Source organism: Rhodococcus sp. MEB032 (assembly GCF_030208925.1).
GTDB classification, from domain to species: domain Bacteria; phylum Actinomycetota; class Actinomycetes; order Mycobacteriales; family Mycobacteriaceae; genus Rhodococcus_F; species Rhodococcus_F qingshengii.
Window position 1 is genome coordinate 113,940 of the sequence record NZ_JARVSY010000013.1, and the last position, 55,894, is coordinate 169,833.

At 61.0% G+C, this 55,894-nt stretch carries 60 protein-coding genes, 1 tRNA gene and 1 pseudogene (2 of these 62 only partly in view); 38 read left to right on the forward strand and 24 right to left on the reverse strand.

The window, feature by feature from the left end:
• On the forward strand, positions 1-581 hold the 3' portion of the coding sequence (locus QRN54_RS16070; protein WP_003943639.1) for a SigB/SigF/SigG family RNA polymerase sigma factor. The gene continues 202 nt to the left of window position 1, outside the view; only the last 581 of its 783 coding nucleotides appear in the window; the start codon falls outside the window, past its left edge; its stop codon occupies positions 579-581.
• 16 nt (positions 582-597) lie between these two features.
• Here QRN54_RS16070 and QRN54_RS16075 read toward each other — a convergent pair whose 3' ends face one another.
• Positions 598-846, reverse strand: a complete 249-nt coding sequence (locus tag QRN54_RS16075) for a modification methylase HgiDII (RefSeq protein WP_283543096.1) — start codon at positions 844-846, stop codon at positions 598-600.
• A 330-nt stretch (positions 847-1,176) separates the two neighbouring features.
• Between QRN54_RS16075 and QRN54_RS16080 the strand changes: the two genes are divergently transcribed.
• The 3 genes from QRN54_RS16080 (at position 1,177) to QRN54_RS16090 (ending at position 3,198) form a co-directional block, all read left to right on the forward strand.
• A complete protein-coding gene (locus QRN54_RS16080; RefSeq protein ID WP_285182420.1) occupies positions 1,177-1,614 on the forward strand; it encodes an STAS domain-containing protein in 438 nt (145 codons plus the stop codon).
• A gap of 86 nt (positions 1,615-1,700) precedes the next feature.
• Complete coding sequence (locus QRN54_RS16085) at positions 1,701-2,678, forward strand: YihY/virulence factor BrkB family protein (protein ID WP_003943713.1); 978 nt, start codon at positions 1,701-1,703, stop codon at positions 2,676-2,678.
• 316 nt (positions 2,679-2,994) lie between these two features.
• A complete protein-coding gene (locus QRN54_RS16090) occupies positions 2,995-3,198 on the forward strand; it encodes a cold-shock protein (RefSeq protein WP_003943666.1) in 204 nt (67 codons plus the stop codon).
• Between the two features lie 130 nt (positions 3,199-3,328).
• Here QRN54_RS16090 and QRN54_RS16095 read toward each other — a convergent pair whose 3' ends face one another.
• The gene (locus QRN54_RS16095) at positions 3,329-3,568 is read right to left on the reverse strand and encodes a CDGSH iron-sulfur domain-containing protein (RefSeq protein ID WP_003943717.1); all 240 of its coding nucleotides are present in this window, start codon (positions 3,566-3,568) and stop codon (positions 3,329-3,331) included.
• On the opposite strand from QRN54_RS16095, the gene QRN54_RS16100 reads away from it, so the two are divergent.
• A complete protein-coding gene (locus QRN54_RS16100) occupies positions 3,569-4,618 on the forward strand; it encodes an iron-containing redox enzyme family protein (RefSeq protein WP_007726547.1) in 1,050 nt (349 codons plus the stop codon). It begins immediately after the preceding gene.
• Here QRN54_RS16100 and QRN54_RS16105 read toward each other — a convergent pair.
• Positions 4,575-5,273 (reverse strand): HemK2/MTQ2 family protein methyltransferase, encoded by a 699-nt coding sequence (locus QRN54_RS16105; protein WP_037131016.1) that lies wholly within the window; start codon positions 5,271-5,273, stop codon positions 4,575-4,577. The genes QRN54_RS16100 and QRN54_RS16105 overlap by 44 nt on opposite strands.
• Before the next feature lie 109 nt (positions 5,274-5,382).
• On the opposite strand from QRN54_RS16105, the gene QRN54_RS16110 reads away from it, so the two are divergent.
• The 5 genes from QRN54_RS16110 to QRN54_RS16130 all read left to right on the forward strand — a co-directional run bounded on the left by QRN54_RS16110 (position 5,383) and on the right by QRN54_RS16130 (position 9,386).
• Positions 5,383-6,150 (forward strand): GAF and ANTAR domain-containing protein, encoded by a 768-nt coding sequence (locus QRN54_RS16110; protein WP_003943624.1) that lies wholly within the window; start codon positions 5,383-5,385, stop codon positions 6,148-6,150.
• A gap of 233 nt (positions 6,151-6,383) precedes the next feature.
• The gene (locus tag QRN54_RS16115) at positions 6,384-7,088 is read left to right on the forward strand and encodes a glycosyltransferase family 2 protein (RefSeq protein ID WP_076948781.1); all 705 of its coding nucleotides are present in this window, start codon (positions 6,384-6,386) and stop codon (positions 7,086-7,088) included.
• The gene (locus QRN54_RS16120) at positions 7,085-8,023 is read left to right on the forward strand and encodes an acyl-CoA dehydrogenase family protein (protein WP_007726542.1); all 939 of its coding nucleotides are present in this window, start codon (positions 7,085-7,087) and stop codon (positions 8,021-8,023) included. Before QRN54_RS16115 ends, QRN54_RS16120 begins: the two co-directional genes overlap by 4 nt.
• The gene (locus QRN54_RS16125) at positions 8,017-8,775 is read left to right on the forward strand and encodes a PIG-L deacetylase family protein (protein WP_003943643.1); all 759 of its coding nucleotides are present in this window, start codon (positions 8,017-8,019) and stop codon (positions 8,773-8,775) included. The genes QRN54_RS16120 and QRN54_RS16125 overlap by 7 nt, the downstream gene beginning before the upstream one ends.
• Entirely contained in the window at positions 8,772-9,386 is a 615-nt protein-coding gene (locus QRN54_RS16130) for a class I SAM-dependent DNA methyltransferase (RefSeq protein ID WP_136472448.1), read from the forward strand. The genes QRN54_RS16125 and QRN54_RS16130 overlap by 4 nt, the downstream gene beginning before the upstream one ends.
• Before the next feature lie 52 nt (positions 9,387-9,438).
• Here QRN54_RS16130 and tatA read toward each other — a convergent pair whose 3' ends face one another.
• Genes tatA through QRN54_RS16145 form a run of 3 tightly spaced genes read right to left on the reverse strand, consistent with a single transcriptional unit; the run spans position 9,439 to position 11,906 of the window.
• Positions 9,439-9,615, reverse strand: a complete 177-nt coding sequence (tatA, locus tag QRN54_RS16135; protein ID WP_003943732.1) for a Sec-independent protein translocase subunit TatA — start codon at positions 9,613-9,615, stop codon at positions 9,439-9,441.
• Positions 9,615-10,286 (reverse strand): Rid family hydrolase, encoded by a 672-nt coding sequence (locus QRN54_RS16140; protein WP_003943640.1) that lies wholly within the window; start codon positions 10,284-10,286, stop codon positions 9,615-9,617. The genes tatA and QRN54_RS16140 overlap by 1 nt, the downstream gene beginning before the upstream one ends.
• A gap of 39 nt (positions 10,287-10,325) precedes the next feature.
• Entirely contained in the window at positions 10,326-11,906 is a 1,581-nt protein-coding gene (locus QRN54_RS16145) for a flavin monoamine oxidase family protein (RefSeq protein ID WP_041814722.1), read from the reverse strand.
• Between the two features lie 238 nt (positions 11,907-12,144).
• Between QRN54_RS16145 and QRN54_RS16150 the strand changes: the two genes are divergently transcribed.
• Together QRN54_RS16150 and QRN54_RS16155 are read left to right on the forward strand one after the other, a co-directional pair.
• On the forward strand, positions 12,145-13,656 hold the full coding sequence (locus QRN54_RS16150; RefSeq protein ID WP_285182421.1) for an APC family permease: 1,512 nt from the start codon (positions 12,145-12,147) through the stop codon (positions 13,654-13,656).
• Positions 13,656-14,408 carry an IclR family transcriptional regulator gene (locus tag QRN54_RS16155; RefSeq protein WP_007726535.1) on the forward strand — a complete coding sequence of 251 codons (753 nt, stop codon included), beginning with the start codon at positions 13,656-13,658 and terminating at the stop codon, positions 14,406-14,408. Before QRN54_RS16150 ends, QRN54_RS16155 begins: the two co-directional genes overlap by 1 nt.
• 3 nt (positions 14,409-14,411) lie before the next feature.
• On the opposite strand, the gene QRN54_RS16160 is transcribed toward QRN54_RS16155, so the two are convergent.
• From QRN54_RS16160 to dcd, 3 genes are all read right to left on the reverse strand, one after another.
• Positions 14,412-15,935, reverse strand: coding sequence for a hypothetical protein (locus QRN54_RS16160; RefSeq protein WP_058038933.1), 1,524 nt, complete (start codon positions 15,933-15,935; stop codon positions 14,412-14,414).
• Between the two features lie 328 nt (positions 15,936-16,263).
• A complete protein-coding gene (locus QRN54_RS16165; RefSeq protein WP_058038931.1) occupies positions 16,264-16,548 on the reverse strand; it encodes a hypothetical protein in 285 nt (94 codons plus the stop codon).
• A 25-nt stretch (positions 16,549-16,573) separates the two neighbouring features.
• Positions 16,574-17,143, reverse strand: a complete 570-nt coding sequence (dcd, locus tag QRN54_RS16170; protein WP_003943702.1) for a dCTP deaminase — start codon at positions 17,141-17,143, stop codon at positions 16,574-16,576.
• Between the two features lie 305 nt (positions 17,144-17,448).
• Between dcd and QRN54_RS16175 the strand changes: the two genes are divergently transcribed.
• A tRNA-Gly gene (locus QRN54_RS16175) sits at positions 17,449-17,522 on the forward strand.
• A gap of 2,242 nt (positions 17,523-19,764) precedes the next feature.
• Here QRN54_RS16175 and QRN54_RS16180 read toward each other — a convergent pair.
• Positions 19,765-19,953: a hypothetical protein gene (locus QRN54_RS16180; RefSeq protein WP_218695599.1), complete on the reverse strand. Its 189-nt coding sequence runs from the start codon at positions 19,951-19,953 to the stop codon at positions 19,765-19,767.
• 58 nt (positions 19,954-20,011) lie between these two features.
• Between QRN54_RS16180 and QRN54_RS16185 the strand changes: the two genes are divergently transcribed.
• From QRN54_RS16185 to QRN54_RS16195, 3 genes are read left to right on the forward strand one after another with little or no spacing between them, the layout of a single operon-like run.
• Positions 20,012-20,374: a GntR family transcriptional regulator gene (locus QRN54_RS16185; RefSeq protein WP_218695600.1), complete on the forward strand. Its 363-nt coding sequence runs from the start codon at positions 20,012-20,014 to the stop codon at positions 20,372-20,374.
• The gene (locus tag QRN54_RS16190) at positions 20,371-21,306 is read left to right on the forward strand and encodes an ABC transporter ATP-binding protein (protein ID WP_285182422.1); all 936 of its coding nucleotides are present in this window, start codon (positions 20,371-20,373) and stop codon (positions 21,304-21,306) included. Before QRN54_RS16185 ends, QRN54_RS16190 begins: the two co-directional genes overlap by 4 nt.
• Positions 21,303-22,043 (forward strand): hypothetical protein, encoded by a 741-nt coding sequence (locus QRN54_RS16195; RefSeq protein WP_007726514.1) that lies wholly within the window; start codon positions 21,303-21,305, stop codon positions 22,041-22,043. The genes QRN54_RS16190 and QRN54_RS16195 overlap by 4 nt, the downstream gene beginning before the upstream one ends.
• A gap of 149 nt (positions 22,044-22,192) precedes the next feature.
• On the opposite strand, the gene QRN54_RS16200 is transcribed toward QRN54_RS16195, so the two are convergent.
• Both QRN54_RS16200 and QRN54_RS16205 read right to left on the reverse strand, forming a co-directional pair.
• Positions 22,193-22,684: an FBP domain-containing protein gene (locus QRN54_RS16200; RefSeq protein ID WP_007726512.1), complete on the reverse strand. Its 492-nt coding sequence runs from the start codon at positions 22,682-22,684 to the stop codon at positions 22,193-22,195.
• A gap of 200 nt (positions 22,685-22,884) precedes the next feature.
• Positions 22,885-23,502, reverse strand: a complete 618-nt coding sequence (locus QRN54_RS16205; protein ID WP_007726510.1) for a hypothetical protein — start codon at positions 23,500-23,502, stop codon at positions 22,885-22,887.
• 183 nt (positions 23,503-23,685) lie between these two features.
• Between QRN54_RS16205 and QRN54_RS16210 the strand changes: the two genes are divergently transcribed.
• The 5 genes from QRN54_RS16210 (at position 23,686) to QRN54_RS16230 (ending at position 28,522) form a co-directional block, all read left to right on the forward strand.
• Positions 23,686-25,350 (forward strand): hypothetical protein, encoded by a 1,665-nt coding sequence (locus tag QRN54_RS16210; protein WP_285182423.1) that lies wholly within the window; start codon positions 23,686-23,688, stop codon positions 25,348-25,350.
• 46 nt (positions 25,351-25,396) lie between these two features.
• Positions 25,397-26,650, forward strand: coding sequence for a wax ester/triacylglycerol synthase domain-containing protein (locus QRN54_RS16215; protein ID WP_054780856.1), 1,254 nt, complete (start codon positions 25,397-25,399; stop codon positions 26,648-26,650).
• A gap of 137 nt (positions 26,651-26,787) precedes the next feature.
• The gene (locus QRN54_RS16220) at positions 26,788-27,672 is read left to right on the forward strand and encodes an MBL fold metallo-hydrolase (protein ID WP_042452347.1); all 885 of its coding nucleotides are present in this window, start codon (positions 26,788-26,790) and stop codon (positions 27,670-27,672) included.
• A 186-nt stretch (positions 27,673-27,858) separates the two neighbouring features.
• Positions 27,859-28,320 (forward strand): Hsp20/alpha crystallin family protein, encoded by a 462-nt coding sequence (locus QRN54_RS16225; protein WP_007726499.1) that lies wholly within the window; start codon positions 27,859-27,861, stop codon positions 28,318-28,320.
• Positions 28,321-28,378: 58 nt separating this feature from the next.
• The gene (locus QRN54_RS16230; RefSeq protein WP_168422070.1) at positions 28,379-28,522 is read left to right on the forward strand and encodes a hypothetical protein; all 144 of its coding nucleotides are present in this window, start codon (positions 28,379-28,381) and stop codon (positions 28,520-28,522) included.
• Positions 28,523-28,878: 356 nt separating this feature from the next.
• Here QRN54_RS16230 and QRN54_RS16235 read toward each other — a convergent pair whose 3' ends face one another.
• Entirely contained in the window at positions 28,879-29,595 is a 717-nt protein-coding gene (locus tag QRN54_RS16235) for a TetR/AcrR family transcriptional regulator C-terminal domain-containing protein (RefSeq protein WP_058038923.1), read from the reverse strand.
• Between the two features lie 223 nt (positions 29,596-29,818).
• Between QRN54_RS16235 and QRN54_RS16240 the strand changes: the two genes are divergently transcribed.
• The 4 genes from QRN54_RS16240 to QRN54_RS16255 all read left to right on the forward strand — a co-directional run bounded on the left by QRN54_RS16240 (position 29,819) and on the right by QRN54_RS16255 (position 33,356).
• Entirely contained in the window at positions 29,819-31,117 is a 1,299-nt protein-coding gene (locus tag QRN54_RS16240) for an ice-binding family protein (protein ID WP_070160393.1), read from the forward strand.
• Complete coding sequence (locus QRN54_RS16245) at positions 31,118-31,771, forward strand: class F sortase (protein ID WP_058038921.1); 654 nt, start codon at positions 31,118-31,120, stop codon at positions 31,769-31,771.
• A gap of 95 nt (positions 31,772-31,866) precedes the next feature.
• On the forward strand, positions 31,867-33,018 hold the full coding sequence (locus tag QRN54_RS16250) for an alkane 1-monooxygenase (protein ID WP_063315140.1): 1,152 nt from the start codon (positions 31,867-31,869) through the stop codon (positions 33,016-33,018).
• On the forward strand, positions 33,015-33,356 hold the full coding sequence (locus QRN54_RS16255; protein ID WP_063314901.1) for a hypothetical protein: 342 nt from the start codon (positions 33,015-33,017) through the stop codon (positions 33,354-33,356). Before QRN54_RS16250 ends, QRN54_RS16255 begins: the two co-directional genes overlap by 4 nt.
• Positions 33,357-33,434: 78 nt before the next feature.
• Here QRN54_RS16255 and QRN54_RS16260 read toward each other — a convergent pair whose 3' ends face one another.
• From QRN54_RS16260 to QRN54_RS16275, 4 genes are all read right to left on the reverse strand, one after another.
• Complete coding sequence (locus QRN54_RS16260; protein ID WP_058038919.1) at positions 33,435-33,851, reverse strand: hypothetical protein; 417 nt, start codon at positions 33,849-33,851, stop codon at positions 33,435-33,437.
• Positions 33,852-33,866: 15 nt separating this feature from the next.
• On the reverse strand, positions 33,867-34,697 hold the full coding sequence (locus QRN54_RS16265) for a pentapeptide repeat-containing protein (protein ID WP_253741467.1): 831 nt from the start codon (positions 34,695-34,697) through the stop codon (positions 33,867-33,869).
• Between the two features lie 175 nt (positions 34,698-34,872).
• Positions 34,873-35,691 (reverse strand): peptidoglycan DD-metalloendopeptidase family protein, encoded by an 819-nt coding sequence (locus QRN54_RS16270; RefSeq protein ID WP_285182424.1) that lies wholly within the window; start codon positions 35,689-35,691, stop codon positions 34,873-34,875.
• A gap of 689 nt (positions 35,692-36,380) precedes the next feature.
• The gene (locus tag QRN54_RS16275; protein ID WP_058038916.1) at positions 36,381-38,096 is read right to left on the reverse strand and encodes a 3-ketosteroid-delta-1-dehydrogenase; all 1,716 of its coding nucleotides are present in this window, start codon (positions 38,094-38,096) and stop codon (positions 36,381-36,383) included.
• A 187-nt stretch (positions 38,097-38,283) separates the two neighbouring features.
• Between QRN54_RS16275 and QRN54_RS16280 the strand changes: the two genes are divergently transcribed.
• The 4 genes from QRN54_RS16280 to QRN54_RS16300 all read left to right on the forward strand — a co-directional run bounded on the left by QRN54_RS16280 (position 38,284) and on the right by QRN54_RS16300 (position 41,372).
• Positions 38,284-38,424: a hypothetical protein gene (locus QRN54_RS16280; RefSeq protein ID WP_156423194.1), complete on the forward strand. Its 141-nt coding sequence runs from the start codon at positions 38,284-38,286 to the stop codon at positions 38,422-38,424.
• Between the two features lie 159 nt (positions 38,425-38,583).
• Positions 38,584-39,132 (forward strand): hypothetical protein, encoded by a 549-nt coding sequence (locus QRN54_RS16285; RefSeq protein WP_003943619.1) that lies wholly within the window; start codon positions 38,584-38,586, stop codon positions 39,130-39,132.
• A gap of 469 nt (positions 39,133-39,601) precedes the next feature.
• Positions 39,602-40,024, forward strand: a complete 423-nt coding sequence (locus tag QRN54_RS16295) for a hypothetical protein (protein ID WP_007726468.1) — start codon at positions 39,602-39,604, stop codon at positions 40,022-40,024.
• Between the two features lie 97 nt (positions 40,025-40,121).
• Positions 40,122-41,372 carry an amidohydrolase gene (locus tag QRN54_RS16300; RefSeq protein WP_285182425.1) on the forward strand — a complete coding sequence of 417 codons (1,251 nt, stop codon included), beginning with the start codon at positions 40,122-40,124 and terminating at the stop codon, positions 41,370-41,372.
• An 84-nt stretch (positions 41,373-41,456) separates the two neighbouring features.
• Here the strand turns inward: QRN54_RS16300 and QRN54_RS16305 are convergent.
• Positions 41,457-42,614 (reverse strand): annotated as a pseudogene (locus QRN54_RS16305) (MFS transporter); the annotation flags it as partial.
• Between the two features lie 49 nt (positions 42,615-42,663).
• Between QRN54_RS16305 and QRN54_RS16310 the strand changes: the two are divergent.
• On the forward strand, positions 42,664-43,113 hold the full coding sequence (locus QRN54_RS16310; RefSeq protein WP_007726458.1) for a winged helix-turn-helix transcriptional regulator: 450 nt from the start codon (positions 42,664-42,666) through the stop codon (positions 43,111-43,113).
• 23 nt (positions 43,114-43,136) lie between these two features.
• Positions 43,137-43,739 carry a hypothetical protein gene (locus QRN54_RS16315; RefSeq protein WP_081557470.1) on the forward strand — a complete coding sequence of 201 codons (603 nt, stop codon included), beginning with the start codon at positions 43,137-43,139 and terminating at the stop codon, positions 43,737-43,739.
• Between the two features lie 107 nt (positions 43,740-43,846).
• Here QRN54_RS16315 and QRN54_RS16320 read toward each other — a convergent pair whose 3' ends face one another.
• A complete protein-coding gene (locus QRN54_RS16320; protein ID WP_003941442.1) occupies positions 43,847-44,068 on the reverse strand; it encodes an RGCVC family protein in 222 nt (73 codons plus the stop codon).
• Between the two features lie 238 nt (positions 44,069-44,306).
• Here QRN54_RS16320 and QRN54_RS16325 point away from each other — a divergent pair, with 238 nt between their 5' ends.
• From QRN54_RS16325 to QRN54_RS16335, 3 genes are all read left to right on the forward strand, one after another.
• Complete coding sequence (locus QRN54_RS16325; protein WP_037129595.1) at positions 44,307-44,651, forward strand: PNPOx family protein; 345 nt, start codon at positions 44,307-44,309, stop codon at positions 44,649-44,651.
• A 234-nt stretch (positions 44,652-44,885) separates the two neighbouring features.
• Positions 44,886-45,617: a response regulator transcription factor gene (locus tag QRN54_RS16330; protein ID WP_039972719.1), complete on the forward strand. Its 732-nt coding sequence runs from the start codon at positions 44,886-44,888 to the stop codon at positions 45,615-45,617.
• A complete protein-coding gene (locus QRN54_RS16335) occupies positions 45,607-47,307 on the forward strand; it encodes a sensor histidine kinase (protein ID WP_165639157.1) in 1,701 nt (566 codons plus the stop codon). Before QRN54_RS16330 ends, QRN54_RS16335 begins: the two co-directional genes overlap by 11 nt.
• Before the next feature lie 3 nt (positions 47,308-47,310).
• On the opposite strand, the gene QRN54_RS16340 is transcribed toward QRN54_RS16335, so the two are convergent.
• Positions 47,311-47,691: a VOC family protein gene (locus tag QRN54_RS16340; protein WP_007726436.1), complete on the reverse strand. Its 381-nt coding sequence runs from the start codon at positions 47,689-47,691 to the stop codon at positions 47,311-47,313.
• 199 nt (positions 47,692-47,890) lie between these two features.
• On the opposite strand from QRN54_RS16340, the gene ctaD reads away from it, so the two are divergent.
• The 3 genes from ctaD to QRN54_RS16355 are packed head-to-tail and all read left to right on the forward strand — an operon-like array spanning position 47,891 to position 50,673.
• On the forward strand, positions 47,891-49,633 hold the full coding sequence (gene ctaD, locus QRN54_RS16345) for an aa3-type cytochrome oxidase subunit I (protein WP_007726434.1): 1,743 nt from the start codon (positions 47,891-47,893) through the stop codon (positions 49,631-49,633).
• Positions 49,626-49,877, forward strand: coding sequence for a hypothetical protein (locus QRN54_RS16350; RefSeq protein WP_165639155.1), 252 nt, complete (start codon positions 49,626-49,628; stop codon positions 49,875-49,877). The genes ctaD and QRN54_RS16350 overlap by 8 nt, the downstream gene beginning before the upstream one ends.
• Complete coding sequence (locus tag QRN54_RS16355) at positions 49,855-50,673, forward strand: universal stress protein (protein ID WP_065456042.1); 819 nt, start codon at positions 49,855-49,857, stop codon at positions 50,671-50,673. The genes QRN54_RS16350 and QRN54_RS16355 overlap by 23 nt, the downstream gene beginning before the upstream one ends.
• 17 nt (positions 50,674-50,690) lie before the next feature.
• On the opposite strand, the gene QRN54_RS16360 is transcribed toward QRN54_RS16355, so the two are convergent.
• The 3 genes from QRN54_RS16360 to QRN54_RS16370 all read right to left on the reverse strand — a co-directional run bounded on the left by QRN54_RS16360 (position 50,691) and on the right by QRN54_RS16370 (position 53,946).
• The gene (locus tag QRN54_RS16360) at positions 50,691-51,089 is read right to left on the reverse strand and encodes an NUDIX domain-containing protein (RefSeq protein ID WP_285182426.1); all 399 of its coding nucleotides are present in this window, start codon (positions 51,087-51,089) and stop codon (positions 50,691-50,693) included.
• A 154-nt stretch (positions 51,090-51,243) separates the two neighbouring features.
• Positions 51,244-53,466 carry a catalase/peroxidase HPI gene (gene katG / locus QRN54_RS16365; protein WP_003941458.1) on the reverse strand — a complete coding sequence of 741 codons (2,223 nt, stop codon included), beginning with the start codon at positions 53,464-53,466 and terminating at the stop codon, positions 51,244-51,246.
• 36 nt (positions 53,467-53,502) lie between these two features.
• Positions 53,503-53,946 (reverse strand): Fur family transcriptional regulator, encoded by a 444-nt coding sequence (locus tag QRN54_RS16370; protein WP_037129600.1) that lies wholly within the window; start codon positions 53,944-53,946, stop codon positions 53,503-53,505.
• 248 nt (positions 53,947-54,194) lie between these two features.
• On the opposite strand from QRN54_RS16370, the gene QRN54_RS16375 reads away from it, so the two are divergent.
• On the forward strand, positions 54,195-54,503 hold the full coding sequence (locus tag QRN54_RS16375) for an amphi-Trp domain-containing protein (RefSeq protein ID WP_037129603.1): 309 nt from the start codon (positions 54,195-54,197) through the stop codon (positions 54,501-54,503).
• A 27-nt stretch (positions 54,504-54,530) separates the two neighbouring features.
• On the opposite strand, the gene QRN54_RS16380 is transcribed toward QRN54_RS16375, so the two are convergent.
• Positions 54,531-55,894, reverse strand: the 3' portion of a protein-coding gene (locus QRN54_RS16380) for a serine/threonine-protein kinase (RefSeq protein WP_285182427.1). 934 nt of this gene lie beyond the right edge of the window; the window shows 1,364 of its 2,298 coding nt (coding positions 935-2,298); its start codon lies off the right edge, out of view; its stop codon occupies positions 54,531-54,533.

Here is a 55,894-nt window from a genome sequence, read left to right on the forward strand (position 1 = left end):
CTCGCGTCGGGCTCATACAGGCCGTGCAGCGATTCGACGTCGACAAAGGATCGGATTTCCTCTCGTTCGCCGTCCCGACCGTCATGGGTGAGGTTCGCAAGCATTTTCGCGATCACGGCTGGTCCGTGCGAGTGCCTCGTAGCCTTCAGGAACGGCACCTTGCCCTCAACCGGGCGCTCACGACTTTGTCCCAGACGCTCGGCCGTGCACCGACAGTCGCGGAACTCGCCAAGGAACTCGACATCGAACCGGACGAGGTCGAACAAGGTTTGACCGCCGGTAATTCGTACCGAACCACACCGCTCGACACCGCGTCCGCCGGCGACGGGAGTGGTCTGACTCTGATAGACACTTTGGGACAGTACGACGAAGCGATCAGTCGGATCGACAATCACGAAACCCTGCGGCCCGCGCTCCTGGCACTACCGGAGCGCGAGCGCACGATCGTCGTTCTCAGATTCTTCGGCCATCTCACCCAATCCCAGATTGCCGAAAAGGTCGGCATCTCTCAGATGCATGTATCCAGAATCCTCACTCAGTCACTGAAGCAGCTACGCACCGAGATGGGTGAAATCTTCTGAAGGTACGTCTCGAGGATCAGATGTATTCCTGTGCAAGACGTTCCAGCTCGTCTCGATCGATGAGACCGGGCTGGCCGATGTCGAGGGCCTCGAGATACTTGTTGGCGAGGCGGTAATCGTGCCCCCACCGGCCGTGCTCGCCGTCCTGCTCGGTGCACTGCACACTGGAACCGGGCGGAACCTCGTCCCGCAAACCGTTGGTCTCCGCGCCGATCAGTGTGTCGAGCTTGGTCGAGATGGCCGTGAGTGCATCGCGGTCGTTCATCTGATTCCCTTCGTCCGGTGACGCTGATCTTCCACCATACCGAAGCGTCGAGCCAAAAACATTGCACCGCTTAATATTCGACCTCTCACCTGGACCGATTCACGCCCTCGAGCTACACTGAACGGTACCGAGGTTGAGAATACAGCCGGGGTTGAAGCCACTGGCGCTCGGTTCGCATCAAGGCTCTGGATCAGGTGAGCATTTCCTGCGCACATCTGTACTGTTCATTTCCATTGAGCTCTAAAGCTTTCCACGCCTGGACGCATTAACTTTCCGCGCCGCCAGATCGGTCGTCAGCCTTTCGATGAAAGCACACAGACCGGATCTGCCATGAATCTGAATGAACTCGACCACACACCGATCGATTCCATCGATCCCTCAACACAATTGGGGCCGATCGTGGAAACGCATGGTTTCGCGGCCTGGCGGATAGCGCCCTCGACAGTCCTGATCCAGGTCGAGGTCGACCTCGACAAACTCTCCGCCCCAGCACTACGAGAACTTCTCAACTCGTACGCTGCGGAGTGGTCTCGCGTCATTCTGGACTTGTCCAACTCACTGTTCGTCGGTGCGGTCTGCCTCGAACTGTTCGCCGAGCTGAACACCCGTTCGCGAGCCAACGACTTCCAGTGGGCCGCGATCGGGTCACACCCGCTTCGACGCTTGCTTCGCGCGGCGCGGGCGGAAGAGGAATTCCCGGTCACCAACTCTGTCGAGGGAGCAATGCGCGCGCTCGACGAAGCAGAGAAGTCACTCGAAGCCTCCTGACGCGACGGCTGCACCGGCGTCGAGCGCCGGGCGCTCGCAGCGACTAAGGTTCGTCGGGCTGTCCGACGAGCTGAGAGAGACCGAGAATGACAATCGCCAAGCGCCTCGATGCCTTGCAACAGAAGCATCCGGCCCTGGGGTTCCCGATAGCGGTCCTCTACAAGTTCCTCGACGATCAAGGTGTTTATCTAGCCGCGCTGATCGCTTACTACGGCTTCGTCTCGCTCTTTCCTCTTCTTCTGTTGCTCTCGACCATTCTCGGCTTCGTGCTGTCGGGCAACCCTGAGCTTCAGCAACAGATCTTGGACTCCGCGCTGCATCAGTTTCCGGTGATCGGTGACGACCTGGGCAATGCGCAACAGATCGGCGGCGGTGTCACGGGTCTGGTGATCGGAATCGTCGGTGGTCTCTACGGTGGCCTCGGTGTCGCTCTGGCTTGCCAGAACGCGATGAACACGGTGTGGTCGGTGCCCCGAAACATGCGACCGGATCCCATCCGCGGGCGTCTCCAAGGGCTACTACTCCTCGGCACGATCGGTCTCGCGATCTTGGGGACCACCGCTGTCTCCAACATCGGCGGTGCGCTTCATCTGGGCGGTTCGTTCAGCTTCCTACTGACCCTTGCGGTAGTCGTCTTGAATGCGGGCATCTTCATCGTCGCTTTCCGGCTCACCTGCGCCCGCCCGCTCTCGGTAGCCGATGTGGCACCTGGAGCGATCGCCGCTGCTGTTCTCTGGCAAGCACTTCAGTCCTTCGGTGCCCTCTATGTGACCTCTGTGGTGCGGGGTGCCTCCACCACCAATGGCGTCTTTGCCATCGTTCTGGGTTTGTTGGCCTTCTTGTTCCTCGCTGCAGCCTCGATCGTCATGTGCGCGGAAATCAACGTCGTGCGAGTCGACAAACTCCATCCGCGGGCGTTGTTGGCTCCGTTCACCGACAACACCGAACTCATCGAAGGCGATCGGCGCACCTTCGCCGATCAAGCAAAAGCACAACGCGCGGTTCCCCACGAGAACATCCATGTGACGTTCGACGGGCACACCAAACCCGACGATTCGGACTGATCTCGACCCCGATCGAGTTGGGTATTTGGTCCCCTCCTCGGTATCGGGGTGGCATTCTGCGCCGCGAATCCAGATTTAACACAGGTGTTGTCATTTCGCGCTGCATCGAAGGGACGAATACATCACAGCAGGTAAACGCGCATAGTTGAACAATCACCTGCTTCCGACGTGGTCCCGGAACGGGACAAAGCCGTCAAATACTGCAACTCGCCATCCATCTAATTGGAGACAGAAAAAGAAGAGCATGGCAGGATCAGGTGTGAGACCGGACTCTCGATGGGAGGGCTCGGCTCGATGGATCCAGGAGAATTTGGTTATGGCTCAGGGCAGTGTCAAGTGGTTCAACGGTGAAAAGGGCTTCGGATTCATCGAGCAGGAAGGTGGCGGACCGGATGTGTTCGTTCACTACTCGGAGATCCAGGGCAGCGGCTACAAGTCCCTCGACGAGGGCCAGAAGGTCGAGTTCGAGATCGGACAGGGCCAGAAGGGCCCCCAGGCTCAGAACGTTCGCGCCATCTGAGTTCGATCCCAGTCTGACTTCAGACTGAAAAGGCTGGACGCTGCACCGCATGGTGCCGGCATCCAGCCTTTTCTTGGTTTCCGGGTCGTCTCGGTTCACGGGTCGGGCTTGTTCCGAATATTGGCACCGGTTACGTCGCTCGCGCCCGCTTCTTCTTGTGGGAGCTGTCGCAGAACGGCGCGATGCCGGTCCGCCCACATCGACACAATGCAACCGTAGAGCGCTTGTTCTCTATCGGAGTGCCGTCGTCACGGAGCAACTCGAAGTCACCACGCACCAGCAGCGGGCCGTCCGTGCAGGCGGTTATGGTGGTGTTGTTACCGGGAACACTCGGTGTTTCGGCAGATGACGATTCGGGAAACGCGGTCATATGTCCTCTTCAGTTCTCGATTCGGCCACTGGTGTGCCCACTTCCATGCCTGTTCCACAGGCCCGCGGCCCACTGAGCGCCACTCTCGTTTCCATTCTGCGCTCCTCGGCCGATCCGAGGGAGATTACGGCTGCCGCTGACGCGTACGAGGATGCACAGTCCACCGACCTCACCTACGACATTCTTCGTGACGACGACGCTCAGCTGACCCTGACGCTCCTCTACGAGCTTCATTTGCAGGGAATCGAGAACGTCTCGGACAAATGGGAGTGGAATCCGGACCTGCTCGCGGTGCGGTCTCGGCTCGAAGAGCGTTTCGAGTCCGCCATCGCGCAACTCGTGGGGACAGTGGAGTCGTCTGGCGACGTCGTGGCCGACCTCTGGTCGATGACCGCCCCCAGTGCAGGCCCAGGTCTTGCGTCCTTCATGGCGAAGGATGCAACGATCGATCAGTTCTCGGAGGTGCTGATTCACCGTTCGCTCAATCAGCTCCGCGAGGCGGATGTGCACACCCTCGGAATTTCGCGTCTCTCCGGTGCCGTCAAGGCCGCCCTCGTCGAAGTGCAGAGCGACGAGTACGGAGGCGGTCGCGCAGAGCGAATGCATTCGCGTCTTTTTGCCGACACCATGCGGGCTGTGGGTCTTTCGGACCGCTACGGCCACTACATCGATTCTGTTCCCGCGGTAACGTTGGCGTCGTTGAATGCTCTCTCGCTCTTCGGTTTTCATCGCCGCCATCTCGGAACGCTGGTCGGGCACCTGTGCGCTGTCGAGACCACGTCTGCGCTGCCGAGCAAACGATACAGCGCAGGACTGCGCCGACTCGGATTCGGTTCGGGCGCGACACTGTTCTACGACGAGCACGTGGAAGCGGATTCCGTTCACGAACAGATCGCCGTTCGTGACCTTGCCGGCGGTCTCGCTTCTTCGCAGCCGCACCGCACTGATGACATCTTGTTCGGCGCCGCAGCGTGCCTGGCGTTCGACGATCTTCTCGGCGATCACCTCACATCGAGTTGGGAGAAGGGCAAGACTTCGTTGCGCGAATGATCACGAGTTGTTCGATTTCCTGACCGGTGGTGATCAACCCTCGTGCCTCGAGCATGGTGCGCCTCTCGCGCATCACGGGTCCGAAGGGAACGTACTTCCGCGCTGAAATCTCTACGGCCATACCGTGTTCTTCGAGTATCGCCTCGGTCTTGTCGACCCCACACAGCACCGATTGCAGGAGAAGCAGTGTGCCGCCCGGGACGAGCACCTCGTGAACGGTGGCTGCGATCCTGTCGATGAGGGCGCGTCCGTCCTTGCCTGCGTCCCAAGCACGTTCGATTCCAGCGGTAGGGAGATCATCTGCAAGAGCAGGGACGTACGGCGGGTTGGAGATCACCAGATCGAAGAGTTCGCCGTGCACCGCCTCGGTGAGGTCGCCACGACGGGAGTCGATCGAGGTTCCGTTGAGGATCCCGTTGAGACGAGCATTGGCACACGCTCGGCGAGATATGTCGACCGCGACGACGTGGCCTGCGCCTGCCGCTGATGCCGCGACAGCGAGGGCGCCGGTCCCCGTGCACAGATCCAGCACCCGACTGCGAGCGGTGAGGCGCTCGAACAGCAGCGCATCCGCCAGTAACGACGTGTCGTGTTGCGGTGGATACACACCAGGTAAACGCAGGATCATCATCGGCTCCTCTTTTTCAGGCGACATCGCACATCGCTGCGTGCGGCTACCCAGGAACCTCGGATTTCATGCAACATCGAAGCAAAGACCGCCTGGAACGGTTACATCGCCGCAATTTGCGGAGTAGACCTGAATCATGACAGGCAATGCGGACACCCCACAGGGAGCCGCGGCGTTTGCTTCCGCAGCAGATTCGCTCGACACCCTCGCCGAAGCGATTGCCGGACTCCGGTCCACTCTGAACACGGACGCGCATCTCGACTCCATGCTCCAACGTCTGGCCGAGACGGCGGTCAAAGCGCTGCCGGATGCCGATGCTGTCAGCGTGACGGTGCTGTCCGCCGATGGCCCACGAACTGCTGCATCTACCGCGGACTACCTTTCCGCGATAGACGATGCCCAGCATTCCGCCGATCGTGGTCCGTGCGTTGACGCCGCGCGCACCATGTCGTCGGTTCGGTCGAAGGTGGGTGATCACGACGACAAATGGCCGGAATTCACCGCCGAGGCCCGGAAACAAGGTGTCCGGTCCTACTTGTCCGTGCCGCTCACCATGGGCGAAGGAAGCACCGAACTTCTCGGCGCGTTCAACGTCTACGGATTCGCCTCGACAGAGTTCAAGCCCTTCGACGAAGAGTTGATGAAATTGTTCACCGCCGGTGCGGGCGCGGCGATCGCAGATTCACGACGCTGGCGTCAGGCACACGAGCACATCGAACAGTTGCACTGCGCCATGGAATCTCGTGCCGAGATCGAACAAGCCAAGGGCGTGCTGATCGCCATCCACGGCATCGACGCCGACGAAGCATTCAGCCGGCTCGTTCAGCAATCGCAGCACACCAACGTGAAACTGCACGAGGTGGCCCGGATGCTCGTCGATTCGGTGCGCCACCGCCGGTTCTGAAGATTCTTCGGTGCAAAACCCCGTTTTGCACCCGAAAGCACAGTCGCAAAACCCCGTCTTGTACCCCGCCGGCACATCTCTCAAACGTATCCAGAGATGTTTCACCGAAACAGTTTTCGACCTGCACGGCTGCTGGCGGTCGCGCGGCGGCCCCCGTCCGAAATGTGGTTATCTGTTGAGAACCGGGACGAAAGAAGACCCGACCGTACCAGGGTGAGGAAAGGATCGTCACTGTGCCAATCGACCAGGTTCTTGTCGTAGTTCCCGCCCACAACGAAGCCGAAGACCTCCCCAATTGCCTTCGTGCACTCGCAACAGCGGCGTCTGCTTGCGTTGTCCCCGTCCGAGTGGTTGCCGTCCTCGACAACTGTTCGGACGGAACCGCGGGGGTCATCCCTGACGGGGTGGAAGTACTCCGCGTCGAGCATCAGAACGTCGGCCGTTCGCGAGCGACGGGTTTCTCTGCGTTCGGCGCAGATTTGGGGGCCTCAGCGTGGTTCGCCACGACCGATGCCGATTCGGTGGTCGGCCCCACCTGGATTGCGCGCCAATTGGAGTATGCGCGTACTGCGGACGTCGTCGCGGGCACCGTTCGCATCGCGGACTGGGAAGGCCATCCGCACTCCGTTCGCGAACGGTACGAACGTATGTACCACGCACATCCCTATGGTCGACACGGTCACGTCCACGGTGCCAACCTCGGTGTCCGCGCCGATATGTACTGGGACGTCGGAGGATTCTGCGATCTCGAAGAAGACGAGGATGTCGATCTCGTCCGGCGGTTGAGCGAGGCCGGTGCCTGTATCGCGTGGGCAGAGGACATTGCGGTCACCACGTCTGCGCGTCTCGACGGCCGAACTCCGGGCGGCTTTGCCGGACATATCCGTAACCTGGGTGGTACGACCGCCGATAACGAAGAAGCGGAGCTGGCACGATGAAACGACTACACACACTCCTGGACGCAGGTGGACTGTACTTGCCGCTGCCCGGCGGCGGCGCGACGGCCGCACGGTGGACCTCCCTGGCAGAGCTCACACGGGAGAATGTGGTTCTCGGCCGGATGGCTGAGGCTCACACCGATGCCGTCGCGATACTCACCGAACTCGACGGACCGGATCCCGAACCCGGGCAGCTGTGGGGAGTGTGGGCGGCCGAGCCACCCCAACCTGTGGTGAATGCGTCTGAGCACGTGGGGATCTGGACGCTCACCGGTCGCAAGTTGTGGTGTTCCGGCGCCAACACCTGCACGCATGCACTGATCACCGCCTTGGTCGACGGTGTCCCCTCCCTCTTCGCGGTCGAGCTCGGACTACCTGGGGTGCATCCCGTTCCCGATTCGTGGAAGGCCGTCGGTATGGCCGAAAGCGACTCCAGCGCGGTCGACTTCGACATGGTTCCGGCCATACCGGTCGGGACGGCAGGCGACTACCTGAGCCGCCCGGGGTTCTGGCACGGCGCGATCGGCGTGGCTGCATGCTGGTACGGCGGCGCCTGCGGCGTCGCTGATCCGTTGTACGACAAGGCTGCAAGCAGCGAAGACCCCTACGTACTCGCACACCTCGGTGCGGTCGATGCAGCGCTCGCCGCAGCGCGCAACGCGCTCGCAGTCGCGGCGGCCGAGATCGATGCGGATCCCTTCGACGAAAATGCCGAGGCCATGCAGCGGGCACTCCGTGTGCGCGCAATTGTCGAGCGCGCCGCTACCGAGACCCTGGATCGGGTGGGACGCGCTCTCGGCGCCGCACCGCTCTGCATGGACGCCGCGCACGCGGCACGGGTAGCCGATCTCACCGTCTACTTGCGGCAGAGTCACGCCGAGAAGGATCTCGCCGAGCTGGGCCGGATTGCAGCCAAGGGGAAACGGCCGTGGTGAACTCGAAACTGTTCGCGCAGAAACCTGTCGACGACGGCGGTACTCCCGAATCGACATGGCGGGAGTGGGGAAGAAGTTTTCCGGAACTGGATCTCACCGGATGCTCACGATTGATCATCGTCGCTCCCCATCCCGACGACGAAATACTCGGTCTGGGCGGAACCGCTCTTCTGGCAATACTTTCCGGCATCAGTGTTCAGGTCGTATCTGTCACCGACGGCGGAGCTTCGCATCCCGATTCACCGACCGTGACTCAGCCCGAGATGGAACGCCGTCGACGGTCCGAGTCGGATCGGGCAGCGCGTGTCCTCGGAATTCCCACACCGGTTCGATTGAGCATCCCGGACGGAAAGATCGGCGAGAACCGACAGGAGTTGACCGACCGCCTCAGCTCGATTCTCGGTGATTCCTCGGCGGATACCTGGTGCGCCTCCACGTGGCGCGGGGACGGCCACCCGGACCACGAAGCCACCGGAGACGCGGCGGCGAGGGCGTGCGCGGACACTGGATCGCGCTTGATCGAGTATCCCATCTGGGCGTGGCATTGGGCCGCGCCGGATCATGCGGCAGTCCCATGGGAAAGAGCACGAAAGGTGACCTTGCCCTCCGACGTTCAGGCTGCGAAATCTGCTGCCACCAATGAGTTCACTTCACAGATCGCTCCGCTTTCCGATCATCCCGCGGATGCACCCATCCTCCCCCGCCACGCGATGGAACGACTACTGAGGCCGTACGAGACGGTGTTCGTATGAGCGATCGTGAACTCCCCGCGGATTACTTCGCCAAGATGTATGCCGCACAGTCCGACCCATGGGATTTCGAATCCCGCTGGTACGAGCAGCGGAAGTACGCACTCAGTGTCGCTATGCTCCCGAAACCTCGATACCGTCGCGCATTCGAACCGGGGTGCTCGATCGGGATTCTCACCGAGAAGTTGTCCGAGCGCTGCGACAGCGTTCTCGCCACCGACATCGTCCCGACCGCACTCGAGAGCGCTCGAGCGAGGCTTACCGGACATGACTCCGAATTTCGGCTCTGGGCGTTGGGTGACGACTGGTCCGAAGAAACCTTCGACCTCGTCGTCATCAGCGAAGTCGGCTACTACCTGACCTTCGAAAAGCTCATCGAGGCAATGCTGCAGGTCGTCGAGCATCTCGAGCCTGGCGGAACGCTGCTGTGCGCCCATTGGCGTCACGTCGTACCGGAGTATCCGCAAAACGGTGACGCCGTTCATTCGGCTGTGCGCCAGACCCCGGGGTTGGCGCAGTTCGCGTCGTACCAGGACGAGGACGTGCTGATCGATGTCTTCGTGAAGGGTCCGCCGTCACCACCGTCGGTAGCTCGTTCCGAAGGTCTGATCTAGTAGACCTGTGCGCGGTTGAGGAGTGTGGGGACTCCTCGACCGCGCACGGGGGTCAGTCTCGCTGCTCCAACGCGAGGTCCGTATCCGACTGCAGTTCACCGACTTCGGACTTCAGGATCCGCATCGACCTGCCGAGGCCCCGGGCCGCGTCGGGCAGCTTCTTCGAACCGAACAGCACCACGAGCACTACTGCGACGATCGCCCAGTGAGTCGGGCTGAGCGCGCCCATCAGGCGGGTTCCTTGCCGTCGGGGTACACCGCATCGACCTCTACCTCGACGAGCCAACCGGCAACGGGCAGTCCGGCAACCTCGAGGGCGAAGCGGGTGGGCCGGGCACTGTTTCGCTCGATCGGAGCGATCGGCTCGGCCGTGCCCATCGGCACCAACTCGGTGTCACCCGTGTCGAGATTGGTGTTGGCGAAGAACTGCCGGTACGCGCGATTCCATCCTGTGTAGTCGGCCTTGTCCGATCCCGGCGCGTTGTCGAGGAAGACGCGCATCGTCACGACGTCTTCGAGACTCAATCCTTGTGCTTCGAGGTTGTCGCGGATCTTCTTGAGTACGTTGATGCCCTGCGCCTCGGTGACGGTGACACCGGCCGGCAGAACACCGCCGGAAAACTGACCGTCGATGTACGACTCCGGCGAACCTTCCGGCGCCGCCTTGTTTCCTGCCGACGGACCGATGCCGCTGGTCTTGTAGATCGCGGTGTCGCCGCCGATCGCGACGCCCTGAGCGATCATCGGGTTTGCCTGCCCCGCTTCGAGAATCGATTTCGAGACGAACGAACTCGATGTGGTCTCGGCGTCCGCCTCGTCAGACGAGCAGGCAGTGGCGAAGCCCAGTAGCGTGGTGGCGGCGAATGCCGCTGCAAGGACCTTGGTGCTGCGAGATTTCATGATTAGACCTCCAGAAAAAGTGATGGGAAACGAAGCACGTCAGGCAGTTTGCGCAACACGCTGATGCAGGTGGGTCACGACGTCCTGCGCGGACGTGAAGGCCCCGTGCTGCCAGGCGATGGCGTTGGAGAGGTGATCGCCGGCGAAGTAGATCCGGTCGACGGGTTCGAGCAGCTTGGTGTACTCGGGAGTTGCCATGCCGCCGTGGGAATCTCCCGCGCCGGCCCATGATGCCCAGGCGGATTCCGAATACTTGGTGCGACGCCAGCTTCCGGAGAAGGACGACGAGATGTCGCGAGTGTATTTGTCGCCGTGGATTTCTGCGCCTTCGGCGATGGCCTTTGCCAGCCGCTGACGGTGGGTGAGCGATTCGAAAGCCTGTTGACGCTTACCCGAGCTGTAGTACGCGACGACGACGCCGCGGTCGGAGTTGTAGTGATCGTAGGGGAACATGATCTGGGAGATGTCGCGGTCGGTGTTGGACGCGCCACCGTAGATGCGGTCCTCGGTCTCCCACCACCGACGCGAGTATTCGATACCGAGCTTGCCCGACGACGACGGCTTGGCTGCATCCAACGCGAGCAGGATGTCGGAGGGCAGATTGTTGTTCAGCCGCTTGATCAGGTGCGGCGGGATCGTGCAGATTGCGTAGTCGGCGGTGATCGACTTGGTCTTGCCGTCGACGACGTAGTCGACGGTGACGCCTTCCGGCACGTTCTTCATGCCGCTGACCTCGGCGCCGAACTCGATGTTGTCCATGCCGATCGCGTCCTGGAACTTGTAGTAAATCCGGTCCATGCCGCCGACCGGGGTCATCATCGTCATGGCCTGGTCGTAACCGAACTCGAAGGAGAATGCACGCCCGATGCCGCCCTGGATGACATCGCTCATCCCGAATGGTTCGATCTCGGTTCCGAAGTTGAGGCCGGCGCCCGGCTCCGCGGAGTGCCCTCGACGCGAGGATCCGACATAGCGGCCGTCGCTGGAGAGATCGCCGAAATCGGTGAGGAAGGACGAGAGTGCTTCTTTGTCTTCCTTGCTCAAGACCTGGTCGAGAGCGCCCTGATTGGTGGCCTTCTGCAGCAGCTCGGACATGTATCCGTAGGTGTCGGCTTTGGCTGCTCGGTAGGTGATCGACTGATTCGCCAGCGGCTTGTTGCCGGTGTAGTTGACGAAGGTGTTCGCGTTCTGGTTTCCGAACATCTGCAGTTCGACGCCCAGTTCGCGGCAGTAGTCGATGGTGTTGTGATTTTGCGGAATACGCGTCGCACCGAGGTTGTAGAAGTGCCCTTCCGAGAACGTACAGGTCTGTGTCTCACCGTTCAGGTCGGTTTCTTCGGTGCCGTTGCGGATCGACCACACCCGACCACCCGGGCGGTTGCGTGCTTCGAGGACGGTGACCTTGTATCCGGCCTTCTGCAGTTCGTAGGCAGAGCACAGCCCGGACGGTCCGCCGCCGAGGATCACGACGGAGTGATTTCCCTTGACCTTTCCGATCAGGTCACCCGCAGCAGGTGCCTGAAATCGCCTCGGCGTCGACGCCACTGCCGGCGCCAGGCCGATGGACGACATAGCACCGAGCGCCAGGCCCGCGCCGCCGGTGATTCCCAGGCTGCGCATGAAAGATCTACGTGTGTATGGCATTCGAGCTCCCCAGTGTGCTCCCGGTGACCCGGGTGGTTGGTGTTGAACACAGACTTCAGGAGCGTTGGGTCCGGAACTTGACGCACAGGAAACAGTCGGTGGGGACCGAGTGAGAAACCTGCGAGCATCAGCATCGGGCTCTCTCACACGAGTGCGATCAGCGGAAGCATGCCCGCAATATCGGCGTTACAGAACCGGACTAGCGTGACGCGACATGTCCGCTCTCACCGAAGCCATCGCGCGGTCCTTCACCACGCGCGAGAAGCAGCCCCCGGCGCGATCACCGCTGCGGGCGTTGGGCCGTCGGCAACTCTCCGGTGCCGAGGTGCTGGCCCAGTCGGTAGCGACCACTGCTCCCGCTGTGTCGATGGTCGTTCTGCCCGTCACCATGCTGACGCACGGCCGGTTGTTGAGCGGGATGATCACCATCATCTCCGCCACCGTGCTGGTGACGCTCATTGCTTTCTGCGTTTCGCAGTTCACTCGCCGAATGGCTGCGTCGGGCGGATTGCACAGCTTCGTCTTTCGTGGCCTCGGCACTCGGGCAGCATTGACCACCGGCATCGCCATGCTGGTCAAGTACGTCGGCAGCGCGGTGATGACGCTCTATCACGGCGGACAGGCCGCAATCGCATTGCTCGGCTTCGCGGGTGTGCACGTGGACAAGACTTTTCACGTCATCGCGCTCTATCTGGGGATAGCCTTGCTGATTCTCGGTGCTCTCGTGCGAAGTGTCAGATTTGCCGCGCTCGCGATCCTCGTCGTCGAAAGCTGTTCACTTCTGTTCATCGTCGGGCTCATGATCCTGGGCGGTTCCGGAAGTCAACAAGCACAGATCGTTCCGCCCACCTCCGGCCACGGACTACTGCTCACCGCTCTGGCTGCCGTGTTTGCTCTCGCCGGATTCGAGAGCGCGGCCTTCGTCGGCCCCGAGGCCCGTCGCCCGCTGGTAACCGTCACCCGCACAGTCCTTCTCACTCCGATCATCTGTGGATCGCTCTTCATCTTTGCCGGCTGGGCCGCTTGGTCCGGGCGCAGTGACACCCTCGTCAACGCCTATCTCCACGGAACGGCGACGGGCGTGAGCCCCGGTGTCGTGATCGCTCTCAACGTCGGTCTGGGTTGCTCGTGGCTGGCGTCGTCGATGGCGTCGTCCAATGCTGCGTCACGCCTGGTCTATTCGTTCGGTGTCGAGCGCCTACTCCCCCGCCGGTTCGCCTCGGTTCACAGTGCCTTCCGTACGCCCTACTTCGCATTGACTACCGTGGTCTGCACCGTCCTGCTGGGCGGCGGAACCTTTGCCGTTCTCGGGCGCGGAGAAATCTTCGACGACGTTCGACTGACTGTTCGCGGCGCCGTCATCGTGGCCTATGCACTGACGGCTATCGCATCCGTTGTCTTCCTGACACGGATCGGCGAGCACACTCCCGGCGTTCGCGCGGCCGCGTCGTGTGGCAGTGGTGCCGGAGCGATAGTCCTCGGTTACCTGGTTTATGCCAACACGATCGACCACGCGTACGTTGCACCGATCGCCGTGCTCGTGATCCTGACTTCGGGCACACTCTGGCAGTTCTACCTGCGACGCCGAAGCCCCAAAAGTCTGCTGCACGTCGGCGCTTTCGACAGTCCCGAAACCGAGGACGTACTACCAGGAGCTGGGGTGTTCGCCACCGACGCAGCCGGAAACATCGTGCTGGTGGGCGAGCCGACTGCCGGCGCCCGCTGATGGTGGGCCGACCACGCGACCTCGGTGGGCACGAACCCCGAGCGGTTCAGCGCGCCCTTGCCCTCCTCGAGTCGGCGGCCAGGCTCGGATCGGGAGCCACCGCCAAGGACATTGCCGCCCTGGCCGACATCCCACCTGCCACTGCGTATCGGTTACTCAACATCCTTGTCGCCGACGGTTACCTGGTTCGGATCGCCGACCTCTCCGGCTTCGCACTAGGCCGACGCACCCGTGAATTAGCCGGGGCTGCCGCCGAACCCACACCCATCGACAATTCGGTGCTCCTCGAAGAACTCCGCGAACAGCTACGGTTCGGCGTCTACCTCGCGTCGTTTGCAGAAAACAGAATTCGGCTCGTCGATCGCGATCCCGACCACGAACTCAGTGGCGAACGGACACTGGTCACAGCCGTTCACGCGTCGGCTATCGGGAAGCTGCTCCTCGCCAACCGACCCGAATTGGCCGAGGCCCCACTGCGAAAGGTCACCGCACACACCATCACCGACGGCGACGCGTTGGAACTCGAGCTCTCGCGGATCCGGCGCGGTGAGGCCGCCCGTGAGGTCGACGAGATTCGTGTCGGACGCTCCGCCGTCGCCGTCCCGATCCACGACGCGGAAAGGTGTGTCGTCGGTGCCTTGGCTGCGATAGGTCCGACCGGCAGACTTTCCGTCGACGACGCAGACCTGGTGGCACTGCTGCGGGAGTACGCGGAACGCATCGTTGCACCGACGATGTCGAAGGCAAGCTGAAAGTCAGAGGCCGAACACACGTTTGGCAAAGCCGAGATGCTCGTCGGCCCAGCCGATGACGCCGAGCGTGGAATCGAGATTCTGCGGCGGAGTGCGCACCAAGGTGTCGCGTCGGACGAGTCGGTCGAAATCGATCTGAGCGCGGTCGAACTGGACCCCTGCCGTGACCATGATGTTCGCCAGTTCTTGCGCCATCACCCCGTACGCGACTGTCGTGGGATGAACGCCGTCGAGCGAGAAGAGGCCGCCCGAAGCGCGGCCGCCGCGACCGTCGGCGGAGAGGAACAGCGAGTCCGGCACGGGTTGCAAGTCGGTCAGCGCCTTGGGAAGGGGGTACGGCGTCCACCATGACGGCCGCGCATTGACGTCGGTGACGTAGCGCCGTGAGGCCACGCGCTCGAGCAACCCGGCAATATCGCAGAGGTACCAGTCCTTCCCCACCCGACGGGCATTCGCGACGGCTTGCTCGATTCCGTCGTTGTACATGTCGATTGCGGTGTCGACGGCCCACGCCTGCGCGCCGGTGATGTGCTGATCGCGTTGTGGGTCGAAGTCGGTGTCGCGCACCCACGGTCGTGCGTAGTACGGGAAGTAGCGGGATCCGATTTCGATCTTCCCCCCGAGCCCGTGGGCGATCGGTGCGATGGTCACGTGTGGGACGGTGCAGAGGATGACGTGCTGGGCGTTGATCTTGCGGATCGCGGCCAGCACCTCGGCGTACTCCGACGCGAAGTGCTCAGGCCGCCACACCGTGTAGTCGCGCTTGCCGCCCGGATCACGGAAGTTGTTGCCGCTCCACTCGACTCGAAGTTCGGTGACGGTGCGGAGCGCGTTGTTGGCACCGAGGAAGACGATCAGAGTTTCGATGCCTTCCTTGCCCAACTCCGCTGCTGCGTCGAACGCGGTCATACGCTTCTCGGCGTCGGAGCCTCGCGGCAGAACTCGCAGTGCGGCGCGCTCGCCGTTGTTCTCGACGATCTGGCTGATCAAATCGTCGTGCGGTTGGTGAAGAGCATCCTCGCAGCCCTGCGCCGTCTTGGTCAGAGCGTCACGAAGATCCCACCCGTACACCGAGAGGTTGTGGTTGATTGCCGAGAATGTCGGCGCTTCGCTGCCCGGTCCGCGTTCCCAATAGTCCTCTACCTGATCCATGAACGCGCGCGCAGCAAAGAGTGCGAGCGGCACCTCCCAGAGGTCGAGCCGTGGGCCGAAGCGCTCCTCGAGGGTGCGGAGCAACAGTTCGATGTTGAGCGGAAGCCCGCCCGGGCCGCCGTAACGGGGAAAGCGGAACTGGTCGAGCCGGCCCAGCTGGTGAGCAATGATCGCCGGATACGACAGATCGGTATTGAAGATCGCCCCGCTCTGGAATCCCTGCGACAGCGAATCGCCGATGACCACCAACCGGTTGGGAGCATCTCCCCCTGGCGGAACTACCGGAATCCCCACTGTGGGATCGAACTGCGGAACCCTTGGTCCGCCGGCGGCCGCGGCCACGACGTCGTCGGGAGTATCGGATGGAAGTTCCATGCCCACTCACCTCCGGAAAAGTCCAGCTGGTCAGCTTATCAGTGGTGGCTTACGCCGATCGGCATTGTCCTGCTCCGATTGCTTCTCGATCGACCTGACAACCTCGTCGGCCCACTGTTGATTTCGCCCGTCGAATTCCGCGCGGTCCCGACGCGCGATACCCCGCCCCACCAGGATGGCAATCGGAATGGAACACACGACCCATACGAGTAGTACGCCTCCGACAATCCACCACATAACCAGTAATTGTGCCCGATTCGACGACTGTTGTGCTCCAGGTCGAAACATCTGTCCGAATCGTGGCGGTCAATCCAGGTGAGCGCGCAGGTCAGAAACGATCTGCGTCGACGGTTTCACGGGCTTTGCGAACCTGATTCCAACCACGAGCGGCGATGCCGAAGGCAACAAGCGACATCAGATCCGAGACCGTCAGACCGTGTTCTCTGTTCAACGACCACAAGACCTGACCTTCCAGCGGTCCATTGAAGAACAGCCACGCCACCCCTGCACAGACGGTCGCAACAACACTGGCTTTGGACGGCTTCATCAAACACACGGTGCTGGTCACGAACAACAAGTTCATGAAAACCAGACCGTAGAAAATTCCGATCATGCGACTCCCCCCGAAGTTCGTTCGTTCAGCCGCGGTTGAAGTTCAGGTACGCCTTCGACGGTGTCGGGCCGCGCTGGCCCTGGTATTTGGATCCGGCCTCGGAGCTTCCGTAGGGGAACTCTGCAGCGCTCGAGAGCTTGAGCAGGCAGAGCTGTCCGATCTTCATTCCCGGCCAGAGCGTGATCGGCAGGTTTGCGACATTGGACAGCTCCAGTGTGATGTGGCCGCTGAAACCCGGGTCGATGAAGCCGGCGGTGGAGTGCGTCAAAAGGCCCAGGCGCCCGAGGCTCGACTTACCTTCGAGGCGGCCGGCGAGGTCGTTCGGCAGTGAGCACACTTCGAGAGTCGAACCGAGAACGAACTCGCCGGGATGAAGCACAAACGGCTCGCCCTCTGCCGGTTCGACCAGGCTGGTCAGCTCGTCCTGGCGCAGTGCCGGGTCGATGTGCGTGTACCGCGTGTTGTTGAAAACCCGAAAAAGACCGTCGAGGCGCACGTCGACGCTCGACGGTTGCACCATGGAATCGTCGAAAGGGTCGATACCCAGACGTCCAACGGAGATTTCGGCACGGATGTCACGATCGGAGAGCAGCACAGGTAGAGGTTACCGGTTCTGCGGGCAGTGCCGGCCCATCGCCGGGGCGATCACACTGTGGTTACCGAACACGATGCGCGGGTTCTGGACTCCCACGGGAGAGCCCAGCCCCACCTGTCTCAAGTTCTCCATCCCGAAAGGTGTTCCTGCGCACAATTTTTGGGCAAATCATTTACCGAAGGCGCCGACTTCGACACGCCTGTGTTGATCAATGGCGGCCGGGGACACCGCTGCTTGAAAGCTCGTCTGATAATGTTCGGAAAGCACGTTGATCGGCGGTGAAAACACGTCCGGTCGGCTGCGACGCCGATGTAGTTCAATGGTAGAACATCAGCTTCCCAAGCTGAATACGCGGGTTCGATTCCCGTCATCGGCTCCACAGATTCTCCGCAGTTCAGAGCCCTTTTGGGGCAGTCGAACTTCGCTTGTTTGGGACCCAATCCTGTGACAGGTACACGGCAGGTACACAACCCCCTCCATTCAGTGATCAGTCAATGTGAATCCAACGAAAATGGGGGTGCTAGAGGACCGCGTCTCGGAATTCTGCAGTTCATCGATGCAGTCCGACTGGTCGTCCCCCGGCCTGAATCGGTGTCCATTGCGCGCACTGTCAGGAGAGTGCTGTCGACCTCGAAGCCGATGGTCGCCGGTACCTCGGTTCGTTTGCCGTCCATCAGTGATTCGAGCGCGACTACCAACCGATGGGGTTGGAAACTGTCTCCGCTCGGACTCCGCGCGCTTATCAGTTGAAGTTTTTGAAACCGATCTGCCGTAGCGCACCCGGACACCGGGGACCACAACTCATGCAAGAATGCAGATCTTCTCACAATCACAACTGTGAAAATACCCAAGTTCGTCAAAAATCACCTTCGAAAAGAATCAAGTACGTATTCTTCCTCAGTATCGGACGCCCTAACCGTAAGTGCCAATGTACGACCATCGCTCTGCACGGATCCGGAGAGCCGGATAAAGCTCGAAGAAATACCCCAGTTTCGAGGACTGTCACATTAGCGTCGTGCTACCTTCCCGACGATCTTTAGAAACCGGCAGATTGGCCCCAATTCGATAGAAGGCCGTAAGTGTCCAGAGTCGAAACCTTATTCCCCGCAAGCATCGCAGCGCCTTCCCTGGTTATGACGTTCGGAGCTACGGCTTCTCACGCAACTCCCAAACCGGGCAACTTTGGCGCAGGTGCTTCTGGTGGACCTTGGTTGGTGGACTACAACTCCTCGAATCGCCTCGGATATATCAGGACAGTCACCTCATTCGGTCCAGGCTCGCCCGCTTACATTGCAGGTCCCAATTTCGACAGCAGGACATCTGCCCTGTATGCAGTAGCGAATCTTGCCGGGCCCTAGACGGAGCGAGGAGGTGAATTCAAATGGATAACGTCCTCTTTGCTATCGTCAACATGATCGTGGCGATGGCGAACGGTTCCACGATCCCCTTCTCATTAGAAGGCGCAGGGCCACTAACCGCTCCCGACTTGTAGAGAAGATCGGCCGACCGCATGTGGATGACATTTTCAGCTCTGCCTGAAACCTGCATATCAGCAGATGCGTGGATCGTGCGGTGGTCACAAACATAAGCTCCCCTACCTGGCCAGGAAGGGGAGCTTATGTTTGACAGGTCTCAAATAGTCGGTCGAGGCCGCCCCGAATAGGATCAGCAACCGAATGTCACAGCGCCGACTGGTTTGATCACGCGAGTGTGCACCGTGAGCAGAATTCACACAGAGGTCGATTAATGTGCATCTGCTGAATCAGCCTCCTCAGCTCCGTTTGATCGAATACGTCTGCTGGCTCGAGTGCCCTTGCCACGGTGAGGCAAGCTACCGATCTCGGACGCGGGCGGGCGCTGTCTCTTGATGTTGATGTTGACCACGATGGACCTGTACCTAGTTGGCACTGACCAATTTAGGTCGTCGAACAGGTAGCCGGTGGAAGCGCTTCGGTCTTCGGCCTCATCACGAGCGGCCGCTATGTGGTGAGAATCGGTCGGTCTCCTCTTGAAATGTAGTCGGCGAATCGTTCAATTCCTGCTTGTGAGAAGCTTCCTCGACCTGCGCGTCTAAGTGCGGCTTCGACGAATGGGAGCGGTTTCCTGCGGTATGTGCGGTAGATGCTGTCTAGTACTGGTTGCAGTGCCCGGCGTGCGAGGTCTGCTGTTTCCGGGTCTGAACCCCCGAATTTCACTGTCACATTCGGCATAGATACCCCTGCTGGTCGAGTGTCCGATTCCCTGGCCGGAAGCGTACGTATCGGGATTGCAAATCAGTACAGAAACACCAAAACGGGGCGCTAAGTCCCTACTTGCGGTGGATACGACTCCGTCTTTGGGTTGACGAAAAGGGGCCCGACCGCCGCGTGCGGTCCGGCTTCCGTTCTACGACTACGGGTTACGCCCCGAAGCCGAGGCTGGTGGTTTCGCCTGCTTCACGGGTGGGTGGCGAACTGCCGATGCTGCCGGGTGTTTGCGTCAACGCATAGCGAACTCCCCAAGCTACACCGTCCATGCAGAATGACCCCCGCGACATAGTTGCCGCCTTCGACGAGGTGGCCGAATTCATTGAGGCGATAACTACCGGCCACCCGAAGGTGCCCCGTCCCGTGGTCGACCACCTAGATCGGCGGTTCCATGGTTCCGAAGAAGCTCAATGCCTGTGCGCAACGCCCCGGGATCTGGAAGTCGTAGCCGGTCTGCATCCAAGCTGTTCCATCAGCCTCTGCGATGAATGTCCCGATGGGTAGCGCTCGGAGACCCAAGTCATCGGTGCCAGTTTCCGCGATCTCATTGCCAACATGCCCCATGACGTTCTATGGTTCATTACATGAGTAATGAACCAGTGAACACCGAGCGCCGGTCATCGTGATCGACGACGGACGACCACTGTTCCAACAGATCGCCGAACAGATCGAGAGTTCGATCATCGACGGCTCACTACCCGAAGACGGGCAGGTGCCCTCAACCAACGAACTGGCGGCGTTCCACCGAATCAATCCGGCGACGGCAGCCAAGGGCCTCAATCAGCTCGTAGGCGAGGGGATCCTCTACAAGAAACGGGGAATCGGAATGTTCGTCACGGTCGGCGCCCGCGACGCACTCAGGTTCAGACGACGAGAAGCGTTCGCGCGCCAATACATCGAGCCGCTGGTCACGGAGGCCGACCGGCTCCAGATTTCCCTCGGCGAACTCAAATCCATGCTGGACGACAGGAAGGCGGACCGATGAACGCAAGCACGACAACGACCGAGCCCCGAGTCAGGCGTTTCGACGAAACTGAACTTGTCGCCTCGATGCGCTCCGTGGACAGAAAGTACGGGGATGTCGACGCGCTCGCGGACGTCTCGTTCGAGATCAGCCGCAACAAGATCTACGGCCTACTCGGCCGTAACGGCGCAGGCAAGACGACGATCATGCAGATACTGACCGGGCAGGACCTGCACACCAGCGGCGACGTCGAAGTTTTCGGGGCCGCCCCTTTCGAGAATGCCGACGTCCTGGCGAACGTGTGCTTCGTCAAGGAAAGCCAGACGTACCCCGAAGACCTCAAGGTCAAGCACGTACTCGTCGCCGCCGGCCATCTACTCCCGAATTGGGACCACGCGTTCGCCGAGACACTGCTTGACGATTTCCAACTTCCCCTGTGCCGCAAGGTGAAGAAGCTCTCGCGCGGCATGCGGTCAGCGTTGGGAGTGATCATCGGACTTGCCTCCCGTGCACCGCTCACGCTTTTCGACGAGCCGTATCTCGGTCTCGATGCCGTTGCACGCCAACTGTTCTACGATCGCCTGCTTGCGGACTACGCCGAACATCCTCGCACTGTGGTGCTTTCGACTCACCTGATCGACGAGGTAGCCAATCTACTCGAGCACGTGATTGTCGTCGACGGCGGCCGGATTGTCGTCGACGCAGACGCGGATGCACTGCGTAGCCGCGCCGTGCTGGTATCCGGTCCCATTGATGCGGTGGATGCCGTTGCTGCGTCCGGCAGGGTCCTGCGCCGGGAGACACTGGGCGCCCACAGCCGAATCATGTTGCAGGCCGATGTGACAGAGACCGAGCGAAACCGACTGCGGGAGGCAGGAGTCCAAGTGGAACCGGCATCTTTGCAGGAACTTGTCATCGCGACTTCGACGCAGCGCAAGGAGATCACCGTATGAGTATCGCAACGACAGAGCCACGGACGGTCCCGAAGACGCCCGCTCGGTCCAGGATCGGTGCCGTCCTACAACTGCACACGGTCGCGTGGCCGTTGCTGATCGCCTGGCCAGTGGGCATCCTGTTGATCTCGTTCCTGATCAGCTTCACTATCTACGCGATCGTCGGGAACGAGGAGGGTGAGGGATTCACCGGCAGTGTGTTCTCGGTCTACGGTTTCGTGCTGGCGTTCTACCTCCAGTCGATGACGCAGACGTTCCCATTCGCGCTCGGACTGAGCGTGACTCGCCGCGAGTTCTTCACTGCCACCACGGTTATGGCGCTGGCACAGTCCGCAGTCTTCGCAATCGCGCTGCAACTGCTGTCCGTGCTGGAGTCCGCCACCAACGGCTGGGGTGTGCACATGCGCATGTTCGGCATCGCACGCTATTTCACCGACAACACCGCCGTACAGTTGCTCGCACTGTTCGCGACGCTGCTGCTGACCAGTTCGATCGCAATGCTGGCAGGTGCTATCTACCAGCGGTGGAGGATCACCGGTCTACTCGCCTCCCTCACCGGGCTTTTCGGCTTGCTCGGCTTGTCAGCGATCGCGATCACCTGGGCTGGGTGGTGGCCGGCGATCGGTTCGTGGTTTGTCGATACTCCCCGAGTGGTACCGATGGCACTACTCCCTCTGGCCCTTGCCATCGCGTGCATCGCCGGAGCCTGGGCGACGTTGCGTCGAGCAACGCCGTGACCGCGCAATCATGTGCGACGCCACATGTCGCGTCGTCTCGAAGTGCTCGTCGGATCAAACCCGTCTAGACAGCTCGTCCCCCTCCCTGAGTCAGGAAGGGGGGACGAACGTCGCAACAGGGTGCTATCTCGTCCCCGATTTGGTCCGCTCTACTGCCGAGCCACCCGCTCGACAAAACTCGAAGCCCGCAGCACCAGTTCATCTTTCCGGTTCTGGCGCGCAGCGGCGGCATCGTAGCCGGCATACGGGAGCGGGGGGTCGTTACGAACATTGGACGAGCACTGGAAGTCTCGGCAGATCAGTGTTCCGACCGTGCTGCCACGTCGACCGGCGGGCCCGGCCAACTTGGCGCCGTAGAAGACGACCTCGTTGGGGAGTCGCGTGTCGCGGCACCAGGAGCACTGGGCGCGCGATCGCGGAGTGGCCTCGGCTTGAACGAGCAAGACTCCGATGGTCTCCCCGTCGAGTGTCGGGACGATCGCGTAGGCGCGTCGGCCCATTTTCGGATCTCGCCAGCCCAGGTAGTCGAGAGCGTCGAAGTCGATGGTGCCGAAGCCGTCCGGCAGGGTGAGATCGGACTTCTCCTTACGACTCGCGTTGACGAGGCTGGAACGAATAGATGTATCGGTCAAAATGATCATGGGTGTATACCAATCGTGGCTCGGTGAAGGTGGGTACAGCTCATGGCCCGATCAGCACCAAGTGCTGTCGGGTCCGAAATGCGCTATCTGTCGCCGGCGAAGACGACGCCGACAACCCCCTCACGCCCATGGGGCGTCACCGTGTACGTATCCACACCGCGATGGTAGCTACAGGCCTGCGTTACAGGCCACTCGATTTATCAGTCACGCCATACCGCCGTGAACTCGTACCAAGGTCCGCCGAGGTGAGTTGCGGAGAAATCATCGAACCCCGATGGTGGGCCGCTGGGCGAGTACACCCACCCACTCGAGGTGATGAACATGCTGTCGTTGTCGATGAAGTAGACCTCATCCGGCCGCACGACATGGGCACTACTGATATCGAACTGGCCGATCTCGAGCTCTTCCACGGTCGATTCAGGCTGCTCCAAAAGACCAATCGCGATGGTCTCGAACTCTCCGCTCTTGTCGAGGAAAGTTGCCGGCGGCATCAACAACACCAGAGCTACTGCAGCGATGACGGCGATCGGGGAGGACAGAATCCACCACGACCACCGCCGGTCCTGGCCAAGGGCATAGAGGGTGCGGATCGCCCACACCAGACCGACCACGATCAAGATGAGCAGAGCCGCGGCGCTGACGAGGAAGGGATCCAACCATCTGTACTCCCCGAACGGCGAAGGCCACCAACCGTAATGCCGGCAGACCAACGCAATGAGCGGAACAACGGTGAATGCCAAAAGAATCGGCCCCGGTGGCTTGGACGACTCCGGAGGGTCAGCTACCAACCATTCACCCAGCGACTTCGGCCTTCTCATCACCCCACCGTATCTGCAGGTCATGGCAAAACTCAGCTACACGGCGAATACCTTTGCAGTACACGCACTCTCGTTCCACTCACAACAACCAACGCAGCGATCGGCACTCTCGCCGCAACCGACACAGATGGACAAACCTCACAATTCGCAGATTCAACGTGCCGATCATGCGACAATCGGACGGTGAACGAGACCGCGAGTGGAGTTTCGCACCCGCACCGACCGCGACTGCTGAGCGTCGGCGTCCTACTCTCCGCCGCCCTCCTGTGGTCCACTCCCCTCGCCGCTGCCGGGCCCACCGAACCTGGGCCGGCCAGTTGCATATCATTCGGAACCGCCCAACTGCCACCAGGTGCGCCCTCCGGTGGAGGTCGAGTCGGGTTGGCAAACCTACCGACATTCACCGGTTCAACCGCCCCCAGCTCGGTCCAGATCCGCACGCCAACTACGCAATTCAATCGTTTCTGGGACTTCGCGCTAGTCGACCACGACTTACTCGCTCGGCCGCGAGAGCCAGGCGCATCAACGGCTCAACCGTGGCGTTTCGTGCCGATGCCCGGGTGCCTGCGTGGACGATTGGTCGGGATATCACTGGACGACGACGAACTCGTCGCTGTCGACGACAACGGCTGGATCTACACGATGGACAACGCATCCCAGGATCCGCTGGTGTGGAATTGGACCTCGGCATGGGGCGCACCGCTGTGGAGCGGTCCCGGCCGACAACTCCCCGGAGACCACCCGAACGGGTGGGCACTGAGCGTCTCGTCGCCTTGGGACAACCAAACTTTCACCGACGTCGCAGGACGGATTCACTTCGTCGGACTCGCCAAGATGACGATGATCCCCACGTTGACCGGGGACGGCAGCCGGATAACCTACGCGGACCCGTGGCTGCCCAACGACGACAGCTACGAGATCGGCGGCCCGCTCGGCGGGCGATTCCAGGCGGACTCGCTGTCGGCGGCCGGATCAACCACTTTCGTGATGAACAAGTACGGTGACATGTACACCCGCACATTTGATTTCGATTCTTCGGGATCGGACTCGATCTTCTTCCGCTACAGCTGGGAAGATCAGTCGGACAAGCCGTCGGCACCCAACCTCGTGGCCGAAACACTCGACCGCAACACCGCCGCGATCCAACTTCCGGCCCCCGACTGGGTGCACCAGCCCAAAATTCCCGGTGAAGTTACATCCGCGATCAGTGTGCACTCACTCGGTCCCGGCCCGAACCGGCGGGAGTTGCGTGTCGAGGGTCTCCGCGGCGCCGAATCCGGCTTCTGGCACAAGGATCTCGTCGGCGGCGACTGGGAGTTCACACCGACCGGCGCGTCCCTCCTCGGCACACTGATCGAAAACGCGCCGACAGACCGGTCGACGGATACCCTGTCCCCCGCTGCCCCCTGGCACTTGTCCACGACCTTGCCCGCCCGCGACGGTGCCATCGACGGTCAGACTCTGATCGACATCGGGTTTCCGTACTCTGTGGTGGATCCGCGCATGCTCGACGCGATCGGCCAGCACGCACAACCGTCCGGATACCGACTGGACGTGGACCATTTCGACCCGGTCGCCACCACGCGGACCGCGACCGTGACTGCACCGGATGGCACGGTTCTTCCGGTCGTCCTGCACACCGCCGACGGACTACGGATGGCTCCCCGCGCATCCGGCCTCGATGCCGATCCGCGCCACCTCGTCGGGGCAATCGAGATCCCGTCGGACGCGTACGCGGATCGGGCATCGAACCCCGCTCTGGACGCGTTCGTGCAGGACTGGATGCACGGAAACCCCATTGCCGCGATCACGCTCAGCGCCACCGACCACGACTTGGTGATCCGCTAGCCGAAAACAGCGCCGTCCACCATGTCGCCTCGATTAGGCTCAGCAGATGGTCGACACCACACCCGACGTGCCGATATCACCCGTCGACGCTGCGAGCTTCCAGCTCGGTGTGCACGTCCAGCCCTACCTGGTCACTATTGCCGGACTGCTCGCTCCTGGTGGCTTCGTCGATCGAGACGGTCGACCTGATCTAGTGCGACTTCACCGCACTCTCGCCGCTCACATCGCGCAGGAGCCGTTACTGCGGCAGCGACCGATCATGCGGAACGGGTCATGGTGGTGGACGGAAAACGACATCGACTTCGACCTCCATCTCTCGCTTGACGAACGCGGGCCTACAGAACCCGACTTCGAATCCGTCTGTGGTCGACTCGTGATGCAACCCCTCGACACCACCCGACCGTTGTGGCACATCGCCTTCGTTCCTGCAGCTCGACCGGGTCTGTGCGGCATTGTGATCCGAGTGCATCACGCGGTTCTCGACGGCGCCAGAGCCAGCGACCTTTTCGAGCGCTTGTTCGCCTCACCTGATTCGAAAAGTACCGACCCGGGCGCTCCCGTGCCGAACATCCCTCCGAAGGCCGCGGGTTCCCTCGACCTCCTCCGATTTCGAATCGGTACTTTCCTGCACCGGCCAATCCGATCACGGGTGTTGCTGGGCGCCATTGGTCCCACGAGATCGATCTCGTCCGTCAACGTCCGCACCTCTCTGATCGAGCATGCCGCGCAGCAAGCGGGAGGCACTTTGAACGATGCCTATCTCGTTGCGGTGGGCGGCGGACTGCGATTCATCCTCCAAGAATGCGGCGAGCCCATCCCCAAGTCGATTGCGGTATCGGTACCCGTCGCAGTCACAGCGATCGGTAGCGCACGCAATGCCGTCGGGTTCATGATCATCGACCTTCCACTTCGTGAAACCGACCCACAACGCACAGTCGCGATCGTCGCGAAGCAAACCGCTGCGGCCAAACCTTCCGCACGCGCTGCGGGAACAACCTTTCGGTCACCGCGTATCGCCGGCGTTTTCGACAAGCTCGCAAAGCGGCAGCACATGATCGGTGCAGTCGCGTCCAACGTCCATGGACCGCGCGGCCCGCTCACGCTCGACGGGGCAGCGCTAGTCGAACTCTGGCCTCTGGGCCCGTTGGCGGGCAATGTCCGCGTCGGCTTCACCGCAGCGTCCTACAACGACACATTCTGGATCGGAATCCAGGCCGATGCCGAGCATCTCCCACCTGCAAGCAAGATCGCCCGAGCCGTCGAACGGACTCTCGACGAAATAGCCGGCACTGCACACTGACTGGATCTACTGCCACTATCCGATGCACCTCGCCGCTTGGGCAACGGATACTGTCGAGACGTCTCGACAGCATCTCCACTGATTCGAGCCTGCAAGCCGGTGTCGTCACGACACGATCGTCACGAGGAAGGCGAAAGATGTTCACACCTGCAGAATTCGGCAAGGTCTCGGTACTGGTTCCTGAGAACGGTGGTGCCGTCCCCTACGGGAACACCGTGGTAGTGCACGGATCTGAAAGCACGCTCGTCATCGACCCTTCGCTCTCCCTCGACCGCGACCCCGTCGGCGCAGACCTCGTATTCGTCAGCCACGGGCACGAGGACCACATCGCCGGACTACGCCATTTCGACACCCCGGCCTATGCGCACCATCTCGACGCACCCGCAGTCGCATCCCTCGACACGATGCTCACCAATTACGGCCTTCCTCCGAACGAACGAGTCGAGGTCCAGCAGTCGATTGCTACGCAATACGGCATACCCCCGACCCACGAGAACGTGTCGGGGATCGCGGGCGGCCACGTCTTCGACCTCGGCGACCGCACTGCGACAGTCATTCATTTGCCAGGGCACACCCGCGGACACTGCGGGGTCCTCGTCGAACCAGACGGCTTCTTCTACGTCGCCGACATCGACCTCACCTCCTTCGGCCCGATGTACGGCGACCTGGGTAGCAGCGTCAACGACTTCCTCGACTCCATCGACCACGTCGCAACGATCGACGCACGCTGGTACGGAACATTCCATCAGAAGGGCGTGGTCGAGGGCAGCGACGAGTTCCGTCGCCGGTTGTCCGCATACCGCGACAAATTACTGAGCCGCGAAGACCGTCTCATCCAATTCCTCGGCGAACCAAAACTCTTGGAAGACATAGTCGCTCATCGACTCGTCTACCGCCCCCACGTATCGGCCCCGTACGTCGACGCCGTCGAACGACGGACAGCTCAGCTACACCTCGAACGACTCATCGCATCCGGTGCCGTCACAGTCGACGAAGACAAGGTGTTTCGCCGGACCCTCTGACATCCCTGGCGAACTGATCGCGCCATTTCGGATACTTCCGAAAATCGGACCGAAGTTCACCGAAAAAATCTGGCACTCGAGGTTGCAGAGTGCCAGTTTGGCTGGTTATCATGTTCTCGCACAGTAAGTTCGGTCGCCGTCGAGGTGACGGTGACCTTTCTTAGACGATACGGGAGGTGTGTTGCTGTGCTTCGTTTCGATCCTTTCACCGACATCGACGCGATCACCAAGTCCCTGCTTGCCACCGGAACCGGCAGCAGCCGAAGTCCACGCTTCATGCCGATGGACCTCTACAAGATCGATGACCACTACGTCCTTCACGCCGATCTTCCCGGCGTCGACCCAGGATCAGTGGACGTACAGGTAGACGGCTCGACCCTCACCCTGACCGCGCACCGCAGCGCCATTTCCGAAGAGGGAGTGACGTGGCTGGCCGGTGAGCGTTTCACAGGAACATACAGAAGGCAGCTGTCCATCAGTGAGGACATCGATTCCGAACGGATCGTCGCCTCATACGACAACGGCGTGTTGACCGTGACCTTACCGATCGCAGAGAAGGCGAAACCGCGGCGGATCGAAATCTCGTCGGGGCCGCCGTCCCGCACCGCAAACTCCGAGGTGAAAACCCAAGGACAGATCGAAGCCTGACCTGAACGGCTTGGCACGAAATCGACTGTACGAGAGCCTTTCATCCAGGAGGTCCACTATGCCCGCGCCAATCATGCCCCCCGCCGCAGCTCTGGCTGAACCGGTCGTCTGGAACGAAGACCCGCAGCGGCAAGGCTGGTGGAAGCGCATCCTCGCGGCCACCCCGCCCGAGAACCCCACCAACGAAGAATTTCAACCGTGACAAAACCAGACCGTGTTCGCCGAATACGGTCACCCACAAATGAATTGATGCCTTCCGTCCGTCCACCGAGGCGGACGGACGGCATTTACAGGCGCTCTACACACGTTCAGCTCGATGAAGCATTCCGGCCGAACCGAAGAGCCATCACCTGCAGCAGGTCAGGAACCGCCCGAAATGGGCGAAGCAGGACGAAACACTCACACAACAAGGACGAAGCTCGCCGCCACCTGCCAACCGTGACTCGTACGGTTGAAATGTAGACGTCAGTGACTGCGCTGACGCTTACCGACCTCGTCGGTCCCCTGAATTGTGTGGCCGTCGAGGTCGTCTCATGTCTATACCCAAACTGAAAGTGGTCAGCCCTCAACCCTCGTCGGAGGAGATGCCGTCGCCAGACCCTCCAGAAGGATTGCCAGACCGCGCTCGAGTTCGTCCTGCCCGTCGTAGTGAGCCATGATCGTAGCCATCGACCGCAGTCTCGGAAACTCGGCAAGCGCAAGCCGATGCAGACCGAGCCGCAAGAGATCGTCCGTCTCCTCGGGATTTTCGACTATTTCCTGAAGCTCGTTGAGAATGTGCCCGTTGAGGAAGCCGAACACTGCTCGGTAGATGTGTAATGCGTCTTCAGGAGTGAAACCGGCCCGTATCAGCAGTTCGAGAATCGCTTCGACGTAGCGCAACGTCCCGGGAGGACGCAATCCGAGCGGGGTGGACAGCGGCCGAGTGACCAGCAAAGGAACCACGTTGGGGTGCGTGAGCGCGAGGCGGCGATACCCGTACGCAACTGCGTGCAGCTGCCCCCTCCAGTCGCGATCGGACGGGTCGACGACCAGTTGTTCGAGCACGGTCTCGACGACCCCGTCCAGCAGGGCCGCCTTGTTGGCCGCGTACCTGTAGAGAGTCATCGGATTTCTGTCGAGCGCTTTGCCCAGTCGGCGCATGGAGAGGCCGTCGGCACCTTCCTCGTTGATGATCGCCAACGCCGTCGAGAGTACGAGCGCCCTGGTGAGGGGCTCCTCGCGGTCCGCGGCGGGAATCAAACCCTTAGTGCGATCTGGCGAGTGTCCGGTCATTCACAAAACATACATCGTATGCCTACGCGTTGACAGAACAGTACGGCTGGTTTACTGTTCGGATACGCCCTATGCATACAACGTATACACACAACGTATACCCGGAATGTCCGGATTTACGTGGGCGCTCATCGATACGTTCCGGCGCCGGAGTCGGCGCGGACGTACGGACTCACTTTCGTCGCATGAGTCCCTTCTTCAAAGGATCGAAGATGAACAGAACATGACAGCACCCACCGCAACACGACGCTCGCGGTTCTTTCAATTCTCGGGTATTGCAACGATTTCCGTTTTCTCCGTCGGCATTCTCGTCTTGCCGGCCGGCACTGCCGGCGCGGAAGCGACTGCTGTCGGACTCGGCACCGCTGAGCCCTTTGCAGTCCTTGCCGGAGCAGGAATCACCAACACCGGACCGACAACCCTCGGCGGCGATATCGGCACGTATCCGACTCCAACCATCACCGGTGTATCGGACCTGACGATTACCGGCACCAATCATGGTGGCGACGCGGTATCGCAGGGAGCGAAACCCGACGTGTTGACTGCCTACAACACTCTTGCCGGTCAGGGACCCACACAACCGACGGGAGCCGACTTGACCGGTCGGACACTGGTTTCGGGTGTCTACAACTCCGGTTCGTCGATCGCACTGTCGGGAACCGTCACCCTCGACGCGCAAGGTGACCCCGATGCAGTCTTCGTCTTCCAAGCGGGATCAACGCTGATCACATCGTCGTCCAGCACCGTTGCACTGATCAACGGAACGCAGGCGTGCAATGTTTTCTGGCAGGTTGGAAGTTCCGCCACCCTGGGCACCAACTCCGTCTTCCGAGGAAACCTGTTGGCGCTGACAGACATTACTGCCACAACCGAGGCAACCGTCGAGGGTCGACTGTTGGCGATCAATGGCGCGGTCACTCTCGATACGAACACCGTTACGATCCCGACCTGTGCGCCTCCTGTCACGACTACGACCCCGACCACTACGACGACTACGGTCCCGCCTGACACCGCGACAACTACCACCACGACTGTGGTCCCGCCGGAGGTGACTACAACCACGACGGTCGTCCCGCCGGAGGTGACTACAACCACGACTGGTACACCGGTGGAAGCGACGACCACCACACCAGGGCCGAACGGCACGACTACAACCACTGTGGACGTACCGCCGATCATCACGACCAGCCGAAACATTCCGTCCATACCCGAGATTCCCGGTCTCCCACCACTGCCGGGAATACCTCCCACCGTTCCCGGGACGGTAACCGTCCCGTCTCGGGTGCCGACGACGTCAGCTTCTCGAACGGGTACCCCGACCACTCAACCGGTAGGCCCGGAATCCCCGAATGTTCGAGCCCCTCAGGTGCAGCAGGTACCACGAGGGTCGGTCGACACCGGTGACGGAAGCACACAATCCCAACGCGGCGGACAGTCCAGTGGAGGGTGGATCGCCCTGCTCGTCGGCTTCTTCAGCGTCGTGGCTATGTCGGCCCTCGTCATCCGTCGGACAAGTCGATAGATGAAAGACGAAAACTCCGTGATGGCTCCGCGAACTCGCCGAGCCATCACGGCTCTCGCCCTTACTGTTTCAGTACTCGTAACGGTGGTCGGATGCGCCGGCGGACAATCCGACAGCGGAAATTCACAACCACACTCGTCGCCTCGACAAGACACCACATCCGCGCCGCGCGCCACTGACTCTGCACTGCCCGAAAGGGCGCCGGTAACTGCTGACCACCGCCCCGCGCGCCTCGAAATCCCGTCCATCGGCGTCGACACCGACATCATCGATCTCGGACTCGATACCGATGGAGCACTCGAGGTCCCACCGGATGGGAAGGACGCAGGGTGGTACACCGGCGCTCCCGCCCCCGGTGAGGTCGGACCGGCAATCATCGCCGGCCACGTCGACTGGCAAGGCACCGACGGGGTCTTCTTCGATCTGCGGAATCTCGAAACAGGAGCCGACATCATCGTCACCCGCGAAGACGGAAGTCGCGCAGTGTTCACCGCTACCAGTGTCGAACACTTCCCCAAAGAGGACTTTCCCACCGACGTCGTATACGGCGACATCGACCACCCCGGACTCCGGATCATCACGTGCGGTGGATCCTTCGACGAAACCGCACGCAGTTACAACGACAACATCATCGCATTCGCCGACCTGGCCTAACCGCCTGAGACGCCGCAGCACACCACTTCGAAAGTCCGCACGAACCGTTGGAGAACAATGACCGTATTCCACTTTCCCGTGCTCGAGAAGTTTCGATGACAGACACCGACGACATTCGAGCGAGCGCCGAAGCAGGTGTCGACGCTCCTGCATGGCGGGATCGGAAGCGTTACTGGTGGCCGTTGGGATTGCTGATCCCGCTGAGTCCCTTCCTGTCCTGGCTGCTGGTCGAATATTTGCACCTCGGCCTGTTCTGGGCGACCGGTGCCTGGATCCTGATTCTCGTCATCCCGATCGTCGACGTCGCAGTCGGCGCAGATGGCCGCAGCCCACCCGACAACGTGATCGCGGCATTGCAGGACGACCGCTACTACCGATGGTGTACCTACCTGTTCGTGCCACTTCAATACGCTGGCCTCGTCTTCGCCGCATGGTGTTGGGCGCACGCCCCGATGGCAACCGGAGAGAAGATCGCACTGGCGATGACCGTCGGCGTCGTTGCGGGCGTCGGTATCAATGCCGCACACGAACTAGGCCACAAGAGCAGCCGCCTCGAGCGGCGGTTGGCGAAAATTGTGCTCGCTCAATCGTTCTACGGGCACTTCTACATCGAGCACAATCACGGTCACCACGTCAACGTTGCGACGCCGCGCGATCCCGCCAGTGCTCGTTTCGGGGAATCGTTCTGGATATTCTTGCCCCGCAGCATATTCGGAGGTCTGAAATCGGGCTGGCGGATCGAATCAGCACGCCTGCGCCGGCAGGGTTCACCCGCACTGTCACCTCGAAACAACATCGTGCAGGCATGGTCGCTGAGCGCCGCACTGTTCGGGACGTTGATCACCTTATTCGGGTGGCAGATACTGCCCTGGCTGCTCCTGCAAGCCTTGGCCGGGATCACGTTCCTCGAGGCCGCAAACTACCTCGAACACTACGGATTGCTCCGTGCGCGAAGACAAGACGGCAGCTTTGTCAAAGCCCGGCCCGAAGACAGTTGGAACAGTGATCATCTCTTGTCCAATTTGTTCCTGTACCAATTACAACGACACAGTGACCATCACGCGAATCCGCGTCTGCGCTACCAATCTCTGCGCAGCGCTCCAACCGCTCCGCAACTCCCTGCCGGATACGCGGTGATGATCGTCTGCGCTGCCGTACCACCACTGTGGCGGCGGATGATGGATCACCGTGTCCTCGGCTACTACAACGGCAACGTCGAGCTCATTCACACCAAGGCGACGATATGAATGACAATGCCCGAGACGACGACCACAGCGACGGGCACTACACGGCCACCGGGCCGACCAAACACGCCAGAGCTGCGTACCAGCCGGCGCGCACCCGGCTCAGACGAGCCGCACCGAGCCTGGACGTCGTCGCTGCCGCGGAGTACCTGTTGACCCAGCCCGACGCATACCTCTATCGCCGCCGATACCTCGACCTGATCACTCAAACCCCCGGGCCCGACGGAACATCGATCACCGACTACGCCGCAGCTGAACGCTACCTACTTGTCACCGCTACCGCGCACCGCAGAACTCACAGTGAGGTTCGTCCATCGCCGGCACCCGGCGATTTTCTGTGAAGTGGTCACCGCAGTGTTTGATGCCAGAGAGTGACAACAGCCTGACGAATGCGGGAGCGCAGCATTTGTCATTTGCCATCACAGCTTTGATTCGCGCTCGCCAATGTCATCGAGGATCAAGAACTCGATCTTCGCTCGCTCCCCGTCCGCATCGAAGTCGTTGTCGCGGTCTGAGACACGCGTGATCAGTTCCGTCAGTGCCGCATGGATCGTCGTGTACAGAAATGCACGCGGGTCGGGCACCCCCATCACGTCGTCAGTGTTCATCTGTACCTGCGCCGTAGCGGTACGCCTGCCCAGAAACACACGCGGAAGCCGGGTCCCGGTCGGATCGGTCACCACGGAGATGTCGCCACCAACCACAACAAACAGATCGAAGTCGTACTGCATCGCGATGCCCCTCAGCCGGTGTCTGAGCCGAGTCAACTCCTCGATGAAGTCAAGCGGCACCGACGGTCCACCGAATACTGTCCTGAACGTGACCCCGCGAGTCATCGATCTGCCCCCCCTTTACGAATCATCCATTTCAGGATCGAGGGCCATACCCTCTGTATCCCCCACGCCAAGTGCTCGGGCATATCGACCGGCATACCGCTCCAGTGCGACTGCTGAATCGGCCTCACCTTCCCATTGATCCGGAATCGCGGTGCCGTCACACGTTGTTCGCGACACTTGCGCCTCGGAGAACTCGACAGCGGTCCGGGTGAAGGAACACCGCACAAAACTCGTGGCCGCCGAGAATCGTGCGCCGCCGAAAGTACACTCCACGAATGAGGTATCGGCGAGCTGCGCACCAGTCAGGTCTGTGTCGTCGAATGCGCATCGTTCGAACACAGTATTGGGCACGGAGCGGAGCCCGCGTGCTTTGGCTCCAGTGAAATCGCAATCGACGACCCTCGGTCCGAGCGCCACACGCGAGAGCGTCGCACCCCGGAAACTGCACCGTTCGAGTCGGCGATTGAAACGGGGCTGTCCGGTCAGTGCCACGAAATCGAAACGGCAGTCGAATAATTCGGATTCGAAGACGGAGATCGAACCCCGAGCGAAGCTCAGATCAATCCGTTCCAACGTGAGATACCGAATGTCCAATCCAGCGCTACCCGCTGTCAGGCCACGCACATCGATCAGCCCGTCATCGGTCTCCGCCCGTGGGGAGACGAGAGTGTGGGGAGGCTTGACGATCCGCGACTGATCGAGCAATTGCGCCCGTAAATTATCGACGTCCTCATCTGACCAACGTCGACGTAGGGAGGTGATCGCGGACCGGTTCACGGGCTCAATAGTATCGGCAAGATCCCCAGCGATTGGCCGTGGCTGTCCGAGAAGCGAACCACCACGCATCAGTACTTCGGTAGGAATCACTTCTCGGAGCGCGCAAAACAGCCGGACCGTGAAATACACGGCCCGGCTGCAGCGCTCACGCACACCAAGTGGAACTCGGAGTCAACTGGGGTACTGAAACCGGTCGTGTACGAGTAGTTGACTCATCCCCGGATCAGTATCGAATTATCAACTCTCACAAGTTGATCACGTCGCCCACAAAGATCTGATCGGGATTGACGATCTGCGGATTCATGTCCCACACCTGCTGCCAGGTGAGACCTCGTTCTGCCGCGAGGTCGAACAATGTATCACCGGCCGCAACGACTACCTCTGAGCCGGACGCTGGAGTCTCCGACTCCGGAATGCTTTCTACCGGTGCAGATTCGGATGTCTCAGAGTAGACAACAGGAGCAGGCGCCGGTTCCGGTGCAAATTCGGGTGCTACGTCCTGTGCCGGCGCGGGCGCGGGCGCGGGCGCGGGCGCGGGAACAATACTCGACCCGGTATCGCACGCCCCGATCGAACTCAGGAAGGACATGGGATCGACTGCGCCTCCACTGTGAATGCGGAGATGCAGATGTGGACCGGTGGAGCTACCGGTGTTGCCCGTTGCCCCGACCTCGTCGCCTACCTCGACGTGTTGCCCCACACCGACCCATGTTTCGGAGAGGTGGCCCATCTGAATCTGCTCGCCACTGTCCGCTTCCAACTGGATATACGTTCCATATCCACCCGGATCATTGGGTCCGGCAACAGAAATCGTGCCCGATGTGGGCGCGTGGAGCGCGGTGCCGACGTTGACAGCGAAGTCGACTCCGTCATGTCCCGCGTGGTAACCCTGCGAAAGTGATCCGCTTACCGGCCACTCCCAATTGCAACTCGCCGACCAGCCCTGCGCACCGGCGGTACCTGCATTGGCTACTGCTCCGGCCCCCACAAGGGCGCCCAGTCCCGCAGTTACGGCGATGAATCGTTTTGTGCTGGAAGGCTTGTGTTTTCTGTGCTTACTCATGTTTTCCTTGACTGATGTGCTCGGAGCAGGTGCAGGCTCTACCCGCAGACAGCACTCAATACGTGCTGAGCTACTTGGTGTATCGCACCAAGACTCCGTTGGAGTGAAATGTTCGGATCGCGCCATGGAGAGAGGTACGGTGACCGCTCTCGAACGCGAGCGCGCGCATAGACCCGCAGGTCTGTATCTCCTGGTGACAGCACAGGAGATACGGGTTCTACATCGAGGCAGTGCCTGAATCGATCGTTGATCGAGGACTACGAATGCCGGAACAAACCGAAGGCTTCTCATTCGAAGATCGACAGGGTGGGTGTCTACCCGGATGGTCGGAAAGAGGGTGGAACATGGAGATCCTTGCGTTGCGGATGAGGAATCACCTCATACGCTGTCGCTTCACGACGCTCCACACCACGGTTGAATTACCTGGGTACATACCTGTTTTTGCGCATTCGACCCGACCGGTCGATATCAGGCGCGCCTTCGGTGGATGGCATCTGGTCGAACAATCGCCAGTGCCCCATGTCACTTCTGGAGACGATACCGCGTCTTGGTCACCCGGCGCGTCAGCGTTACCGAGATGGGACATACAGGCGGCATTGCTCCTACAAGCCGAACGGGAGACCAGTGCACGTTCCCGGCATCGGAAACGCGTGCTGATCTCCCGTTCGGCGATCTGTTGCCTAGTGGATCTACTGCTGAGTCGCAGCTACTTTCTCGGCTGCGTGGTGAGCGGCAATGTATCCGTAAACCAGCCCCTGGCCGATCGTTGCACCGGCGCCCGGGTAGGTGTGACCGAATGCGTTGGCCGCAGTATTGCCGATCGCATACAGGCCGTCGATCACGCTGCCGTCCTCACGAAGCACGCGTGCATGCTCGTCTGCCTGCACACCGCCGCAGGTGCCGAGGTCGCTGAGCGTCATCTTCACCGCGTAGAGGGCACTCGTGTCGAGCTTCCTCAGGTTCGGGTTCGGGGACACTGTCGGGTCGCCGTAGTACCGATCGTATGCACTTCCGCCGCGACCAAATTCCGCATCGCTACCGGCAGCAGCGGCCTCGTTGAACTTCTCGAAGGACTCGGCAAAAGCCTCCTCGGGAAGACCGACCTTGCGGGCAAGCTCGACCGGACTGCTCGCCTTGTGCGCGATGCCGGAGTCGAAAAATGCCTGCGGAAGCGGCTGACGGGGGAAGATACCGCCTGCGAACACGTAGCTGTTGCGGTACTCCTGGTCGAAAACAAACCACATCGACTCGGCCGGATCTCCGGCCTTTTCCCGTTCGAGCACGCGCTGGCCGAACGACATGTAGTCCGTCGCCTCGTTCACGAATCGACGACCGGTCTGGTCGACGATGAACGAGCCTGGCAGCGCACGCTCTGCGAGCATCACCATCGGCGGGCGGCCCTTGATGCTTGCCACCGCCGGGAACCACCACGACTGATCCATCGATCCGATACCTGCGCCGAGCTCTTGTGCTGCCTCGATCGCTTCGCCGGTGTTGCCCTCTGCGCCCAGGCTCTCGTGCTCACCGAGCCTCTCCGACTGGTACTTGTGGCGCCACTCCATGTTGTGGTCGAACCCGCCGGCTGCCAGAACGACACCACGCCGAGCGGTCACCGTCACTTCACGTCCGTCTTGCACCACAACTGCACCCGTTACGCGGCCATCTTCGGTGATGAGCCGAACCAACGACGTTTCCGTCCACACCGGGATACCGGCCTGGACCACACCTGCGAACAGGCCGGCGGCGAGCGCCTGACCGCCTGCGATGTATTCACGCTTGAGTACGTACTTGCCGTAAACGCCCTGCGCCAGGCGGCGGATGATGCGAGGGAAAGCCTTGCTCGGCTTCTTCACCATCAGGTTCATCCACTTGTAGTCCGCACCTGTCACCGGCATCGGCAGTCCGGCTTCCATCAAACCGGGCCGCAGGCGACCGCGTTCCGCGCCGAGTACCGACGCGTCGAACGGCAGGCACTCGCAGGTACGTCCGGCGGCGCTACCTCCCGGCAGTTCGGGGTGGTAATCGGAGTATTCCTTGGCCCAGAAGAACTTCATGGGCGTCGTGCGGTAAAGCATGTCGACGGTGGCCGCACCGTTGTCGACGAATGCCTCCCCACGTTGGGCAGGGGCAGTATCACCGACCACCGACCGCACGTATGTCTTCGCGCGCTCAACGGTGTCGCCCGCACCGGCTTTCGCCAAGATCGGGTTGGCAGGCATCCAGAACGCTCCACCGGACCGCGCCGTCGAACCGCCAACGTACTGCGTCTTCTCCACGATCAGCGTGGACAAGCCGAGCTCGTTCGCGGTGAGGGCGGCAGCCATGCCGGTACCGGACCCGATCACCAGTAGATCGACAACGATGTCCTTGGCTTGTGTCGCGGGGGGTGCCTGATTCTTCGCCATTGAACAAATCCCTTCACGTGGTTATCGACGTAGAACGCTAAGGCAGTCGCGGCGCAGAAGGTTCCGGATGCCCAGTCAGCGGGACATTGCGAGTGGATTGGCGAAGAACGGCTCCTGCCACGGTTCGGGCGTTGTGCCCGCCCCAGCAGAATCGCGGCTTGCCTTCTTCGATGTCTACGCTGCTCACGTGAGGACAAATCCCAGCTTCGGCATCGTCGACGAAACGCTCGGCACCCTTGCACGCGGCATGCTTCCCCGCCTACGCCACGTCTTCGAGCAGCACCAGGCTCTTCACCGTCTGGCCGTCGAAGCGATTGTCAACGTCTGACAGACTCGTGCGGTTTGCATTTCATGGACGGGTACTGGCCGGCGGTTCGTTTCAACGGCGACGATGGCGTGATCGAGGTGACTGTCGAATCCTGACCGCGATCCTCGTCTCGGGCTGTCGGCTGATGTTCCTCGGCACTGATGAAGAATAATCATCTACATGAAATGGAACACCCCTACAGAGACCGGCTGGTTCGTCAACCTCGCCGAAGGTGGTTCGGCCGTATCGATATTCGATCCGTCGGGGAACGTTCAAGGCGAACTGATTCCCGCATCCGACGACGGATCGGAGAGCGTTGCCGGCGGGCGGAAGAGGAAATCGTCAACAGCCGAGCAGGATCGATCCAGGCTCACATTCCGTAAAGGCCGACCTGCATCACTTCGATTGTCCGACGGAACGATCGGGACCCTGATCGACCAGAAGCCCAAGGCCATGCGCCGCAAGAACAAGCTGTGCGAAGTCGATATCGCGGGCAGAACATACCTCTTCGTTCATTCATCGGGCCGAAAGGCAACAGCCCGGCGTGACGGAATCGCATTGGCACACATGGAACGTGGCCGATGGTCCGGTAGAAGCACCGTCGCCAGAAGAACCCTCACGGCAACGGACGCCCTTGACGAATGTGTCCTGACACTGTTTCAGAAGGTAGTGACACCTGGACGTACCGGCGCCTTCGATCAGGTACTGACCGACCTCAGCAACATATGACGTACGCCATATTCGGTGGATCTCAACCGCACTCGAGATACTGACTTTCAACTCTCGGGTCCACGGACATGCCTTGGACACAATGAGTTTCACATCTCGGAGCGGAAGGCTGAAACCAGATCATGGTAGTGTCGACGCTTTGAACACGCTCGCCCAGCGATTGTCGCCAGGTGCGATGATCACAGATCCAGATCTACTCCAGTCCTATCGGCAGGACTGGAGTTTCGATCCCGCAGCCGGAACACCGGTTGCCGTAGTACGTGCTTCGACGACGGCAGAGGCGGTTCGACGGACGGCATCTGAGGCCGCCACATGTAGCGAATAGCGACGAGTACCTGAATTCTCCTGTGCAACCGGATACGGTGAGGCTGTCGTCTTCAATGCGGCGATGCAAGAAGGGAAGCTACGACCAAAACGTTACGTCGGGGAAGACAAGCAAATCACCTGGACATGGCTGGAGGCCTCCGTGATGAATCTCGTTCGCCGACTGAGCGTCTGCACATCCGTCGTGATCGCTTCTACTCTGACGTCGGTAGCGCTCGCATCCGCCGCGGTGACCATTCCATTCCAGGTCAACCCTGCGCCGTACGGCAACCCGAACGGCAGCTTCGACGCGCCGGCCGTCCGCTGCGTAGCTGTCGTCGGTGAACAACCCGGCACGGTGACGATCACCGGAGGCAAGGAAGGCCGGTGGGGATGCCTGCTCTCGTCCGAAGTGCGCTGGCTGAACCTTTCGACCGGGGCCTCCGGCTCGGCTCGGCTCTCGGACGGTCTCAACGGAGTCCCAGCAGAGGCGATCGTGCAGACCGGGACCGGTCAAGTCGCTGTTGCCGTGCTGTCCGTGGCCGGATCCATCATCACCCCAGGTGTCACATCGTTCTACGTGCCGTAGCACCAGACTCCGCATCACCGGCACCGTTGGACCTAAGGTCCTGTTTACCGACCCGTCATCCCGGTTAGCCTGAAAAGACGCTACCGAGAGGACACTCATGACCTCGTCAGTGCACGAAACGATCGCCGTGGATCTGGATTTGATCGACCTGTACAAGGACCTCCACAGCCATCCGGAACTGGGGTTTCACGAGCAACGAACATCCAGTCTGGTGGAAAGACATTTAACAGCACTTGGATTCGACACCACCACCGATGTCGGGACTACCGGAGTCGTCGGAGTCCTGAAGAACGGAGTGGGCCCCACAGCGCTGCTGCGTGCGGATATGGACGCCCTCCCGGTTCGGGAAGAAACCGGATTGGACTACGCCAGTACCGTGACAACGACCGACGATCAGGGAAAGACCGTCTCGGTCAGCCACGCGTGCGGCCATGACCTGCATACGACCTGCTTACTCGGTGCGGCCCGGATCCTCTCTCAGGATACGACGACCTGGTCTGGCACTCTTGTCCTCGTCTTCCAACCGGCTGAGGAACTTGGCGCGGGTGCGCAAGCCATGGTCGACGACGGACTGTTCGAGCGATTCCCGAGGCCCGACATCGTTCTCGGACAACATGTATCGCCGCTACCGGCAGGCACGATCGCCGGGCACGCCGGCCCCTCGTATGCGGGATCGGACTCACTTCGTGTGAGACTGGTCGGAAAGGGCGCCCACGGATCTATGCCGGAGAACTCGGTCGATCCCGTGGTCATGGCAGCCGAAACCGTGTTGCGTTTGCAAACTGTCATCTCACGCGAGGTCCCGAGTACTGCCACAGCTGTCCTCACCGTCGGCTCCATCCATGCTGGAGATGCCGCCAACGTCATTCCCGGCGAAGCAGAACTGCAACTCAACATCCGCAGCTACGACGCAGGTGTGCGTCAGCGCATCCTGGACAGCGTCGACCGCATCGTCCGGGGCGAAGCGGCCACCGCCGGTGCACCCACCCCACCGACCATCACCGAGACGGAGCACTTTCCGATCGTCGTCAATGATCCGGCAGCGCTGGACAAGACACTCGATGCGTTTGCCGAATGGTTGGGGACGAACAAGATTCTCGATCCCGGAGCGGGAGCAGGTAGTGAAGATGTCGGCATTCTCGCGACCAGTGCCGGTGCGCCACTGTCGTACTGGCTGTTGGGCGGTACCGACCCTTCACTGTTCACGACAAGTGACATGACTGATCCGGCTTTGCGAACCGTGCCGTCGAACCACTCTCCGCACTACGCTCCCGTGATCGAGCCGACCCTGACCATCGGTGTGAACGCCTTGGTCGTCGCGGCCAGGACGTGGCTCCCAACTCCCTAGAGTGTTGCGGGTCCGCAATCGATCGATCGTCCATTCGATCAAGGCTGCAAACGCGTAGGCGCCGCCGAGAATACTTGCAGCGCCCCACCCTGCCGCGTCGAAAACCATAGTGGTGGAAACCGCCCCAGCCGCGCTGCCCAACGAATAGAACACCATGTAACTACCGATGATCTGCCCCGACGATTCCGGTGTGTTCGCGACGATCAGATTCTGGCTCGTGACATGAACAGCCTGCACGGCGAAGTCCAACGCAACAACACCGACTACGAGTAACACCAGCGAGTGCGTCGCCTGCGCGTTGAATACCCACGACAGCAAGAGAACGACCAACGACGCCCCGGTGACGCGTTGCGCTTTGCCTTGATCGGCCCACCGACCGGCACCGACCGCGCCCAATGCTCCAACCAATCCTGCGATTCCGAAGAGCCCGATCTGTGTGGTCGACAACCGCCATGGTTCCTCACTCAACGGCAGGGCCATTCCGCTCCACAAAGCACCAAAGGACGCGAAAAGGAACAAGGCGATCAGGGCCCGGGTGCGAAACAGTCGGTTCGTAAGCGTCAACGTCACGACAGACCCCATTGCACGCACGTACGAACGCCTATCGTGTTGCGAACGAGGATCTTTCGGCAGCATCGTCAGCGCGACGGCCGCGACCAGTACCGAAATGAAAGTGGATCCCGCGTAGACCGCCCGCCAGCCTGCCAGATCCGCAACTGCGCCGGCGACAGTCCGAGCGAGGATGATGCCGACGACAACGCCGCTGGTGATGACACCGATGTTTGCGCCCCGCTCGTCCGGGTCACTGATTGCCGCAGCATAGGCAACTATGACTTGAACAACTACCGAGAACGTGCCTGCGACCGCCATCCCGATCAACAGCTGCAGATTCGTGGTGGCCAGAGCAACAAGCATCGTTCCCGTTGCAGCAGCGACGATCTGGATTGCGATCAATTTCTTTCGATTCACGAGATCGCTCAATGGCACCAACACGATCAACCCCACCACATAACCGAGTTGGGCGAGTGCGACTACGAAACCGAGGCCGGCCGGAGGAATGGAAAGATCCGAGCCTATTTGCCCGAGGAGCGGCTGTGCGTAGTAGATGTTGGCTACCGAGACCCCGCAGAGCACTGCGAGCAACAGGCGAAGTCCGCGAGACATTTTCAACTTGCCCCGCGCGTTCTCGACAGCATGACGTGCAGTCACTTCCACCTCAACTTGGTTGCGTTTTGATACCATTTGGAGGTTACGTCAATACAGTTTCAAAACGCAACCAATGAGGAACTCGATGCCGGATCGCGCACAATGGACGGACCCGCACTGCCCGACGGCCCGAGCGGCCGACATCATCGGCGACAGATGGTCGCTGCTGATCGTGCGTGACGCCTTCGACGGGTCATCGAGATTCAGTCAGTTTCAACGAAACCTGGGCATCGCAAAGAACATTCTCACGGACAGGCTCAAAGTCCTTGTCGAGCAGGGAATCTTCGAAGTCCAACCGAACGCGCAAGGTACCCGCAACGAGTACATCCTGACCGAACGCGGTATGGATCTGTTCATCGTGATCATTAGCCTGCGACAGTGGGGAGAGCGCCACGCCTTCGATGACGGTGAGCCACACTCGATCTTGATCGACGACACCACGGGCGATCCGGTTCCCAGGCTTCGACTGATCAACACACGGAATATCGACCTGGACCCTACAAGTACACATGTGGAGAAGGTCGAGGAAGGTTGACCCGCAACTCGCCAGATTGACAGATGGGCGCACATGATTCGAAGTGCGCGCATACTCCGACTATGACTGTCGATCTCGAGTTCTCCTGGCCGCAGTTTCTCTGGATTGCATTCATCTTCGTCGGCGTGCCCGCAACTATCGGCGCGAGCATCATCTGGACAATCTGGCGTTCGGAACGAACTGGCCTGGAGCACTCCACGACCGCCCTCGGCGGCGGGCACACGGGATCGGGCTCACTCGGACTGTGGAGCACCGGCCTGTTGGCCTTTGCACTGGGCTTTCTGTCGTGCATGGGCTGGCTCAGCTGGTCAGCCGACTACAAAGGCGGATTCCGCGGCCCCGGCCTGCCTGCCCCGACACAGTTCCCCACCTGGCAGGTCGTCGCCTGTGGACTGACAGTGATTCTGGCGTGTTTCGGTTCCGCCCATTGCTCGCGATGGATGAAGGCCGGCGGTATGACGGCCGCTGCCGGCACTGCTGCGGGATTCACCACCGCATTCAGCATCGACGCCAGTACTGATGTCACCGGACAGGCAGGCGTGGGCGTCGCACTGTCCACGATCGGATGGGGCCTCACCCTTACCGCACTGATGCTTCTGCGCAGCAAGTGGTCGCAACGAGGGTGAATCTGTCACTCAGTGCGGTTCACCCGCGGCGCGTTCAGTGGCGCGGGCAGTGTCGTCGAGGTGACAGTCGAATCTTGGCGTATGAATTGACGTGATGCCCAGGCGGATCAGTATCGCGAGTAGTGCTGCATCTCCTCGCGATCTGCAGCGCAGATGCACTTTCGATCGAGACCGCGGTCGGCAGTCACTGCGCAGAAGCGAACCCCGAGCGGATCGTGGGATTCCATACTGTGCTGACACGCCGGGCAGATCGACGGTGTTTTCTGATCCTCGTCAGTCGACTCGGATTGCCCTCGTGCATTCGACACATCGGACGGGTTCGACGCCATACCGGCGCTCCAGTTCTCGGCCGTTCGACCACAGACCGGGTTGGCGTCGAGGACGACATGGCTTGACCGCGCATATTCGAATGACCCTCGACGTACCCCACGCTACTCGCTTCGGCACACCGGTTTGTACCAATTTCTGCCCACGCGACAATCCCGGTCGAGCAGGATAGAACTACTGCACGCACCATTTCCGTGCAGGATTCGAATTCGTGCAGCATTCGTCGTGAAAGGGCTTCTCGTGAACACTTTCCAACGTGTATCCGCCGCCGTGAACGTAGTGGTCCAACCACTGATCGGCGCTCCGATCGTAGGCAAACTACTGGGCCGTTCCATGACCGTCATCACCTACGTCGGACGCAAGTCCGGTCGCACCTTCAGCGCGCCCGTGTCCTACAAACGAAAAGGCGACCATGTGACGATCGGCGTTGCCATGCCGGACAAGAAGAGTTGGTGGCGCAATTTCTACCCGGAACAAGGTCCGATCGTTCTCCAACTGGACGGTATCGATCGCCCCGGCGAGGCACTCGCACACCGAAAAGGCAAGGGTGTCTACGTCTCCGTCGAACTCGCTCCCGTCGACTGAGCGGATCGAACAGCCACCGGTGCAATCACATTCAGCTCACACCCACCGCCTCACGAGATCTGGGTGATTCAGATCTCGTGACGGTCGGGACCTTTGACTCTGTGCAATCGAGACTCGGTCTCGCACCCTTCGACGCGGGTTTTTTGTCGACCATCGGTCGGACAACCCGATCCTGTCGGGACATTACCGTCCGGTAACATCGACGGCAGGCGTGAGCTGGAAGAGGTGACCACCGTGACGATCGGCATCTATCTGGTCGACGACCACGAGATCGTCCGTCGTGGATTGGCAGACCTGTTGAATCAGGTATCGGGATTCAACGTTGTTGGCGAGGCGTCGTGTGTTCGCGAAGCCTCGGCCGGAATACCCGAATGCCGACCCGACGTGGTTGTCATGGACGTCAGACTTCCCGACGGTAACGGTGTGGAACTGTGCCGAGAACTGGCGTCGACCTACCCGAGCGCCGCCACTTTGATGCTCACGTCGTACTCCGACGACGACGCACTGCTCGACGCCCTGATCGCCGGCGCACGAGGATTCGTCCTCAAGAACATCCGCGGCCACGACCTGGTGTCGGCGATCCGCACGGTTGCTACCGGCAAGTCGCTGTTGAACACCCAGGCGGTGATCGGTTTGGTCCGGCGCATCCGGTCCGAACAGGAGTCGGGTACTGCGGCAGCCCTGTTGACCGATCAGGAGCTCTTGATCTTCGAGTTGATCGGCAAGGGACTGAGCAATCGAGAGATCAGCTCGCACGCAGAACTCTCGGAGAAAACAGTCAAGAACTACGTCTCACGCATCCTCGAGAAACTGGGTCTCGAACGTCGAACGCAGGCCGCAGTTCTGGCGACAAAGCTTCGTGCGGGCACTTCGCACCCGGATCCTTCGGGCCAGGCGACCACTCACCTGCTGACGCCGTCCGGCTCGCCCTTTTCCGCCACCACGGGCACGCACCATGCCAGGTAGCCGCGACGCGCTCATGCTCAGCCTTTTCGGCGACATCGCCGGAAGCGCGGAGCTGACTGCTCTAAACCCGACTGCAATTCCCAAACTGCTCAGTGCCGTGTTGACCGTCGGGTCCACACTCCAGCTCGACGAAACCCTGCAACAGATAGTCGACGTCGCGCGACATCTCCTCGAAGCGGACTACGGCGCGCTCGGCGTGAAATCCCCCGACGGACGCTTGTCCCGATTCATCCACTCCGGTTTGACTCAAGGGCAGGTTGCCAAGATCGGGCATCTTCCCGAAGGACACGGCCTGCTGGGCCTGGTCGTTCGAGAACCGTGCCCGGTTCGAACCGACCGAATCTCCTCGCATCCGTGCTCGACAGGGTTTCCGACCAATCACCCGCCGATGGACACGTTTCTCGGTGTTCCGATCTTCGTCAGGGGCGAGGTGTTCGGCAGCATCTACCTCGCGGACAGCTCGGAACGGACTGCATTCGACGACCGCGACGAGGCTGTACTCCAGATTCTGGCAAATGCTGCGAGCATCGCCATCGACAATGCGCGTCTGTTCGAGGAATCCCGGACGCGAGAAGCCTGGCTCAAGGCCGTCGCAGCCGTCAATGCACGTCTGCTCAGCGGCGGATCCCGCGACGAGACGCTGGCGGAACTGGTTCGGACGACGCGGCACCTCACGGATGGAAATCTTGTGTGCGTCGTTCGCTACGACCTCGGCAGAGAGCCGGTAGTCCACGTCGCCGATGCTGCTGATTCCCAGCCTGTCCCCGCGACCGGATCAGCCGTCGATCTGTCCGGGACCGTGATCGACGACGCTGCGCGGAGCCGGCGGCCGATCTCTGCACCACATGGCAGTTCCGTTCCGGCACTGAACGTTTCCGGCGACGAATCAGTGGTCGCACTCCCCCTCTCCGGGACCTCGTTCGGCGGCGGTGTTCTCTTCGCGTCACGCCGCAGCAACCGCCCGTGGGGAGTGGACGAGATCGAGCAACTGACGGCGATGGCAGACATCGCTTCTGTCACTGTCGAATTCGCAGAACAGCAACGGAAAGAAAGACTGGTCGACGTCCTCGAAGATCGCGACCGAATCGCGCGGGATCTCCATGACCACGTCATCCAACAGCTGTTCGCCACCGGGTTGAGTTTGCAGGGGGTGCTGCAACGTCCAGGCGACGAGGACACCGTTCGAACCGTATTGGACACCTCTGTCGATCAACTCGATCGAACAGTCCGTGAAATCCGCACCGCAGTCTTCGACCTCCATACGAGCGAGATGTCTACTCCCACAAGCCTGCGGCGGCGACTACTCGATGCCGTCAACGGTCTGTCCGGCCACTCGTCGATCACTCCCAGCGTCACTTTCGAGGGAACCATCGACAGTTCCGTCCCGTCTCGACTTGCCCCGCACGCCGAAGCCGTTGTGCGCGAGGGCTTGAGCAACGCTCTGCGGCATGCACATGCCGATGCCATCGACGTCACCATCCGGGCCACCGAGGAGCTTGTCATCAGCATCGTCGACGACGGTGTGGGAATCGACCAGGCAACCAGAATCCACGGTCTCGACAACCTGGCGACCCGCGCTCGTCAGTGCGGAGGCTCGAGCAACATCACCAGTGAGAACGGTGTCACCGAACTGGTGTGGCGTGTTCCGCTGAGCCCCAGGCGAAGTCCGTTGCCGATCCAGCATCTTTGAGCGTCAGAGCGGATCCAGTTGGGCCTTGAGCAGGCAGAACTCGTTACCTTCCGGATCGGCCAGGACATGCCATTGTTCGTGCCCTGTCTGGCCGATGTCGGCCGGCCGCGCACCAAGACTCAACAGGCGTTCCAGTTCGGCCTCCTGATCGCGATCGGTGGCGTTGACGTCGATATGCAGGCGGGGCTTACCCTTCTCCGGTTCGTCTCTGCGACTGAGGATGATCGTCGGCTGCGGACCGCCGAACCCTTCGCGTGGGCCGATCTCCAACGAACCGTCGTCCATTCGATCGAGCACGACGAAGTCCAGGACCTCGCACCAGAACCGGCCCAGCACCTCGGGTTCCCGGCAACCGAGCACCAGTTCACTGATACGACATGCCATGACCATCTCGCTTTCTTTCCGCTCGTGAAGACAACTCTCTCGACCGTACCGGACCACGTGATCTACGCCATGCCACTGTTCCGATCCTAGGGACCTTTTCCCCTCGTCCGAGTTCCCGGTCGCCACGATCATTGCGTTATGTTCCACAGTCCCAGGCATTCTCGGTCTTTCGTCACGTCGATGTGCGTAGGCGGCCGTCGTGGTTGATCTCGCGCCCCGGCCGGTCGGTGAGGTCGATTCCCCCGCCGATGCAATTCCCCGAACCGCTCCGAAGGGTTCGAAACTGGTCGAGATCCTCAGGACCACCGATCACAAGATGATCGGTCTGATGTACATCGTGACATCGTTTGCCTTCTTCTTGATCGGCGGACTGATGGCACTACTCATGCGCATGGAATTGACCGTTCCGGGAATGCAATTCCTGTCCAACGAGCAGTACAACCAGTTGTTCACCATGCACGGCACGATCATGCTCCTGCTGTACGCGACCCCGGTGTTCTTCGGATTCGCCAACTACCTCATGCCACTGCAGATCGGGTCGCCGGACGTGTGTTTCCCGCGACTCAACGCCTTCAGCTACTGGCTCTATCTCTTCGGCGGCCTGATCGCGTCCGCCGGATTCGTAACACCTGGTGGTGCGGCAGATTTCGGCTGGACCGCCTACGTACCGCTCACCAGCGAACTCCACTCCCCCGGCATGGGCGCCGACCTGTGGATCATCGGTCTCGCTCTCGGCGGGGTCGGCACCATCCTCGGCGCAGTCAACATCGTTTCGACGATCGTCTGCCTGCGCGCCCCGGGTATGACGATGTTCCGCATGCCGATCTTCACGTGGAATGCGCTGGTCGCCAGCATGCTGATCCTCCTCGTTTTTCCGCTGCTCGCTGCTGCCTTGATCGGACTGTGGGTGGACCGGCACCTGGGAGCGCACCTGTTCGACCCCGCCACCGGTGGAGTCATGTTGTGGCAGCACCTGTTCTGGTTCTTCGGCCATCCCGAGGTCTACATTCTGGCGCTGCCGTTCTTCGGCATAGTCTCGGAGATCTTCCCCGTCTTCAGCCGCAAGCCGATCTTCGGATACACCGGATTGGTCTACGCAACATTGGGAATTGCTGCACTGTCGATCGCTGTGTGGGCGCACCACATGTACGCAACCGGCGCCGTTCTCCTCCCCTACTTCTCGTTCATGACCTTCCTGATCGCAGTTCCCACCGGAGTCAAGTTCTTCAACTGGATCGGCACCATGTGGAAGGGGCAGTTGACTTTCGAATCGCCCATGCTGTTCTCCGTCGGCTTCCTGGTCACATTCCTGTTCGGCGGACTCTCCGGCGTCATCCTTGCCAGCCCGCCCTTGGACTTTCATGTCACCGACTCGTACTTTGTTGTCGCGCATTTCCATTACGTCCTCTTCGGGACAATCGCGTTCGCGACATACGCCGGAATCTACTTCTGGTTCCCGAAAATGACCGGCCGGATGTTGGACGAGAAGCTCGCCAAGATCCATTTCTGGTTGACCCTGATCGGCTTTCACGCAACATTTCTCGTCCAGCATTGGCTCGGCGCCCAGGGCATGCCTCGGCGGTACGCGGACTACCTGCCGTCGGACAATTTCACTCTTCTCAACACGATCTCGACCATCGGCGCGTTTGTGCTCGGAGCCTCGACGATTCCGTTCATCTGGAACGTTTTCAAGAGCTACCGGTACGGCCGAATTGTGACCGTCGACGATCCTTGGGGCTTCGGAAACTCGCTCGAATGGGCGACGTCCTGCCCACCACCGCGACACAACTTCACCGAACTTCCCCGAATCCGCAGTGAGCGGCCGGCATTCGAACTGCACTACCCCCACATGGTCGAAAGAATGCGCGACGAGGCGCATGTCGGACTGCTTGGTCACAAGTCGGTTTCCGACGTGAGAACTGAGGTGAAACAACATGAATGACGGCACGAAGTACCGAGCCTGGGCAGAAAAGCAGCACCACGAATGCCGAGCGAAACCCGGCCATCTCCTCACCCCGTTGCTCGTGCTCATGTTCGCTGTCACGACGCTCGTGTGGTTGCCCCTGACGACTGCCGCGTGCTCGATAGTCGTCGCAGGATTGCTGTTCGGCACTGTCCTGCAAGCTAGTTCGCATTCAACAGACACAGCTCGAGGAGTTCACGATGAAGCCCGAACTATCGACTGATCTCATCACCTCGGAGTGGTCCGCGGACGGAGCGGTGGTCGTGTGCATCGACGGATCCCCGCTGCGCCCCGGCGAGATCACGTGGGCGGCTGAGTTCGCACATCGCCACGGTCTCTGGATGCGAATCGTTTTCGTAGCTCCGAGCGCCGATCTGAACACCTCGGCATCGCCGACCGGCCTGTTCATGGAGGCCATTCAGATCGCCGAGTCGGTGTCGCCAGATCTTCGGATCCGGACCGATCTGATCTCCGGGGAGAACACCGCAATTCTCACCGCGCTGACAGCTGAGGCCGCCTTGATCGTCGCACCACAGGACGATCCCGCCGCACCTGGACCGACATGTTCGTTCGCAAGAGTCGGAACACCGCGTGAAAGCAGCGCTGCGGCAGCCTTGCCGGTTGTCGTCGGTTTGGACGGAAGCGCCTACAGCGAAAGCGCTCTGGCCATCGCATTCAAGGAAGCAGAGGCAGCGAACACCGAACTGGTCGTCGTGCACGCAGCGCCGCCAGAGGCCGAGCTGCGTCGAGACTTCGCATCCGGGCACGCGCCCCAGCACTCGACGCCGCTGACGTGGCAACTGTCGGGTTGGGCCACGCTCTACCCTGGCGTCGCGATCCGTCAGATCGAGTTCGACGGCCCCTCGGTTGCCATTCTTGAACAACTCTCCACCGAGGCACGGCTTCTCGTCGTGGGTCGGCGTGGGCGAGGCTCGTTCGACGACACCGCTCTCGGCACCACGAGCAGTGCGATGATTCGAAAAGCACACTGCCCGGTCATCGTTGCCAGCGAAGCCTGAATCAGATCGTCACCCGGTCAGAAGCCGTAACTGTGGATGGGTGCGAGCTGACCGGAGTGATGGGCTTCGATTACGAAACGCTCGTGGTCGACCAACTTCTCCGGGAGTTCGTCAACCGGCCACCACCGCAGATCTGCAGATTTCAACGGCTCCATCCGGCGTGGTTCACCCGACCACGTGCGGCACTCGTAGAAGAAGTCCACTCGATGATCCACCGGTTCGCTCCCGTCCGCGTGGCGGCGATGCAACACGGTCAGCGGCTTCAGTTCCGAGGAAAGCAACTCGACACCAAGTTCTTCCGCAGCCTCCCGAACGGCAGCGTCGATCGCCGACTCCCCCAGTTCGACGTGGCCCGCAGCAGCGTGAGCCCAGTATCCGTCCATGAATCCCGTGCCCTCGCGCAATTGCAGCAGCACCTCGCGCCGTTGTACCGGGTTGCTTCAACAGAACATCACGTACACCGCTGGTACCAGCGCAAATTGATCGGCCACACGACCACGCTATCGTGCGCGTGAAATGACGGCGCCCCGCGAGAACAAGCTCGCGGGGCGTCGTCGACGATCTGCTGGATCAGTTCACGTCGAACCGGTCGAGGTCCATCACCTTGGTCCAGGCTGCGGCGAAGTCCTCGGCGAACTTCTGCTTGGCGTCTGCACTGGCGTACACCTCGGCGAGTGCACGCAGTTGCGAATTCGATCCGAAAACGAGATCGACCGCAGTTGCCGTGTACTTCGGATCGCCCGTCACGCGATCAACACCGTCGTAGACGTTTTCGTCCGTCTTCGACGGCTTCCACTCGGTACCCATGTCGAGAAGGTTGACGAAGAAATCGTTGGTCAACGTCTCGGGACGATCGGTGAACACGCCGTGACGGGTATTGCCGAAGTTCGCGTTCAGCGCGCGAAGTCCGCCGACCAGCACTGTCACCTCGGGCGGGGTCAGCGACAGCATGTACGCGCGGTCGACCAACAGAATCTCTGCCGGAATCTTCTCGCCTCCCTTGAGGTAGTTCCGGAATCCGTCGGCCCGGGGTTCGAGTACCTCGAACGAGTCGACGTCTGTCTGCTCCTGCGTTGCATCCGTTCGGCCCGGCGTGAACGAGACCGTGATGTCCTGTCCGGCGTTCTTTGCAGCCTGTTCGACGGCCGCTGTACCACCCAGAACGATCAGGTCGGCGAGAGAAACCTTTGCTCCACCAGCCTGGTTGAAGTCCTGCTGAACACGCTCGAGAGTCTGAAGCACCGCGGAGAGAGCTGCAGGCTCGTTGACTTCCCAATTCTTCTGCGGCTCCAGTCGGATTCGCGCACCGTTGGCGCCGCCGCGCATGTCCGTGCTGCGGAAGCTCGCGGCAGACGCCCACGCCGTCGATACCAACTGCGAAATGGACAGCCCGGAGTCGAGAAGTCGACTCTTGAGGATCGCGATGTCTGCGTCCCCGATCAGTTGATCATCGGCCGAGGGAACCGGGTCCTGCCACAGCTGCGGCTCGGGAACCCAAGGTCCCAGGTAGCGCGTGACCGGTCCCATGTCACGGTGAAGGAGCTTGTACCAAGCCTTGGCGAACTCTTCGGCGAATTCTTCCGGATGATCGAGCCAGCGCCGGGTGATCTTCTCGTACGTCGGATCCAGGCGTAGGGACAGGTCGGTCGTCAGCATCGTCGGGGTGCGTCCGGCCGACGAATCGAACGGATCCGGGATGGTGCCCGCCCCCGCGCCGTCCTTCGGAATCCACTGCCACGCACCCGCCGGACTCTTGGTCAGCTCCCAGTCGTAGCCGTACAGAATCTCCAAGAAGGTGTTGTCCCACTTCGTCGGAGTGGGAGTCCACACGACTTCGAGACCACTGGTGATCGCGTCCTTACCCACACCCGTGCCGAAGGCACTCTTCCAGCCCAGTCCCTGCTGCTCGATGGGAGCACCTTCCGGTTCCGGTCCGACGAGGTCGGCCGGTCCGGCTCCGTGCGTCTTGCCGAAGGTGTGACCGCCGGCGATCAGCGCAGCTGTCTCCACGTCGTTCATCGCCATGCGGGCGAACGTTTCTCGGATGTCGCGGGCGGCCGCTACCGGATCCGGTTGCCCGTTGGGTCCTTCGGGATTGACGTAGATCAGGCCCATCTGCACGGCTCCGAGCGGTCCGGACAGCTCACGGTCTCCGCTGTAACGCTCGTCGCCGAGCCAGGTGTCCTCGGGACCCCAGTAGATCTCCTCGGGCTCCCAGATGTCTTCTCGGCCGAATCCGAAGCCGAAGGTCTTGAACCCCATCGACTCCAGGGCACAGTTGCCCGCGAACACCAGCAGGTCGGCCCAGGAAACCTGCTTTCCGTACTTCTGCTTCACGGGCCAAAGCAGGCGCCGGGCCTTGTCGAGGCTGGCGTTGTCCGGCCAACTGTTGAGCGGGGCGAAACGCTGAGCACCTTGGCCGCCACCGCCGCGGCCGTCTGCAATGCGATAGGTGCCGGCAGCATGCCAGCTCATACGCACGAAGAGTCCGCCGTAGTGCCCGTAGTCGGCCGGCCACCAATCCTGCGACGCCGTCATCAACGCGATGACGTCGCGCTTTAGCGCCTCGACATCGAGCTTGGCGAATTCCTGGGCGTAATCGAAGTCGGCACCCATCGGATTCGACTTCGACGAATGTGAATGCAAGACAGAGAGATCCGGCTGATTCGGCCACCAGTCGCTGTTTGTTCTCGGACGATTCCCGGTAGGCGTCGGAGACGGGATTGCGGGGTTTTCACTTTCGCTGGTGCTCTCGGTGTTTCCGTCGTGAGCAACCGGGCAACTATCGGACACGGTAATCCCTCCATGAGCGAGTAGAACGGACTTCGATCACGTTTGTGATCGCAAACTCTGAGTTGTCGAGCAGTCGGGACACAAGCCCCAGTAAATGACCTCGGCTTCGTCGAGAACGAAACCGTTGTGCGCCGACGGCGTCAAACACGGTGCCTCTCCGACTGCGCAGTCGACATCTGCAACGACCCCACAGGACCGGCAGACGACGTGATGATGGTTGTCGCCGACGCGTGACTCGTACAGCGCCACCGATCCGGACGGTTGGATCCGCCTGATCAGCCCGGCGTCGGTGAGAGCGTGCAACACGTCGTAGACCGCCTGCCGCGACACCCCCGGCAGAACAGCCCGCACAGCATCGAAGACAGTCTCGGTGGCTGCGTGTGGGCGTGCATGCACAACCTCGAGCACCGTGACTCTGGGACGAGTCACGCGAAGCTCAGCGTTACGCAGTTGGGCTGCATAATCCGGCGTCGAAGGCACCTTTCCACTATTGCGCAATCTTCTGGACTGAACCCAGACTTTCGCGAAAATCATCGCTGACAGGGCCCTCCCGACCGATTCGTCCGTGCGGGAAGTGAGCCGGATTCCTCGCTGTTTCTGGCGTCCCCACACCGCCTTCAGGTTTGTTGTGCGTCGACGCGTCCTGCTGTGTGGTTCCACAAACTCCGACAATCTCCCCTTCGTCCAACTACCGTGAAAGGGAGAATCCGCCGAGGTCAGGAGTGCTCGTGCCCAAACTGGAGATCAAGAGGAAGTCAGAACTCTCACGGCAGGAAGTCGCCGACCGACTCATCGCCCTCGGCCAAGCCCTCGCCAGTGGATCGGAAGTGGAGCTGGGGTCGGGTGGGGACTCGATCGAAATCAGTGTTCCGGAACAGGTTCGGTGGGAACTCGAGATCGAAGTCGACGGCAACGAAGTCGAGATAGAAATCGAGATTCACTGGCGCGACGACCCTCAGGAAGAATCGGAAGAGAAGTCTCCGCCTCGCACCAAAGCAGTTCGTCGCAGCCGACCACGCAAGAGCACTTCCACATAGGCCGACTCGAATACGGTTGTTCGGCACTTACGGAGACGCCGACACCTCGAGAGACACGACGCGCAGCAGTGCTCGGAGGTCACTTTCGATCCGTCGAAACAGTTGATACACAACGATGAATCCGGCGATCCCGCCCAAACACAGCGCACGGACTGTTGCGTTGAGTTCCTCACCGGCACCCGAACCGACAAAACTGAGCCCCGCGATTCCCACCAGGGGAACCGACGCCGCAACTGCGAGGTAACGCGTGCTGCTCCGACCCAGTGAGCGAATATCGCGTCCGTCGTCGCTTCGTAACTCGCCGTGCGACAACAAGATCGGATACAGACATCGAACCGAGTAATACGTCAGGATGAAGAACGGATACGCGACTGCGACGGCGCCGCACACCGCCAGCGACGACATCAGGTGCACGTAGGCTCGCTGCGGAATTCCGCCGGCGGCAATCTGCAATGCGACCGGATATGCGATACCGGCCAGAACCCACAGACCGAAAGCGATCACCACCGCGCGATGTCCGACATTCAGCGTCGCGGTACGCGCTTTGTTCAAGACCTCCGCGCTGTACGTCTGACCGTTGCGCAGTCCGTGAGGCACGGTGAGTGCAAGCCGACACCAATACAGGATCGCTGCGGCACCGAGAGAGAACGCAGCCACCCCGATGACCAGATGAACCTGCTCGAGATGCTGCTGAGCCTGCGGCGAAAGACCCGAGATGATCAGCATCTTGTTGTAATAGTAGTTGTAGCCCGCCGCAAGAAGATTCGGAATTCCGATCGCGGCAAGCACTATCGGCAGCGCCCACTTCCACAACGACGAACGCGGACTCCCTTCCGGTGGGTCCACCAGATTGCGAGCAGACCGGTCCAGACACAGTGCGAACTGACGAGCCAACTTTCGGCCGCCAGACCACCTTCCGTCTCTCTCCGGCCAAAGAGACTTGACCAGAACTCGGCGCAGCGCCGGCGGACAGTCGTCCGGCAGCCGTGCCTCGGCTGCGGGATCCACCCCGCGCCGGCGGGCCTCGAGCGCCTTCTTGGGCGACGGTGGGCTCTCCCCCGTACCGTCGTCCGTGAAAGGCCTACTCCCGGTGAGGAGTTCCCACAACATCACGCCCAGTGCATAGATGTCGCTACGGGTGTCGAGTGTGCCAGGCGCCCCCACCGCACAGGCCTCCAATTGCTCCGGAGACATGTAGGCAAGCGAGCCTCCGACAAAACATGCAGCGTCCTCGGTCGAGACCTCCTCACTCGAGCTGACGTTGAAGTCGGCGAGCTTGGGGATGCCTTCGACGCTGAGCAGGACATTCGCCGGCTTGATGTCCCGATGTAATACGCCGTGCTCACGCGCATACTCGAGGGCATCGGCCAGTCGCATCCCCATCCAGGCCA

Bases quoted from the DNA above. Each gene is read 5' to 3' on its own strand.
- QRN54_RS16075 (WP_283543096.1), bottom strand. From the start codon at position 846: ATGAACGACCGCGATGCACTCACGGCCATCTCGACCAAGCTCGACACA.
- QRN54_RS16080 (WP_285182420.1), top strand. From the start codon at position 1,177: ATGAATCTGAATGAACTCGACCACACACCGATCGATTCCATCGATCCC.
- QRN54_RS16085 (WP_003943713.1), top strand. From the start codon at position 1,701: ATGACAATCGCCAAGCGCCTCGATGCCTTGCAACAGAAGCATCCGGCC.
- QRN54_RS16090 (WP_003943666.1), top strand. From the start codon at position 2,995: ATGGCTCAGGGCAGTGTCAAGTGGTTCAACGGTGAAAAGGGCTTCGGA.
- QRN54_RS16095 (WP_003943717.1), bottom strand. From the start codon at position 3,568: ATGACCGCGTTTCCCGAATCGTCATCTGCCGAAACACCGAGTGTTCCC.
- QRN54_RS16100 (WP_007726547.1), top strand. From the start codon at position 3,569: ATGTCCTCTTCAGTTCTCGATTCGGCCACTGGTGTGCCCACTTCCATG.
- QRN54_RS16105 (WP_037131016.1), bottom strand. From the start codon at position 5,273: ATGTCGCCTGAAAAAGAGGAGCCGATGATGATCCTGCGTTTACCTGGT.
- QRN54_RS16110 (WP_003943624.1), top strand. From the start codon at position 5,383: ATGACAGGCAATGCGGACACCCCACAGGGAGCCGCGGCGTTTGCTTCC.
- QRN54_RS16120 (WP_007726542.1), top strand. From the start codon at position 7,085: ATGAAACGACTACACACACTCCTGGACGCAGGTGGACTGTACTTGCCG.
- QRN54_RS16130 (WP_136472448.1), top strand. From the start codon at position 8,772: ATGAGCGATCGTGAACTCCCCGCGGATTACTTCGCCAAGATGTATGCC.
- tatA (WP_003943732.1), bottom strand. From the start codon at position 9,615: ATGGGCGCGCTCAGCCCGACTCACTGGGCGATCGTCGCAGTAGTGCTC.
- QRN54_RS16140 (WP_003943640.1), bottom strand. From the start codon at position 10,286: ATGAAATCTCGCAGCACCAAGGTCCTTGCAGCGGCATTCGCCGCCACC.
- QRN54_RS16145 (WP_041814722.1), bottom strand. From the start codon at position 11,906: ATGCGCAGCCTGGGAATCACCGGCGGCGCGGGCCTGGCGCTCGGTGCT.
- QRN54_RS16150 (WP_285182421.1), top strand. From the start codon at position 12,145: ATGTCCGCTCTCACCGAAGCCATCGCGCGGTCCTTCACCACGCGCGAG.
- QRN54_RS16155 (WP_007726535.1), top strand. From the start codon at position 13,656: ATGGTGGGCCGACCACGCGACCTCGGTGGGCACGAACCCCGAGCGGTT.
- QRN54_RS16160 (WP_058038933.1), bottom strand. From the start codon at position 15,935: ATGGAACTTCCATCCGATACTCCCGACGACGTCGTGGCCGCGGCCGCC.
- QRN54_RS16165 (WP_058038931.1), bottom strand. From the start codon at position 16,548: ATGATCGGAATTTTCTACGGTCTGGTTTTCATGAACTTGTTGTTCGTG.
- QRN54_RS16180 (WP_218695599.1), bottom strand. From the start codon at position 19,953: ATGGGGCATGTTGGCAATGAGATCGCGGAAACTGGCACCGATGACTTG.
- QRN54_RS16190 (WP_285182422.1), top strand. From the start codon at position 20,371: ATGAACGCAAGCACGACAACGACCGAGCCCCGAGTCAGGCGTTTCGAC.
- QRN54_RS16195 (WP_007726514.1), top strand. From the start codon at position 21,303: ATGAGTATCGCAACGACAGAGCCACGGACGGTCCCGAAGACGCCCGCT.
- QRN54_RS16200 (WP_007726512.1), bottom strand. From the start codon at position 22,684: ATGATCATTTTGACCGATACATCTATTCGTTCCAGCCTCGTCAACGCG.
- QRN54_RS16205 (WP_007726510.1), bottom strand. From the start codon at position 23,502: ATGAGAAGGCCGAAGTCGCTGGGTGAATGGTTGGTAGCTGACCCTCCG.
- QRN54_RS16215 (WP_054780856.1), top strand. From the start codon at position 25,397: ATGGTCGACACCACACCCGACGTGCCGATATCACCCGTCGACGCTGCG.
- QRN54_RS16220 (WP_042452347.1), top strand. From the start codon at position 26,788: ATGTTCACACCTGCAGAATTCGGCAAGGTCTCGGTACTGGTTCCTGAG.
- QRN54_RS16230 (WP_168422070.1), top strand. From the start codon at position 28,379: ATGCCCGCGCCAATCATGCCCCCCGCCGCAGCTCTGGCTGAACCGGTC.
- QRN54_RS16235 (WP_058038923.1), bottom strand. From the start codon at position 29,595: ATGACCGGACACTCGCCAGATCGCACTAAGGGTTTGATTCCCGCCGCG.
- QRN54_RS16240 (WP_070160393.1), top strand. From the start codon at position 29,819: ATGACAGCACCCACCGCAACACGACGCTCGCGGTTCTTTCAATTCTCG.
- QRN54_RS16245 (WP_058038921.1), top strand. From the start codon at position 31,118: ATGAAAGACGAAAACTCCGTGATGGCTCCGCGAACTCGCCGAGCCATC.
- QRN54_RS16250 (WP_063315140.1), top strand. From the start codon at position 31,867: ATGACAGACACCGACGACATTCGAGCGAGCGCCGAAGCAGGTGTCGAC.
- QRN54_RS16255 (WP_063314901.1), top strand. From the start codon at position 33,015: ATGAATGACAATGCCCGAGACGACGACCACAGCGACGGGCACTACACG.
- QRN54_RS16260 (WP_058038919.1), bottom strand. From the start codon at position 33,851: ATGACTCGCGGGGTCACGTTCAGGACAGTATTCGGTGGACCGTCGGTG.
- QRN54_RS16265 (WP_253741467.1), bottom strand. From the start codon at position 34,697: ATGCGTGGTGGTTCGCTTCTCGGACAGCCACGGCCAATCGCTGGGGAT.
- QRN54_RS16270 (WP_285182424.1), bottom strand. From the start codon at position 35,691: ATGAGTAAGCACAGAAAACACAAGCCTTCCAGCACAAAACGATTCATC.
- QRN54_RS16275 (WP_058038916.1), bottom strand. From the start codon at position 38,096: ATGGCGAAGAATCAGGCACCCCCCGCGACACAAGCCAAGGACATCGTT.
- QRN54_RS16285 (WP_003943619.1), top strand. From the start codon at position 38,584: ATGAAATGGAACACCCCTACAGAGACCGGCTGGTTCGTCAACCTCGCC.
- QRN54_RS16295 (WP_007726468.1), top strand. From the start codon at position 39,602: ATGAATCTCGTTCGCCGACTGAGCGTCTGCACATCCGTCGTGATCGCT.
- QRN54_RS16300 (WP_285182425.1), top strand. From the start codon at position 40,122: ATGACCTCGTCAGTGCACGAAACGATCGCCGTGGATCTGGATTTGATC.
- QRN54_RS16310 (WP_007726458.1), top strand. From the start codon at position 42,664: ATGCCGGATCGCGCACAATGGACGGACCCGCACTGCCCGACGGCCCGA.
- QRN54_RS16315 (WP_081557470.1), top strand. From the start codon at position 43,137: ATGGGCGCACATGATTCGAAGTGCGCGCATACTCCGACTATGACTGTC.
- QRN54_RS16320 (WP_003941442.1), bottom strand. From the start codon at position 44,068: ATGGCGTCGAACCCGTCCGATGTGTCGAATGCACGAGGGCAATCCGAG.
- QRN54_RS16335 (WP_165639157.1), top strand. From the start codon at position 45,607: ATGCCAGGTAGCCGCGACGCGCTCATGCTCAGCCTTTTCGGCGACATC.
- QRN54_RS16340 (WP_007726436.1), bottom strand. From the start codon at position 47,691: ATGGCATGTCGTATCAGTGAACTGGTGCTCGGTTGCCGGGAACCCGAG.
- QRN54_RS16350 (WP_165639155.1), top strand. From the start codon at position 49,626: ATGAATGACGGCACGAAGTACCGAGCCTGGGCAGAAAAGCAGCACCAC.
- QRN54_RS16355 (WP_065456042.1), top strand. From the start codon at position 49,855: ATGAAGCCCGAACTATCGACTGATCTCATCACCTCGGAGTGGTCCGCG.